Annotated in this window: 51 protein-coding genes and 1 pseudogene (1 of these 52 running past the window's edge); 33 read left to right on the forward strand and 19 right to left on the reverse strand. The window is 71.4% G+C overall.

Going from position 1 to position 56,162, the window contains the following annotated elements; genetic code table 11:
• A pseudogene (locus tag ACYVAQ_RS18240) lies at nucleotides 1–216 on the forward strand (IS630 family transposase); the annotation flags it as partial.
• A 69-nt stretch (nucleotides 217–285) separates the two neighbouring features.
• Complete coding sequence (locus ACYVAQ_RS18245) at nucleotides 286–1,452, forward strand: hypothetical protein (protein ID WP_460791873.1); 1,167 nt, start codon at nucleotides 286–288, stop codon at nucleotides 1,450–1,452.
• Between the two features lie 3 nt (nucleotides 1,453–1,455).
• Here the strand turns inward: ACYVAQ_RS18245 and ACYVAQ_RS18250 are convergent, their stop codons facing one another.
• Entirely contained in the window at nucleotides 1,456–2,823 is a 1,368-nt protein-coding gene (locus tag ACYVAQ_RS18250; protein WP_460791874.1) for an aminopeptidase P family protein, read from the reverse strand.
• Nucleotides 2,824–2,882: 59 nt separating this feature from the next.
• Here ACYVAQ_RS18250 and ACYVAQ_RS18255 point away from each other — a divergent pair, with 59 nt between their 5' ends.
• The 5 genes from ACYVAQ_RS18255 (at nucleotide 2,883) to ettA (ending at nucleotide 9,750) form a co-directional block, all read left to right on the forward strand.
• Entirely contained in the window at nucleotides 2,883–4,004 is a 1,122-nt protein-coding gene (locus ACYVAQ_RS18255; protein WP_460791875.1) for a PrsW family intramembrane metalloprotease, read from the forward strand.
• Nucleotides 4,001–5,749 (forward strand): ABC transporter, encoded by a 1,749-nt coding sequence (locus ACYVAQ_RS18260; protein WP_460791876.1) that lies wholly within the window; start codon nucleotides 4,001–4,003, stop codon nucleotides 5,747–5,749. Before ACYVAQ_RS18255 ends, ACYVAQ_RS18260 begins: the two co-directional genes overlap by 4 nt.
• Entirely contained in the window at nucleotides 5,746–7,353 is a 1,608-nt protein-coding gene (locus ACYVAQ_RS18265) for a GTPase (protein ID WP_460791877.1), read from the forward strand. The genes ACYVAQ_RS18260 and ACYVAQ_RS18265 overlap by 4 nt, the downstream gene beginning before the upstream one ends.
• 173 nt (nucleotides 7,354–7,526) lie before the next feature.
• Entirely contained in the window at nucleotides 7,527–8,003 is a 477-nt protein-coding gene (locus ACYVAQ_RS18270) for a single-stranded DNA-binding protein (RefSeq protein ID WP_460791878.1), read from the forward strand.
• A 64-nt stretch (nucleotides 8,004–8,067) separates the two neighbouring features.
• Nucleotides 8,068–9,750, forward strand: a complete 1,683-nt coding sequence (gene ettA / locus ACYVAQ_RS18275) for an energy-dependent translational throttle protein EttA (protein WP_460791879.1) — start codon at nucleotides 8,068–8,070, stop codon at nucleotides 9,748–9,750.
• A gap of 175 nt (nucleotides 9,751–9,925) precedes the next feature.
• On the opposite strand, the gene ACYVAQ_RS18280 is transcribed toward ettA, so the two are convergent.
• Complete coding sequence (locus ACYVAQ_RS18280; RefSeq protein WP_460791994.1) at nucleotides 9,926–10,453, reverse strand: MarR family winged helix-turn-helix transcriptional regulator; 528 nt, start codon at nucleotides 10,451–10,453, stop codon at nucleotides 9,926–9,928.
• Nucleotides 10,454–10,482: 29 nt separating this feature from the next.
• A complete protein-coding gene (locus ACYVAQ_RS18285) occupies nucleotides 10,483–11,697 on the reverse strand; it encodes an acetyl-CoA C-acetyltransferase (protein WP_460791880.1) in 1,215 nt (404 codons plus the stop codon).
• 108 nt (nucleotides 11,698–11,805) lie between these two features.
• Here ACYVAQ_RS18285 and ACYVAQ_RS18290 point away from each other — a divergent pair, with 108 nt between their 5' ends.
• Nucleotides 11,806–12,585 (forward strand): acyl-CoA thioesterase, encoded by a 780-nt coding sequence (locus tag ACYVAQ_RS18290; protein ID WP_460791882.1) that lies wholly within the window; start codon nucleotides 11,806–11,808, stop codon nucleotides 12,583–12,585.
• Here the strand turns inward: ACYVAQ_RS18290 and ACYVAQ_RS18295 are convergent.
• The 4 genes from ACYVAQ_RS18295 to ACYVAQ_RS18310 form a co-directional block, all read right to left on the reverse strand.
• Nucleotides 12,546–13,097, reverse strand: coding sequence for an RNA polymerase sigma factor (locus tag ACYVAQ_RS18295; RefSeq protein ID WP_460791883.1), 552 nt, complete (start codon nucleotides 13,095–13,097; stop codon nucleotides 12,546–12,548). The genes ACYVAQ_RS18290 and ACYVAQ_RS18295 overlap by 40 nt on opposite strands.
• Before the next feature lie 76 nt (nucleotides 13,098–13,173).
• Nucleotides 13,174–13,734, reverse strand: a complete 561-nt coding sequence (locus ACYVAQ_RS18300) for a hypothetical protein (RefSeq protein ID WP_460791884.1) — start codon at nucleotides 13,732–13,734, stop codon at nucleotides 13,174–13,176.
• A 142-nt stretch (nucleotides 13,735–13,876) separates the two neighbouring features.
• Nucleotides 13,877–14,257, reverse strand: a complete 381-nt coding sequence (locus ACYVAQ_RS18305; protein WP_460791885.1) for a globin — start codon at nucleotides 14,255–14,257, stop codon at nucleotides 13,877–13,879.
• 7 nt (nucleotides 14,258–14,264) lie between these two features.
• Entirely contained in the window at nucleotides 14,265–15,236 is a 972-nt protein-coding gene (locus ACYVAQ_RS18310; protein WP_460791887.1) for a mechanosensitive ion channel family protein, read from the reverse strand.
• 63 nt (nucleotides 15,237–15,299) lie between these two features.
• Between ACYVAQ_RS18310 and ACYVAQ_RS18315 the strand changes: the two genes are divergently transcribed.
• Nucleotides 15,300–15,656 (forward strand): hypothetical protein, encoded by a 357-nt coding sequence (locus ACYVAQ_RS18315; RefSeq protein ID WP_460791888.1) that lies wholly within the window; start codon nucleotides 15,300–15,302, stop codon nucleotides 15,654–15,656.
• Nucleotides 15,657–15,660: 4 nt separating this feature from the next.
• A complete protein-coding gene (locus tag ACYVAQ_RS18320) occupies nucleotides 15,661–16,020 on the forward strand; it encodes a TPM domain-containing protein (RefSeq protein ID WP_460791889.1) in 360 nt (119 codons plus the stop codon).
• 72 nt (nucleotides 16,021–16,092) lie between these two features.
• On the opposite strand, the gene pepN is transcribed toward ACYVAQ_RS18320, so the two are convergent.
• A complete protein-coding gene (pepN, locus tag ACYVAQ_RS18325; RefSeq protein ID WP_460791890.1) occupies nucleotides 16,093–18,681 on the reverse strand; it encodes an aminopeptidase N in 2,589 nt (862 codons plus the stop codon).
• Nucleotides 18,682–18,857: 176 nt separating this feature from the next.
• Here pepN and ACYVAQ_RS18330 point away from each other — a divergent pair, with 176 nt between their 5' ends.
• The 8 genes from ACYVAQ_RS18330 to ACYVAQ_RS18365 all read left to right on the forward strand — a co-directional run bounded on the left by ACYVAQ_RS18330 (nucleotide 18,858) and on the right by ACYVAQ_RS18365 (nucleotide 27,556).
• Nucleotides 18,858–20,495: a CHAP domain-containing protein gene (locus ACYVAQ_RS18330; protein WP_460791891.1), complete on the forward strand. Its 1,638-nt coding sequence runs from the start codon at nucleotides 18,858–18,860 to the stop codon at nucleotides 20,493–20,495.
• 37 nt (nucleotides 20,496–20,532) lie between these two features.
• A complete protein-coding gene (locus ACYVAQ_RS18335) occupies nucleotides 20,533–21,171 on the forward strand; it encodes a DsbA family protein (protein WP_460791892.1) in 639 nt (212 codons plus the stop codon).
• 92 nt (nucleotides 21,172–21,263) lie between these two features.
• Entirely contained in the window at nucleotides 21,264–22,493 is a 1,230-nt protein-coding gene (locus ACYVAQ_RS18340; protein ID WP_460791893.1) for an N-acetylmuramoyl-L-alanine amidase, read from the forward strand.
• A 46-nt stretch (nucleotides 22,494–22,539) separates the two neighbouring features.
• The gene (gene metG / locus ACYVAQ_RS18345) at nucleotides 22,540–24,330 is read left to right on the forward strand and encodes a methionine--tRNA ligase (RefSeq protein ID WP_460791894.1); all 1,791 of its coding nucleotides are present in this window, start codon (nucleotides 22,540–22,542) and stop codon (nucleotides 24,328–24,330) included.
• On the forward strand, nucleotides 24,330–25,166 hold the full coding sequence (locus ACYVAQ_RS18350; protein WP_460791895.1) for a hypothetical protein: 837 nt from the start codon (nucleotides 24,330–24,332) through the stop codon (nucleotides 25,164–25,166). Before metG ends, ACYVAQ_RS18350 begins: the two co-directional genes overlap by 1 nt.
• Nucleotides 25,163–25,810, forward strand: a complete 648-nt coding sequence (locus ACYVAQ_RS18355; RefSeq protein WP_460791896.1) for an ion channel — start codon at nucleotides 25,163–25,165, stop codon at nucleotides 25,808–25,810. Before ACYVAQ_RS18350 ends, ACYVAQ_RS18355 begins: the two co-directional genes overlap by 4 nt.
• A 19-nt stretch (nucleotides 25,811–25,829) precedes the next feature.
• Nucleotides 25,830–27,182 carry a bifunctional tetrahydrofolate synthase/dihydrofolate synthase gene (folC, locus tag ACYVAQ_RS18360; protein ID WP_460791897.1) on the forward strand — a complete coding sequence of 451 codons (1,353 nt, stop codon included), beginning with the start codon at nucleotides 25,830–25,832 and terminating at the stop codon, nucleotides 27,180–27,182.
• Nucleotides 27,179–27,556, forward strand: a complete 378-nt coding sequence (locus ACYVAQ_RS18365) for a DUF4233 domain-containing protein (RefSeq protein WP_460791898.1) — start codon at nucleotides 27,179–27,181, stop codon at nucleotides 27,554–27,556. The genes folC and ACYVAQ_RS18365 overlap by 4 nt, the downstream gene beginning before the upstream one ends.
• On the opposite strand, the gene ACYVAQ_RS18370 is transcribed toward ACYVAQ_RS18365, so the two are convergent.
• Nucleotides 27,532–28,629: a glycosyltransferase gene (locus ACYVAQ_RS18370; protein WP_460791899.1), complete on the reverse strand. Its 1,098-nt coding sequence runs from the start codon at nucleotides 28,627–28,629 to the stop codon at nucleotides 27,532–27,534. The two genes, ACYVAQ_RS18365 and ACYVAQ_RS18370, sit on opposite strands and share 25 nt — an antisense overlap.
• Nucleotides 28,630–28,639: 10 nt before the next feature.
• A complete protein-coding gene (locus ACYVAQ_RS18375; RefSeq protein ID WP_460791900.1) occupies nucleotides 28,640–29,230 on the reverse strand; it encodes a TetR/AcrR family transcriptional regulator in 591 nt (196 codons plus the stop codon).
• A gap of 115 nt (nucleotides 29,231–29,345) precedes the next feature.
• Between ACYVAQ_RS18375 and secA the strand changes: the two genes are divergently transcribed.
• The 3 genes from secA to ACYVAQ_RS18390 are packed head-to-tail and all read left to right on the forward strand — an operon-like array spanning nucleotide 29,346 to nucleotide 34,590.
• Complete coding sequence (gene secA, locus ACYVAQ_RS18380) at nucleotides 29,346–32,228, forward strand: preprotein translocase subunit SecA (RefSeq protein ID WP_460791901.1); 2,883 nt, start codon at nucleotides 29,346–29,348, stop codon at nucleotides 32,226–32,228.
• Nucleotides 32,229–32,248: 20 nt separating this feature from the next.
• Nucleotides 32,249–34,024, forward strand: a complete 1,776-nt coding sequence (locus ACYVAQ_RS18385) for an exonuclease/endonuclease/phosphatase family protein (protein ID WP_460791902.1) — start codon at nucleotides 32,249–32,251, stop codon at nucleotides 34,022–34,024.
• On the forward strand, nucleotides 34,024–34,590 hold the full coding sequence (locus ACYVAQ_RS18390) for a hypothetical protein (protein WP_460791903.1): 567 nt from the start codon (nucleotides 34,024–34,026) through the stop codon (nucleotides 34,588–34,590). The genes ACYVAQ_RS18385 and ACYVAQ_RS18390 overlap by 1 nt, the downstream gene beginning before the upstream one ends.
• A 1-nt stretch (nucleotide 34,591) precedes the next feature.
• On the opposite strand, the gene ACYVAQ_RS18395 is transcribed toward ACYVAQ_RS18390, so the two are convergent.
• From ACYVAQ_RS18395 to ACYVAQ_RS18405, 3 genes are all read right to left on the reverse strand, one after another.
• The gene (locus tag ACYVAQ_RS18395) at nucleotides 34,592–35,797 is read right to left on the reverse strand and encodes an SGNH/GDSL hydrolase family protein (RefSeq protein WP_460791904.1); all 1,206 of its coding nucleotides are present in this window, start codon (nucleotides 35,795–35,797) and stop codon (nucleotides 34,592–34,594) included.
• Nucleotides 35,798–36,010: 213 nt separating this feature from the next.
• Nucleotides 36,011–36,535 carry an Rv3235 family protein gene (locus tag ACYVAQ_RS18400; RefSeq protein WP_460791906.1) on the reverse strand — a complete coding sequence of 175 codons (525 nt, stop codon included), beginning with the start codon at nucleotides 36,533–36,535 and terminating at the stop codon, nucleotides 36,011–36,013.
• A gap of 9 nt (nucleotides 36,536–36,544) precedes the next feature.
• Nucleotides 36,545–37,165 (reverse strand): LysM peptidoglycan-binding domain-containing protein, encoded by a 621-nt coding sequence (locus ACYVAQ_RS18405; RefSeq protein WP_460791907.1) that lies wholly within the window; start codon nucleotides 37,163–37,165, stop codon nucleotides 36,545–36,547.
• Nucleotides 37,166–37,286: 121 nt separating this feature from the next.
• On the opposite strand from ACYVAQ_RS18405, the gene ACYVAQ_RS18410 reads away from it, so the two are divergent.
• Complete coding sequence (locus ACYVAQ_RS18410) at nucleotides 37,287–37,823, forward strand: hypothetical protein (RefSeq protein WP_460791908.1); 537 nt, start codon at nucleotides 37,287–37,289, stop codon at nucleotides 37,821–37,823.
• 108 nt (nucleotides 37,824–37,931) lie between these two features.
• Here the strand turns inward: ACYVAQ_RS18410 and ACYVAQ_RS18415 are convergent, their stop codons facing one another.
• Genes ACYVAQ_RS18415 through ACYVAQ_RS18430 form a run of 4 tightly spaced genes read right to left on the reverse strand, consistent with a single transcriptional unit; the run spans nucleotide 37,932 to nucleotide 41,239 of the window.
• Entirely contained in the window at nucleotides 37,932–38,258 is a 327-nt protein-coding gene (locus ACYVAQ_RS18415) for a sec-independent translocase (RefSeq protein ID WP_460791909.1), read from the reverse strand.
• Between the two features lie 24 nt (nucleotides 38,259–38,282).
• On the reverse strand, nucleotides 38,283–39,416 hold the full coding sequence (locus ACYVAQ_RS18420) for an Mrp/NBP35 family ATP-binding protein (RefSeq protein WP_460791995.1): 1,134 nt from the start codon (nucleotides 39,414–39,416) through the stop codon (nucleotides 38,283–38,285).
• A gap of 40 nt (nucleotides 39,417–39,456) precedes the next feature.
• A complete protein-coding gene (locus ACYVAQ_RS18425; protein ID WP_460791910.1) occupies nucleotides 39,457–39,987 on the reverse strand; it encodes a DUF1003 domain-containing protein in 531 nt (176 codons plus the stop codon).
• Nucleotides 39,980–41,239 (reverse strand): magnesium transporter MgtE N-terminal domain-containing protein, encoded by a 1,260-nt coding sequence (locus tag ACYVAQ_RS18430; protein ID WP_460791911.1) that lies wholly within the window; start codon nucleotides 41,237–41,239, stop codon nucleotides 39,980–39,982. Before ACYVAQ_RS18430 ends, ACYVAQ_RS18425 begins: the two co-directional genes overlap by 8 nt.
• 115 nt (nucleotides 41,240–41,354) lie before the next feature.
• On the opposite strand from ACYVAQ_RS18430, the gene ACYVAQ_RS18435 reads away from it, so the two are divergent.
• The 9 genes from ACYVAQ_RS18435 (at nucleotide 41,355) to ACYVAQ_RS18475 (ending at nucleotide 52,971) form a co-directional block, all read left to right on the forward strand.
• Nucleotides 41,355–42,485 (forward strand): endonuclease/exonuclease/phosphatase family protein, encoded by a 1,131-nt coding sequence (locus ACYVAQ_RS18435; RefSeq protein WP_460791912.1) that lies wholly within the window; start codon nucleotides 41,355–41,357, stop codon nucleotides 42,483–42,485.
• A 37-nt stretch (nucleotides 42,486–42,522) separates the two neighbouring features.
• The gene (locus ACYVAQ_RS18440) at nucleotides 42,523–42,912 is read left to right on the forward strand and encodes a hypothetical protein (RefSeq protein WP_460791913.1); all 390 of its coding nucleotides are present in this window, start codon (nucleotides 42,523–42,525) and stop codon (nucleotides 42,910–42,912) included.
• Between the two features lie 185 nt (nucleotides 42,913–43,097).
• Nucleotides 43,098–44,450: a phospholipase D-like domain-containing protein gene (locus tag ACYVAQ_RS18445; RefSeq protein ID WP_460791914.1), complete on the forward strand. Its 1,353-nt coding sequence runs from the start codon at nucleotides 43,098–43,100 to the stop codon at nucleotides 44,448–44,450.
• Nucleotides 44,451–44,520: 70 nt separating this feature from the next.
• Complete coding sequence (locus ACYVAQ_RS18450; protein ID WP_460791915.1) at nucleotides 44,521–47,544, forward strand: cutinase family protein; 3,024 nt, start codon at nucleotides 44,521–44,523, stop codon at nucleotides 47,542–47,544.
• Between the two features lie 9 nt (nucleotides 47,545–47,553).
• A complete protein-coding gene (locus tag ACYVAQ_RS18455) occupies nucleotides 47,554–49,083 on the forward strand; it encodes a hypothetical protein (RefSeq protein ID WP_460791916.1) in 1,530 nt (509 codons plus the stop codon).
• Entirely contained in the window at nucleotides 49,080–50,366 is a 1,287-nt protein-coding gene (locus tag ACYVAQ_RS18460; RefSeq protein ID WP_460791917.1) for a DUF6752 domain-containing protein, read from the forward strand. The genes ACYVAQ_RS18455 and ACYVAQ_RS18460 overlap by 4 nt, the downstream gene beginning before the upstream one ends.
• 13 nt (nucleotides 50,367–50,379) lie before the next feature.
• A complete protein-coding gene (locus ACYVAQ_RS18465; protein WP_460791918.1) occupies nucleotides 50,380–50,601 on the forward strand; it encodes a hypothetical protein in 222 nt (73 codons plus the stop codon).
• Nucleotides 50,598–51,479, forward strand: coding sequence for a glycosyltransferase family 2 protein (locus ACYVAQ_RS18470; RefSeq protein ID WP_460791919.1), 882 nt, complete (start codon nucleotides 50,598–50,600; stop codon nucleotides 51,477–51,479). The genes ACYVAQ_RS18465 and ACYVAQ_RS18470 overlap by 4 nt, the downstream gene beginning before the upstream one ends.
• Nucleotides 51,480–51,618: 139 nt before the next feature.
• The gene (locus ACYVAQ_RS18475; protein ID WP_460791921.1) at nucleotides 51,619–52,971 is read left to right on the forward strand and encodes a hypothetical protein; all 1,353 of its coding nucleotides are present in this window, start codon (nucleotides 51,619–51,621) and stop codon (nucleotides 52,969–52,971) included.
• Nucleotides 52,972–52,976: 5 nt separating this feature from the next.
• Here the strand turns inward: ACYVAQ_RS18475 and ACYVAQ_RS18480 are convergent, their stop codons facing one another.
• Nucleotides 52,977–54,002 carry a hypothetical protein gene (locus tag ACYVAQ_RS18480; protein ID WP_460791922.1) on the reverse strand — a complete coding sequence of 342 codons (1,026 nt, stop codon included), beginning with the start codon at nucleotides 54,000–54,002 and terminating at the stop codon, nucleotides 52,977–52,979.
• Nucleotides 54,003–54,019: 17 nt separating this feature from the next.
• A complete protein-coding gene (locus tag ACYVAQ_RS18485; RefSeq protein WP_460791923.1) occupies nucleotides 54,020–55,219 on the reverse strand; it encodes an acyl-CoA dehydrogenase family protein in 1,200 nt (399 codons plus the stop codon).
• 129 nt (nucleotides 55,220–55,348) lie between these two features.
• On the opposite strand from ACYVAQ_RS18485, the gene ACYVAQ_RS18490 reads away from it, so the two are divergent.
• Nucleotides 55,349–55,762, forward strand: a complete 414-nt coding sequence (locus ACYVAQ_RS18490) for a hypothetical protein (protein ID WP_460791924.1) — start codon at nucleotides 55,349–55,351, stop codon at nucleotides 55,760–55,762.
• Nucleotides 55,759–56,162: the beginning of a MaoC family dehydratase gene (locus ACYVAQ_RS18495; protein WP_460791925.1), read on the forward strand. Its footprint extends 640 nt past the window's final position; 404 of the gene's 1,044 nt are visible here — the first part of the coding sequence; its start codon is at nucleotides 55,759–55,761; the stop codon falls past the right edge of the window. Before ACYVAQ_RS18490 ends, ACYVAQ_RS18495 begins: the two co-directional genes overlap by 4 nt.

A 56,162-nucleotide genomic window follows, 5' to 3' on the forward strand; every position in this document is an offset into this window, starting at 1 on the left:
GCCTCCTGGATGAACCTCGTCGAGGTCTGGTTCGGCATCGTGGAGCGTCAGGCCATCCGGCGCGGTGTGTTCAAGTCCGTCAAGGACCTCAACGCCAGGATCCGTGCCTTCATCGACGGCTGGCACGAGCGAGCTCACCCGTTCGTTTGGACGAAGACCGCCGACCAGATCCTCGCAAAGGCCAACCGTCCAACTACTTCAAATCCGCGCCACTAGTCATTGACAAGTTCGCCGCCGAACAGCCAATCTAGGCACTGGCAAGTTGCCCATGATCGGGGAGGTCGGATGATCGACACCACGGAGACGGCACGGCGCAAGGCCGCGACGCCGGCGTACGACGGATGGGTGGCGCCCGAGGACATCGACCTCGATGCCTGGAACCAGGTCGGCGACCCGATCGCCGAGGCCCTCGTCGGCCTGATGCGGGATCGGAAGCTGATGGGTGGCGACCTCCTCGCCACCGCACGGCGGCTCCGGGCCGACGGGGTGGGGGAGGCGGACGCGTTCTTCACCGACGTCGAGTGGGTGCCGGCGTGGGCCGACTTCGACGCGATGCTCCCCGGAGCGCTGATGGGACGGCGTTGCGCGGTCGGGCTGGTGCTGGGCATCCATGGTGCGCTGCCGATGACCTACGTCGATCCCGCGACGGCGCGGGTGATGGCGAGTACCGGGCGGCTGGCTCGATCGGGGGACGACTTCGGACGGCGCTTCTGGGAGACGGCCGCCGGTTTCGCGGGCGCTCTCGACGTCGACGGCATGCGACCGGGCGGTCCGCGTTGGGAGCAGTGGGTGCGGATCCGGCTGCTGCACACCTGCATCCGACTCGGCATCCTGCGGTCCGGCCGGTGGGACCCGGCTGCCAGCGTACCGATCAGCCAGACACCCACCGCAGCGGGTGCGCACATCTTCGGGCGCTACCGGGTCAACGTCATCCGGCACCTCGGCGGTCGGGTGAGTGAGGAGGAGGCCGAGAGCTTCGACCTGATGTGGCGCTGGATCGCCCGTCTCCAGGGGGCGAGCACCGAGCTGCTGGGGCGCGACAGCGCCGAGCAGCTGGCCATCGCGGTCCGGATCGGGCACGCGCTCTACGGGCCTGACGCCGACTCGGCGGCCCTCACCTCGACGATGATCGACGGGCTCGCGCGGATGCGATCGACCTTCCCGATCCCGCGGCGCGCGCACTCCGGCATCGTGCGCGCGCTCCTCGCCGCAGAGCTGACCGAGGTGTTCCCCGACGTGGACGTGGCCGCGGATCTCGGGTTGCCGGCGGACCGGCGTACCGACCTCGTCGCGTCGGCCGTCACCGCAGGCGGTCGCGGACTCTCCTGGGTCCTCGACCGCCTGCCGAGCACGCCGGACCTCGACCTGGCGATCGTGGATCGCAGCGTCGAGCGCGGGCTTCGGCACCGTCCCGCGACCTTCCGGCCCACGCCGGTCGCCGGGGACCTCTGAGGATCAGCCCCGCAACGAGCCGAGCCACTCCTCGACCCCGTCCGGGTCGCGGGGGAGGGCGGCGGACAGGTTGTGCACGCCGTCGGCGGTGACCACCACGTCGTCCTCGATCCGGATGCCGATGCCGCGCAGCTCCTCGGGGACGAGCAGGTCGTCGTCCTGGAAGTACAGGCCGGGCTCCACGGTGAGCACCATGCCCTCGGCCAGCGTGCCGTCACGGTACGCCGACGGGGCGGCCTCGCCGCAGTCGTGCACGTCCATGCCGAGCATGTGGCTGACCCCGTGCAGCGTCCAGCGCGAGTAGACCTTCGACTCCGGGTCGAGCGCCTCCTCGGCCGAGACCGGCAGCAGGCCGAGCCCCTCCAGCCCGTGGGCCAGGACGACCATCGCGGCGTTGTGGCCCGCGAGGAACGGAACGCCCGGACGCAGGGCCGCGATCGCGGCCTCCTGCGCGTCGAACACGAGCGAGTAGAGCTCGCGCTGCAGCGGCGTGAACGTGCCGGAGACCGGGATCGTGCGCGTCACGTCGGCGGTGTAGAGGTTGTGGCCCTCGACGCCCATGTCGCACAGCACGAGCTCGCCGGGCCGGATCGGCCCGGAGTTCTCGATCCAGTGCAGGGTCGTGGCGTGCGCTCCACCGGCGACGATCGAGTCGTAGCCGAGGTCGTTGCCCATCAGCCGAGCCCGGCGGAAGAAGGTGCCCTCCAGCCAGCGCTCGCCGTGCTCGATGACGCGGTCCCACTCGCGGGCGCAGTCCTCGAAGCCGAGGGTCGTGGCGTCGACGGCCTGCTGCAGCTCGCCGAGCTCCCACTCGTCCTTGACCAGCCGCATCTCCGAGGCGACGCGGGCGAGGTCGATGTCGGTCATGTCCCGGGTCTTGCCGGCCGCGGCGAGGACCCCGGGCAGCTCGTCGACGTGCCGCACCGGCAGGCCCAGGGCCCGCTCCATCTCGACCAGCGACGGACGACGACCGGCCCAGAGGGCGCCGTACGCCCGGTCGCGGAAGAACTCGTCGGTGTCGCGGCCGGACCGCGGCCGCGCGTAGAGCGTCGAGGAACCGTCCGGCTCGATGACCAGGGTCGCGTCGGACGTCTGGTTGCCGGAGAAGTAGGTGTGGGCGGTGTCGGAGCGGAACCGGTAGTCGGTGTCCGCGGCCCGCTGCTTGAACGTCCCGGCCGGCAGCACCAGGCGCTCGCCGGGGAAGGCGGCGGCCAGCCGCGCGCGACGTTCGGCGGCGTACGGCGCGATCGGGTGCTCGGGCACGTCGGCGTCCCCATCGCGCCAGCCGGTGCGCATGAAGGCGGCGTACGCCTCGGGCACTGCCTGGTCGTGGGCCTCGGTCTTCAGGGTCTCTGCGTTCCGTTCCTCCACACTCCGCACTGTACGCCGGGGATCGGGTCGGCCCGATTCCTCCCGATAGGCTTCCGCCCATGCCTGCAGCCCCCCGCGACAGCGTCGCCTTCACGGTCGTCGTGACCGTGGCGGTCGCGCTCGGCGCGTGCGGCGTGCTGCTGCTCCTCGCGCTCCACGGTGCGCCCACGACCACGTTCGTCGCGACGGTGCTGGCGGCGTTGCCGGTGGGGCCGGTCGTGGCGGCGTACGTCTGGCTGGACCGCTACGAGCCCGAGCCCAAGCGGCTGCTCACCCTCGGCCTGCTCTGGGGTGCGTGCGCCGCGACCGCGGTCGCCGTCGTGATCGAGGGCGTCGGTGGCGTCGTGACGGGGCTGACGACGAACGCGCAGGTCGCGATCCTCGGTCCGATCACCGAGGAGGCGTGCAAGGGCCTCTTCCTCTTCCTGCTGCTGTGGTGGCGGCGGGCCGAGGTCGACGGGGTCCTCGACGGCATCGTGTACGCCGGCATGGTCGGCGTGGGCTTCGCCTTCACCGAGAACATCCTCTACCTGGCCTCGGCGTACGACGGCGCCGACGGCATGGGCCCCGGCGGCGTCGGCGGCATCACCTCGACCTTCGTCGTGCGGTGCGTGCTCAGCCCGTTCGCCCACCCGCTCTTCACCGCGTTCACCGGAATCGGCGTCGGCCTGGCCGTCACCTCGCGCAGCCGCGCGGTCCGCGCCCTCGCGCCGATCGGCGGCTTCTGCCTCGCGGTCCTCGCGCACGGCCTGTGGAACGCCTCGACGGTCTACGGCTTCGGCAGCTTCGCGATGATGTACGCCGTCCTCGGCGCGCCCGCGTTCGCCGGCATGACCGGCCTCGCCCTGTGGGCGCGCAGCTCGGAGCGCAAGCTGCTCACCGAGGCGCTCGGTGACGCCGCCCGACGCGGTCTCATCCCGGCCAGCGACATCGGCTGGGTGGTCGACCTGCGGGCCCGTCGGATCGCCCGACGGCACGCCCGGAGGGAGGGCGGTCCCGATGCGGCGCGGGCCATGCGGGATTATCAGCAGGCGGCTGTCGAGCTCGGCTTCCTGCACCACCGTCTCCTGCGCGGCACCGCGCCGCGCGACTGGCAGGTGCGGGGCCAGGCGTTCCTCAGCCGGATCCAGGCGGACCGACCGCGGTTCGCATTCCCCGGACAGGTGGTGCCACAGCGATGACTCACGACCTGTCCGCAGCGTCCCCGTTGGACGGCAGCGACGGCCGCAAGATGCTCACCGAGGTGATCCGGCTCAACGCCGCGCTGAAGGACGCCCCGCTCCCGCTCGACCTCCCCGGCGCACCGACGCTGCGCGAGGCCCGCGCCCAGCTGATCGAGCAGCTCGAGGACTACGTGATCCCGCGGCTGATGTCGCTGGACGCCCCGATGCTCACGGTGGTCGGCGGCTCGACCGGCGCGGGCAAGTCCACGCTGGTCAACACCCTCGTCGGGCACCGGGTCACCGCTCCCGGCGTGCTCCGGCCGACGACGAGGTCGCCGGTGCTGGTGCACCACCCGGCCGACGCGGGCTGGTTCGGCGCCGACCGGTTGCTGCCGGACCTGCGGCGTACCGCCAACTCGACCGACGACCAGCACGCCATCCAGCTGATCGCGACCGACGCGGTCCCGCAGGGCCTGGCGATCCTGGACGCGCCCGACGTCGACTCCGTCGACGAGCGCAACCGCGAGCTGGCCGGGCAGCTCCTCGCCGCCGCCGACCTCTGGCTCTTCGTGACCTCGGCCGCGCGCTACTCCGACCAGGTCCCCTGGGAGTACCTCAAGCTCGCCGCCGACCGCTCCACCGCCGTGGCCGTCGTCCTCGACCGCACGCCGCCGGACGCGGTGCCGACGGTCTCCGCGCACCTGGCCCGGATGCTCGCCTCGCGCGGCCTCAAGGACTCGCCGCTGTTCGGCGTGGCCGAGGGTGAGGTGTCCGAGGAAGGGTTGCTGCCCGCCGGCCACGTCGCCGAGATCCGGCAGTGGCTCGAGGCGCTCGCCGAGGACGCCGATGCGCGCCGCTCGGTCGTCAACCAGACCGTCGCGGGCGCCGTACGGACGGTGACCCGGAAGGCCTTCCCGATCGCTGACGCGGCCGCCGCACAGGTCGGCGCCGTCGGTGACCTGCTCGCCGTCGCCGACAAGGCGTACGACGACGCGCAGGCCGGCCTGCTCGCCGCGAGCCGCGACGGCTCCGTGCTGCGGGGCGACCTGCTCGCGCGCTGGCAGGAGTTCGTCGGCAGCGGCGAGCTGATCCGCTCGCTCGAGGCCAAGGTCGGCTTCGTGCGCGAGCGGCTGGTGAACGCGATCAAGGGCAAGCCGCAGCAGGCCGAGCGGCTCGCCGTGGCGGTCGAGGTCGCGATCGAGGCACTGGTCGTCGACCACGCCGAGCGCGCGGCGGCAGCGGCGTCCGCCGCCTGGCGGACGACCGAGCCCGGCGACGCGCTCCTGGCCGCGACGGCCGACGACCTGTCCCGAGCGGGGCGCAACCTTCGTCGGCAGACGACGCAGCAGGTCCGCGAGTGGAACGACGAGCTGCAGGACCTGGTGCGCGACGGCAGCGGGGACGTCCGGTCGACGGCGCGGTTCCTCGCGCTCGGCATCCACGGTCTGTCGGTGACCCTCGCGGTCGTCGTGCTCGCGGACGGTGCGGGAGCGCAGGCTCCCGACGCCGTCCAGCTGGGCCGGCGCCTGCTCGAGACGGTGCTCGGGGCGCCTCGCGTGGCCTCCATGGTCGCGGCCGCGCGGGATGCGCTCGATGCACGCCTCGAGGCGCTGGTCGACACCGAGCGCGGGCGCTACCTGGCCCCCGCCGAGGAGTGGCAGCTCAAGCCGGAGGCCCCCGAGCTGCTGCGCCAGGCGGCGCGCAGGGTCGACGACCTCCGCTTCGCAGCTGTTCGAGCCAAGGGCACGGGAGGCCACGGGTGAGTGTTGAGGACGAGGCGGCGGAGGTCCGGGAGCGCGCGACGCGCGGGACGCCGATCGGAGCCCGGATCGAGGGTCTGAGGGCGGCCGTCGAGGCGGCCCGCGGGCACATCTCCGACGCGTCGCTCGACGAGGCCCTGTCCGCCGCGGAGCGGTCGACCGGTCGGCTCCGGCTCTCGGCGCAGCACACCGTGGTCGCCATCGCCGGTGCCACGGGCTCGGGCAAGTCCTCGACGTTCAACAACCTCGTGGGGCTGGAGCTGTCGTCGATCGGCGTACGCCGCCCGACCACGTCCTGGGCGACGGCGGTCGTGTGGGGGAGCGAGGGTGCCGGTGAGGTCCTCGAGTGGCTCGGCATCCCGCCGCGCCACCACACGATGCGCGACTCCCTGCTCGACACCCGCCGCGAGGACAGCTCGCTGGACGGCATCGTGCTGATGGACCTGCCCGACCACGACTCCACCGAGGTCTCGCACCACCTCGAGGTCGACCGGCTCGTCGAGCTCGCCGACCTGCTGGTGTGGGTCGTCGACCCGCAGAAGTACGCCGACGCCGCGCTGCACGACCGCTACCTCAAGCCGCTGGCGACCCACCAGGACGTCATGGTGGTGGTGCTCAACCACATCGACACGATCGCCGAGGACAAGCGGGCCGGCATGGTCGCCGACGTACGCCGTCTCCTCGCCGCCGACGGCCTGCCCGACGTCACCGTGATCCCGGTGAGCGCCAGGGAGGGCCTCGGGATGGACGCCCTGCGCAGCGAGCTCGCCTCGCGGGTGGCGTCCAAGCGGGCCATGACGGCGCGCGCCGAGGCCGACGTCGCGGCGGCCGCCCAGCGCCTGGAGCGCGAGGGCGGGTCGGGACCCGCGCCTGAGCTCGACGCGGCCCGCGTCGCGAAGCTCGAAGAGGCGACCGCGGACGCCGCCGGCATCCCGACCGTCGTCGACGGCGTCGAGCGGTACGTCGCAGCGCGCACCCGTCGCGCGGTCGCGTGGCCGCCCGTCGCGCTGCTGGGCCGTTCGGCCGGCGGCGACCTGGCCCGCGAGCTGGGCGCCGGCGACGGTGCCCCCGCCGTGGCGCCCGTGCCGCGCGAAGCTGTGCACACCACCATCCGCGAGGTCGGCGACGAGGTCACCGACGGCCTCGGGCCGGCGTGGCGACGCTCGGTGCAGTCCGCGGCAACCGGACAGATGGCCGAGGTGGGCGACCGCCTCGACGCAGGGCTGCGCTCCGTCGACCTGCGCGCGGCCGGCGTACCGGGCTGGGCGAACGTGCTGCGCGTTGTGCAGTGGCTGCTGCTCGTCGTGGTCCTCGCCGGAGCGGCGTGGTGGATCGTCCTGGGCGCCACCGGCAAGCACGTGCCGTCGCTCGGCGGCGTCCCGTCCCCGGCCGTGGCGGTCGTCGGCGGACTCGTGCTCGGCATCGTGCTGTGGCTGCTCGCTCGCGGCGCCGTCGCCGCGGTGGCGCGGTCGCGGGCACAGGCCGCCGACGCGGCGCTGCGCGGCGTCGTGCGCACCGTCCTCGGCGAGACGGTCGTGAACCCGACCAACGCCGAGCTGCGGGGCTACGCGGCGTTCCGCGCCGGTATCGACGCCGCCGCCCGCTGAACGGGGTCCCACCGCACCACCCGCCCCACCGCAGGCCGGTTGCCGCCGGCGTACCTGTGGACGACGAGGCTCGTCCACAGCCCCGCCTCCGGCATGCCCGGCGCTGTCGGAGCCTCCTTGTCGACTCGTTCCCGAGCGACCGCACGCGGCGGTCGGGACGAGAGGACACGAAGATGAGCAACGAGACGATGGTGACGATCCAGGGCTGGGTCGCGAACGAGCCGGTCGTGCGAACCGTCAGCGGGCACGAGGTGGTCAACTTCCGGGTCGGCGTGACCCCGCGACGCTTCCACCGGAGCCGGCAGGAGTGGGTCGACGGCCAGACCCAGTGGTACGCCGTGAGCGCCTGGCGCGCCCTCGCCGCGAACTGCGGGCGCTCCCTGCACAAGGGCGACCCGGTGATCGTCCACGGCCGGCTGGACCACCGCACCTACATCAACGCCAGCAACCTCGAGGTCGTCGCCCTGGAGATCGAGGCACTCACCGTCGGGCACGACCTGTGCCGGGGATTCGGCAACTTCCTGAAGTCGCCCGCCCGGCAGCCGGCCGGCGTGCCGGAGCGCGACGCGGTCACCTCCGCGCCCGATCCGTTCCCCGACGTGAAGCCGAAGGTCGCCGAGGCGCTGATGGGGGACGTGCACGCCGCCTGAGCGCGGTGTCCGAGGGTCAGGGTCGGTTCAGTTCGAAGCGGCCCTGACCCGTAGCCTGTGCCGCATGGCGGAGTACATCCTTTCCCTGCGCAACGTTCGCAAGGCCCACGGCGACAAGGTCGTCCTCGACAACGTGACGCTCTCGTTCCTGCACGGGGCGAAGATCGGTGTCGTCGGCCCGAACGGCATGGGCAAGTCGTCCCTGCTGAAGCTCATGGCCGGGCTCGACCAGCCGAACAACGGCGACATCGTGCGCGACCCCGACGCCACGGTCGGCATGCTCCAGCAGGAGCCGCCGCTGACCGAGGGCAAGACCGTCCTGGAGAACGTCGAGGAGGCCGTCCACGACATCAAGTCGAAGATGAAGCGCCTCGAGGACGCCTACATGGAGATGGGCGACCCCGACGCCGACCAGGACGCCCTGATGGCCGAGACCGGCGAGCTGCAGACCTACCTGGACAACGCCAACGCGTGGGACATCGACAGCCGCCTGGAGCAGGCGATGGACGCCCTGCGCTGCCCGCCGTCGGACGCGCTGGTCGACAACCTGTCCGGTGGTGAGCGCCGCCGGGTCGCACTGTGCAAGCTGCTGCTCCAGCAGCCCGACCTGCTGCTCCTCGACGAGCCCACCAACCACCTCGACGCCGAGTCCGTCCAGTGGCTTGAGGGCCACCTCAAGAGCTACCCGGGCGCCGTCCTGGCCGTCACCCACGACCGGTACTTCCTGGACAACGTCGCCGAGTGGATCGCCGAGGTCGACCGCGGCCAGATCCACGGCTACGAGGGCAACTACTCCACCTACCTGGAGACCAAGAAGGAGCGCCTCAAGATCGAGGGGCAGAAGGACGCCAAGCGCGCCAAGATGCTCGAGAAGGAGCTGGAGTGGGTCCGCTCCAACGCCAAGGCGCGGCAGACCAAGTCCAAGTCGCGTCTGGCCCGCTACGAGGAGCTCGCCGCGGAGGCGGACAAGGCCCGCAAGGTCGACACCGCGGACATCAACATCCCGCCGGGCCCGCGGCTCGGTGACATCGTCCTCGAGGCGCACGACCTGACCAAGGCGTTCGAGGGCCGCACCCTGTGGAACGACATCAGCTTCACCCTGCCCCGCGCCGGCATCGTCGGCGTCGTCGGCCCGAACGGCGTCGGCAAGACCACCCTGTTCCGGATGATCACCGGCGGCGAGACGCCGGACGCCGGCGAGCTGAAGGTCGGCACCACGGTCAAGATCTCCTACGTCGACCAGAGCCGCGGCGGCATCGACCCCAACAAGAACGTCTGGGAGGTCGTCTCCGACGGTCTCGACTTCATCAAGGTCGCCAACTTCGAGATGAACTCGCGCGCCTACGTCGCGTCGTTCGGCTTCAAGGGCCCCGACCAGCAGAAGAAGGCCGGCGTGCTGTCCGGTGGTGAGCGCAACCGCCTCAACCTGGCGCTGACGCTCAAGCAGGGCGGCAACATGCTGCTGCTCGACGAGCCCACCAACGACCTCGACGTCGAGACGCTGTCCTCCCTCGAGGACGCACTGCTCGACTTCCCGGGCTGCGCCGTGGTCACCTCGCACGACCGCTGGTTCCTCGACCGGATCGCCACCCACATCCTGGCCTGGGAGGGCGACGACGAGGACGGCGGCAAGTGGTTCTGGTTCGAGGGCAACTTCGCGTCGTACGAGGAGAACAAGATCGAGCGGCTCGGTGCCGACGCCGCGCGTCCGCACCGCGTCACCCACCGCCGCCTCACGCGCGATTAGGCGCGAGCGTCGTCGCTGGTCGGTGTCTCCCTGGGTTCTCTCCGTCACTTCGTTGGTGAGAACCCAGGCTCGACACCGGCGGCGCCGCGCTGCCGCGCTCGCGGTTGCCGGGCGTAGGTCCTACGTCAGTCTGGCGGCAACCCTTGGGTGCCCGGGTACTCACCGGGCCCCACCATCATTCGCGGATCTCGAGCTCGGGGCGGTCCGCGATCAGGTGGTCGGAGACCGCGCCGAAGACCCGCTGGACCGCTTCGAGGTCGGCGGGCTCGGCGAGGTCGACGAGGTAGCGGCGTACGCCCTCGACGTGGACGGGGGCGGCCTCGCGCAGCTTGTCCCAGCCCTTCTCGGTGAGTCGCGCGACGACACCGCGGCGGTCCTCGTCGGAGCTGCAGCGGCTGACCAGACCGTCGGCCTCCATCCGCTTGACCGTGTGCGTCAGCCGGCTCCGGCTGTGCGCCAGGGAGTCGGCGAGCTGGGCCATCCGCAGGTGGCCGTCGTTCTCGGAGAGGCGGACCATCACCTCGTACTCGACGAGTGACATGTCGAAGACCTTCTGCAGGTCGCGGTCGAGGCGGTCGCGCAGCAGCGTAGTACCGAGCATGTACGCGCGCCACGCCTGCTGCTGCTCGGCGTCGAGCCACCGCGGCTCCCGGACGGTCGCACAGGCGATGTCGTCCGGGTCCACGTCGGGGTGCGCGGGCATCGGGTCCACCCGCGCAGTCTAGAAGGCGCTCAGGACAGGCGCTCCAGGATCATCGCCATGCCCTGCCCGCCGCCGACGCACATGGTGATGAGGCCGGTCGACTTGTCGTGCCAGCTCAGGCTGTTGAGCATCGTGTTCTGCAGCCGGGCACCGGTCATGCCGAACGGGTGCCCGACGGCGATCGCACCGCCGTTGACGTTGAGCTTCTCGATCGGGATGCCGAGGTCCTCCGCGGAGGGAAGCACCTGGGCCGCGAACGCCTCGTTGATCTCCGCGAGGTCGATGTCGTCGATCGTCATGCCGGCGTTCTTCAGCGCGCGGCGGCTGGCCTCGACCGGGCCGAGACCCATGATCTCGGGGGAGAGGCCGCTCACTCCGGTCGAGACGATCCGGGCGAGGGGAGTGAGGCCGAGCTCGGCCGCCTTGGTGTCGGACATGATCACGACCGCGGCGGCGCCGTCGTTGAGCGGGCAGCAGTTGCCCGCGTTGACCACACCGTCGGGGCGGAAGACCGGCGTGAGCTGGGAGACGGCCTCGTACGTGACTCCGGCCCGGGGGCCGTCGTCGGTGCTGACCACGGTGCCGTCGGCGAGGGTGACCGGGGTGATCTCCCGCTCCCAGAAGCCGTCGGCGATAGCCTTCTCCGCGAGGTTCTGGGAGCGGACGCCGAACAGGTCGAGGTCCTCGCGCTTCAACCCCCGCATCCGGGCGACGTTCTCCGCGGTCTGCCCCATCGCGATGTAGATGTCGGGCAGCTGGCCGTCCTCGCGCGGGTCGTGCCAGTCCTGGCCGCCGGCGGCGTAGCCCTCGGTGCGCGCCTGCGCGTCGGCGAAGAGCGGGTTCTTGGTGTTCGGGATGTGGTCCGAGGTGCCGAACTGGTAGCGCGAGACGGTCTCGACACCGGCCGAGATGAAGACGTCGCCCTCGCCGGCCCTGATCGCGTGGAAGGCCATCCGGGAGGTCTGCACCGACGAGGAGCAGTACCGGGTGATGGTGGCGCCGGGGATCTCGTAGCCCATCAGCGTGGTCACGATCCGCGCCATGTTGTTCCCGGCCTCGCCACCGGGCAGGCCGCAGCCGAGGTAGAAGTCGTCGACGTCGTTCGGGTCCAGGGCGGGGACCTTGTCCAGCGCGGCCTGGGCGATGAACGCGGTCAGGTCGTCGGGCCGGAAGTCCTTGAGCGAGCCCTTGTTGGCGCGGCCGATCGGCGTACGGGCGGCAGAGACGATGACTGCTTCGGGCATGCGGAGCTCCCCAGGTGGGTCGGGTGCGGGTCGCGCAGAGCCTAGCCCGAAACTGGAACACGTTCTACTTGTCCCTGCTGGGCAGACGCCAGCGGACGGTCTGGAAGCATGCACCCCGTGCGTCACCGCTCCTCCTGCCCGCTGCGCTGGGCCGACCTCGACCTCCTCGGGCACGTCAACAACGTCCGGTACGCCGACTACCTGCGGGTCGGCCGCGACGACCTGCTGCGCGCCTCGGGCATCGACCCGGACCCCACCACCCTTCCGGTACGTCGCCACGAGCTGACCTTCCTCGCGCCGCTCATGTTCAGCCGCGAGCCAGTGGTGATCGAGTCGTGGTTCGCCGACCGGTCCGAGCAGGGGGCGGTGCTCGAGCACGAGATCCTCGGCGGCGGCCCGGACCCCGTGGTGCACCTGCGCGCGCGGACGTTCCTGGGCGACGCGCAGCCGGCCGCCGATCCGGTCGTGGTGCGCTCCGCCCCCGACCGGCACTACGCCCTCCAGGTCCGCGCCGGCGACCTCGACGTGACCGGGGTCGCGAGCGACGTGGCGTTCGTCGAGTTCTTCCAGGAGGCGCGGATCGGGTTCTTCGACAGGATCATGCGCGGCGGCCTCGAACGCGGGAAGGTGCGCTGGGTCGTGGCCCAGACCGACATCGACTACCTGCGCCCGGTCGAGAACCGCCCGGCGGCGTACGACTGCTTCACGCGCCTCGCCCGGGTGGGCAACAAGTCCCTCACCGTCGAGTCGGTGGTCCGCGACGAGACCGGCGCCGACCATGCCACCGCACGGGTGGTCCTCGTCGTCTTCGACCCGATCGCGAACCGCTCGGTCGAGCCGCCGCCGGGCTACCGGGAGCCGTTGGAGACGTTCGTCGCCCCGAGCTGACCACGCAGCTTCTTCAGGCCCCGGTGCCGCGCGACGCGGACGGCCACCGCGCTGATGCCGAGCGCCTCGGACGTGGCGGCGGCGTCGAGCTCGAGCACCTCCATGCAGGTCAGCACGTCCCGCTCCCGGTCGGGGAGGCCGGCGAGGGTCCGGCGTACCCAGTCGCTCTCGGCCAGCGTGACCTCCGGGCCCGGAACCACGCCCTCGTCGACCGGCTGCGCCGCATCGGACATGGCGCGCCGGGCATCGCGCCGTCGGGTGTTGAGCCCGAAATTGCGCGCGATGCCGAACAGCCACCCCGCGAACTCGTCGCTGGAGCCGGTGAAGTCGGCGACCTTCTCGGCCGCCACGAGCCAGGCCGCGGCGGCGATGTCGTCGGGCGCGTCTCCGGCGCCGGTGCTGCGCGACTCCAGCCACACCAGAAGACGACCGGCATGTGCCCGGTAGAGCGCACGCCAGGCGTCGGGGTCACCGGCTTTCGCGGCGGCGACGATCGCGTCGTCGACGTGCACGTGGCGTGATCCGCTCCTGTCCCCGAGTCCGTGGGTGGATCTGGCAGCGGGAGTCTAACGCCGCGTGTAACGCCGATCAGCCGATGTGTCGGGGAGACGTCCTGTGGCCGAGGTGCCGGCCGTGGTTCTTGCCCCAGCCGTAGTGGTGCCCACCGCCGAGACCCGGCCAGGGCTCGGTCGTGATCGGGCCCGGACCGGTGCCGCGTCGCAGCGGGACGGCCGCGTGGCGGCCGTGCTGGTGCTTGTGTGCGGCGCTCTTGCCGCGGGCGTGGCCCTTCGCGGCACCGCCCCGTGCGTCCGGCAGCCCCGGCGCCGCGGGGCTGCCGGACGAGGAGCCACCGGATTGTGGGGATCCGGTGACTCCGGGCGGCGTGGTCGGGACCATCGGCGCATGCGTGATCTCGCGGTGCCTGAACGGTGTGTCGACACCGGCCAGAGCACCTGCGGCCCAGCTCGTCGCCCCGAGAAGGGCGACCACCACCGCGACGAGAGCTGCGCGCAGCCCAACCAACCAAGGCGTCCCCGGGGAGGGCGTCGAGACGACGCTTGCCGCGGCCAGCCGCTCCAGCAGCGCGCCGTCGGGATCGAGGGTCGGGATCTCGATCCGCAGTGCGGGGTGCCGGGAGGTGGGGGCCATCGGAATTTCCTCGGATGAGCGGCCGGGCCCGATGTGGGGTCGGGCCCGGCCAGGGGACGTACTCAGGAGATACCTGTCACGGCCCCGGGCGATTGTTACAGCCGTCGCAGAGCTTTTTCGAGAATCTCGTTCCCGCGTCGGTTCAGCCCGGGGTGTTGACCATGAACGTCGCCGCGTGCGTGACGTACTCCCAGAACCGGGCGTCCTGCTCGGGAGTCAGGTCGGCCCCGTCCAGGGCCGCGCGGAAGTGCGTCAGCCAGCGGTCTCGGGCGGCCAGGTCCACCGCGAACGGAGCGTGCCGCATGCGCAGCCGGGGGTGACCCCGGCGCTCGGAGTACGTCGTCGGGCCACCCCAGTACTGGACCAGGAACAGCAGGAACCGCTCCTCGGCCGGGCCGAGGTCGGGGTCGGGGTACATCGGGCGGAGGACCTCGTCCTGCGCGACCCCGGCGTAGAACCGCGCCACGATCCCGCGGAAGGTCTCGAACCCGCCGATCTCCTCGTAGAAGCTGACCTCGCTCACCGCGCCATCATCCCTCGGCGGCAGCCGGCTGCGCCGCCCGGTCCTCGCTCTGCCACACCACGCGCTGCGAGAACGGGATCCGGATGCCCTCGTGGTCGAAGCGCGCCTTGATCCGCTGCCGCAGGGTGCGGGCGACGGCCCACTGCTGCAGCGGCGCGGTCTTGACCATGACCCGGACGGTCACCGCGTCGAGGGTGATCGCCTCGACACCGGTCACCTCCGGCTCCTCGATGATGATGCCGGTGTAGTCCTCGTCCTCCCACATGTCGTGGGCGACCTCGCGCAGGACCTGCTGGACCTTGCCGAGGTCGGCGCTCGGGTCGACCTGCACGTCGATGACGGCGCGCGACCAGTTCTGGCTCTGGTTGCCGACCCGGGCGATGGTGCCGTTGGGGACGTACCAGACCGTGCCGTGCACGTCGCGCAGCCGCGTCATCCGCAGGGTGACGGCCTCGACGGTGCCGGAGGCGTCGCCCACGTCGACGACGTCGCCGACGCCGTACTGGTCCTCGATGAAGATGAAGATGCCGGCCAGGAAGTCCTTGACCAGCGACTGCGCGCCGAAGCCGAGCGCGAGGCCGATGATGCCCGCGCTCGCGATGATCGGTGCGATGTTGACGCCGATCACGCTCAGCGCCATGGTGCCGATCACCGCGATCAGGATCACGGTGATGATGCTGTTGAGCAGGCCGGCCATGGTCGCAGCCCGCTGCTTGCGCCGAGCGGCCACCGGGCTCTCGACGCGTTCGGGGAGCACCCCGCGCTCCGCGCGTCGCGCGATCCGGTCGACGAGGCGCTGCAACAGCCAGCGGATCACCACTCCGAGCGCGATCAGTCCCAGGATGGCCAACGGGCGTCCGATGACGACGTTGGACCAGCTCGCGAGCTCGGTGCTGCCGGTGACCTTGTAGGTCAGGTCGCACACCATGTGGCCGTCGCAGACGGTCGGGGAGGTCACGTCCAGGGGGAAGAACTGCATCCACCCAGTCAACAGGGCAAGGGCGCTGGGCCGAAGTCCGGGGGAGCCGATACCCTGTGACCCGTGATCAGGACCGCCGTACGCCGCTCCGCCGCCGTCATCGCGCTCACGACCGTGCTCGTTGCCTCCGGCGACATCGCGTTCGCCGACACCCCGATCCCGGGGGGCGGCTGGGAGAGCAAGCCGAACATCAACGACCTGCACGCCTGGCTCATCTTCGTGGGCATCCCGGTCCTGGTGCTGGTCGTGATCTCCGCGCTCGTCCTGGCGCCGGCGCTCGCCCGCGGCGAGAAGCTGTTCTACTCCGGCGACCCGGAGCCCGAGGGCCAGTGGCTGGGTGGCCCGCGCAAGGCGGTCGGCGAGCTCGCCGAGCCCGACACCGAGACCTCTGCTGCCGGCGGCGCCGGCGGCACCTGGTGACCCCGTGGCCCACGCGCACCTGAGCCACGCCGACCAGGCTCGCCTCGACGCGACGATCCGCGCCGCCGAGCAGTCCTGCCGCGCCGAGATCTCGGTCTACCTGGGTGCGGCCGAGGGCGACATCCGCGACTTCGCGACCAGCCTGCACAACACCCTGGTGCTGCCGAGCCGCAGCATCCTGGTGCTGGTCGACCCCGACCGCCGCGCCGTCGAGGTCGTCACCGGCGGCCGCGTGCGCGCGTCGCTGCCGGACGAGAAGGTCGCCGCGATCGTGGGCGAGATGACCAAGGCGTTCGCCGCGGGCGACCTGCTCGGTGGCCTGACCGTCGGTGTCGAGCGCTTCGGCAGGGAAGCCTCGGTCTGACCGGTATGACCACCTGATTCGTACGACGAAGGGCCCGCACTCCCAAGAGTGCGGGCCCTTCGCGCTGCTGGGTCAGCGGGCGTCGCGGGCCTGTGCGGCGAGCGAGCGCGCGACGTCGTCGCGGCCCTCGCGGACGTAGCGGACCGCGCCCGGGTTGACCGTGTCGGCGTTGGCCGCGAGCCACGCGTCGACGGTGTCCAGGGTCGACTGGGTCGCGACGAGCCGCGGGAACAGCGCGGTCAGCGCCACTGCTGCCTTGTGGCTGCCGAGGCGGTCCCAGGTCGCCGGGGCGTCGGCGAGGAAGCGCTCGACGTACGGCGCCAGCACCTCCTCCTGACCCGCGCGCCAGAACGACACCGCCACGCTGCGCGCGGTCTCGTTGGGCACCGAGCCGTCGACCATGGCCTGCTCCCACGCGCGCGCCTTGGCCTCGGCGGTGGGCATCGCGGCCCGCGCGGCCGCGGCCTTCTCCTGACCGGTGATGGTCTGGTCGGTGGCGAGCTCCGCATCGATGCGTACGTCGTCGGCGCGACCCACCCGGGCCAGGTTGGCCAGCAGCAGCCAGCGCATCTCCTGGTCGACCGCGAGGCCCTCGACGACCAGCGAGCCGTCCAGGAGCGCCTCGAGGTCGGCGATCGCGGCGTCGGTGTGCGCGACAGCCGCGTAGGACTGGGCGAAGGTCAGCTGGTGGTCCGAGCCGGGGGCGGCCGCGAGCAGCAGCTCCTTCAGGCCCGCCTCCCACCGGTCGCGCAGCGCGTCGCGGCGCGTCGGGTCGCTGTAGACGCTGACCGCCTGGGCGGCGTACGTCGGGATCCGGCTCAGGCCCCACGAATCGGTCTCGGATCCGATGTTGCCGAGCACCAGCTCGACGAAGTCGGTCGCGGCCATCTCGGCGTCGCGGGTCATGTCCCACGCGGCGCCCCAGACCAGGGCCCGCGCCAGCGAGTCCTCGATCGCGGCGAGGTCGGCGATCGCGGTCGCCAGCGACCGCTCGTCGAGCCGGATCTTGGCGAACGCCAGGTCGCCGTCGTTGAGCAGCAGCAGGTCCGGCTGCTGGGCACCGACCAGGTCGGCGATCTCGGTGCGCGCGCCCACCACGTCCACCTCGACGTACGACGTGCGCACCAGCCGGCCGGACTCGTCCTTGTCGTAGCAGCCGATGCCGAGGCGGTGGCGGCGCAGCGTCGGGTAGGCCTCCGGTGCGGTCTGCACGACGGCGAAGGAGGAGTAGGTGCCGTCCGCGGCGACCTCGAAGGCGGGGGCGAGGGTGTTGGTGCCGGCGGTCTGCAACCACTCCTGCGCCCAGCTCGTCAGCTCACGCCCGGACGCCGCCTCGAGCGCGGTCAGCAGGTCGTCGAAGGTGGTGTTGCCGAAGGCGTGGTCGCGGAAGTACTGCCCGAGGCCCTTGAGGAACGGCTCCAGGCCGACCCAGGCGACGAGCTGCTTCAACACCGACGCCCCCTTGGCGTAGGTGATCATGTCGAAGTTCACCTCGACCGCGTGCAGGTCGACCATGTCGGCCGCGATCGGGTGGGTGCTGGGCAGCGCGTCGGCCCGGTAGCCGGTCTGCTTGCGCGCGTTGGTGAAGCCGGTCCAGGCGTCGTCGTACGACGTCGCGAGCGCCTCGGCGTGGTAGCAGGCCCACTCCGCGAACGACTCGTTGAGCCACAGGTCGTCCCACCACTTCATGGTCACGAGGTCGCCGAACCACATGTGGGCCATCTCGTGCAGGATCACCGACGCGCGGAACTCGTAGAACGAGCGCGGCTGCCGGGAGCGGGGGAGGTACTCGTCGCGCAGGGTCACGGCGCCGGCGTTCTCCATGGCGCCCGCGTTGAACTCCGGCACGTAGAGCTGGTCGTACTTGCCGAACGGGTAGGGCACGCCGAACTGGGCCTCGAAGAACTCGAAGCCCTGCTTGGTCAGCGTGACGACCTCCTCGCGGTCGCGGTCCAGCTCGGCCTTGAGCGACTGCCGGCTGAAGTGGCCGAGCGGGATGGTGCCGTTCGGGCCGACGTACTCGTCGCGGACCTCGTAGTAGGGGCCGGCGATGATCGCGGTGACGTAGGTCGACATCCGGTGGGTGGGTGCGAACGACCACGTGGCGAAGCCGTCGTCGCCGTCGGTGGTCGAGCCTGTCGAGACCGGCTCGGGGGTCGGGGCGTTCGACACGACCAGCCACTCGGCGGGTGCGTGGACGGTGAAGCTGAACGGCGCCTTGAGGTCGGGCTGCTCGAAGGTCGTGAACACCCGGCGGGCGTCGGGGACCTCGAACTGGCTGTAGAGGTAGACCCGGCCGTCGGCGGGGTCGACGAAGTGGTGCAGGCCCTCGCCCGTGTGCGAGTAGGCGCAGTCGGCCTTGACGACCAGCACGTTCTCGGCGGCCAGGTCACGCAGGGTGATCCGGCTGTCGGCGTACACCTCGGCAGGGTCCAGGGGCGTGCCGTTCAAGGTGATCTCGTGGATCGTGGCGCCGACGAGGTCGGCGAAGGTCTCGGCCCCGGTCTCGCGTGCGGTGAACGCGATCGTGGTGGTCGATCCGAAGGTGGTGACGCCATCGGTCTCGGCCTGGGTGAGGTCGAGCTCGACGGCGTACGAGGTGACGTCGATGAGCGCGGAGCGGGCGGTGGCCTCGGCGCGCGTCAGGTTGGTTCCGGGCATGTCCTCGATCTTCGCACCGGGCGGCCGAAGGGAAGGAAACGGGGGAGACGTGGACCACAGAGAATCGCGAACTACAACGATGTAACTTTAAAAAGTCAACGCGACACGCCGGTGGTTCGTGTGTTTCTTGGGGTTTTTGTTGCGCTTTGGGACCTCCGTGGCCGAAGGTAAGCGGCATGCGACGCGGAGCCTTGACCGTGCGCTGGTGGTCCGCGGTGACTGCCGGCGCCCTGTTCACGACCCTGCTCGTGCTGACCGGGGGGCGCGGTCTCCTGCTCCACGTGCGCGAGACCTCGGGACTGACCTACTTCTGCAGCGGGTATTCCGGCTGCAACGCTGCGGGCTACTCCGACAGCGGGTACGGCGCGGTCAGCAACAGGATGTATTGGCGCATGTACCCGGGTCACAACTGCGTCAACTACGTGGCCTACCGGATGATCCAAGCCGGTCTGCCGAACACCCGGCCGTGGACCGGCAACGGCAACGCCGCCAACTGGGGCCACGCGATGTCGAGCATCACCGACCAGACGCCCGCCGTCGGCGCGGTGGCCTGGTGGGACGCCTACCACCACGTCGGCTCCGCCGGCCACGTCGCGTACGTCGAGAAGGTGATCTCGCCGACCGACATCATCATCTCCGAGGACTCCTGGAGCGGCACCTTCCACTGGCAGGAGGTCACCGCCTCCGGGGGGTTCTGGCCCAGCGGCTTCATCCACTTCAAGGACAAGGACGCCGGTCCGGTCCTGGTCAACAAGGTCGCGCCGTTCATCTCGGGCGACGCCCAGGTCGGCCAGGTGCTGACCGGTCACGTCGGCACCTGGGGCGGAGGCCCGTCGGCGTTCGCCTACCAGTGGACGCAGGACGGCGTGGCGATCCCGGGGGCCACCGCGGCGACGTACACGCCGACGGCCACGCAGATCGGCAAGCGGATCGGCCTCACGGTCACCGGCAGCCACGCCAAGGCGACCTCGGTCGCCGCCTCGTCGGCCGCCACGGATGCCGTGCTCCGCGGGACGTTCACCAACGCGACGGCGCCGGCGGTGACCGGCGACCCGATCATCGACCAGACCCTGACGGCCGACCCGGGTGGCTGGACCCCTGCGCCGGCGTCGTACACCTACCAGTGGATCGCGGACGGCAAGTGGATCCCGGGGGCGACCTCCTCGACGCTGCCGCTCACGGCCGACATGCTCGGTCAGCAGATCAAGGTGATCGCGCACGCCCGCGGCGCCGGATTCAAGACCGCGACGCGCACCTCGATCACCCCGGTCACCGTCCTCGGCAGGATCGTCGTCACGCGCTCGTTCGCGATCAGCGGGCCGGCGGAGATGGGCGGCACGCTGACCGCGAACGGTGCGTTCACCCCGACCACGGCGACGGCGAGCTATCAGTGGCTGCGCGACGGCACGCCCGTCGCGGGGGCCACGGCGGCGACGTACCGGTTGAAGGCCGCCGACCTCGGCCATCACATGTCCGTGCAGGTCTCGCTCGCCGGCACGAACTACGTCCCCGCCTCGCAGACGGCCGCCGACGACCGCCTGGTCCGCTCGACGGGGCACGTGGTGCTCCACTCGGTCGGGCGCCGGGGCGCCGCCGTCGTCCGGCTCCACGTCCGGGCGCCCGGGATGTCCCCGGTGACCGGCACGGTGACGGTGCGGGTCGGTCGGATGCGACAGACGGTCACGCTGGTGAACGGCAGCGCCCGGCTCGTCTTCGACGGGTTCAAGCCCGGTCGCTACGGGGTCTTCGCCTACTTCCTGCGCAGCGACGAGGTGCACGAGACGCACACCTTCGGTGGCGTCAGGATCCTCTGAAGACGGGAGCGTTGGCCGGTCCTGTCATCCTGGACGCATGACGGATGTGACCACGAAGAAGGACCGGGCCGACTTCTGGTTCGACCCGCTCTGCCCGTTCGCCTGGATCTCCTCGCGCTGGATCCTCGAGGTGGAGAAGGTGCGGGACATCGAGGTGTCATGGCACGTGATGAGCCTAGCCTACCTCAACCAGGACCGGGACGTCGACGACTGGTACCGCGCGTTCCTCGCCCCCGCCTGGGGTCCCGTGCGGGTCCTGATCGCGGCGCAGCAGAAGTACGGCGACGAGGTGCTGCTGCCTCTCTACACGGCCCTCGGCGAGCGGATCCACATCGGCGGCCGCAAGCTCTACGAGGAGGAGGACGCCGGCCGCGCCCTGATCGCCGAGGCGCTCGCGGAGGCCGGTCTGCCGGCCGAGCTGGTCGACGCGATGGACGACAGCGGTCTCGACGACGCCGTCATCACCTCCCACCACGAGGGCATGGACCAGGTCGGCACCGACGTCGGCACGCCCACGATCAGCTTCAACGGCAGCGCGTTCTTCGGGCCGGTGCTCAGCAAGATCCCGCGCGGCGAGGACGCCGGTCGGCTCTGGGACGGGTGCGTCGCGGTCGCGGCGTTCCCCTACTTCTACGAGCTCAAGCGCACCCGCACCGGGGACCTCGACTTCACCTGACCCGGGGTCGTGCGCGTGTGACTCGTGGGACGGGAGTGACACGCGCGACATGACGAAGTCCGCAACACGACGGACCGGATCACGGATGATCGATGACCGTGAACTCCTCGGACCTGTCTTCCCCCTCGTCCTCCGAGTCCGCTCTCGGATTCGACCGCCGTCGGCTGCTCGGCCTCGCCGGAGCGGCCGCGGCGGCTCCCTCGCTCGCGCTGCTGACCTCCGGAGGCCGCCGCGCCGACGCCCTTCCGGGGCGCGCTGGTGACCGCCTGGTGCTCCGCCCCGACAGCGACGGCGTCACCGCCGCGCTCGACGTACCGGTGGCGACGGTGCCGGGCCGCACCGTGCCCGGTGCTCCGATGCGGACCGGTGTGCTGCACGCGTCGGAGTTCTCGGCGCTCGGCGTGACCTGGTCGGGCGGCCACGGCACGGTGCGGGTGCGCACCCGCACGCCCGGCGGCGGCTGGACCGGTTGGCGGGCGCTCGGCGGGATCCACGACCGACCCGACGCCGACACCGACGAGGGGTCGCGGACCCCCCGCGGCACCGCGCTGGCCTGGGTCGGGCGCAGCGACGCCGTCCAGCTGGAGATCTCCGGTGGCCCGCAGGCGCCGGTGCTGTCCCTCATCGACCCGGGCCACACCGTGACGCCCGAGCTCGACCTGCGCGCCGGCACCGCCGCGCCGCGCAGCACGCCGTCGCACCCGGTCGGCGTCGTCCCGCCGCTGCACAGCCGTCGCGACTGGGGCGCCAACCCGAAGTTCCTCAACGGCCGGATCGAGCGCGTGACGTCGATCCGTCAGGTGCACGTCCACCACACCGACAACGCGAACGACTACTCGCGCGCCGACGTACCGGCCATGATCCGGTCGATCTACCGCTACCACACCCAGACGATGGGGTGGTCGGACATCGGCTACAACTTCCTGGTCGACAGGTTCGGGCGGATGTGGGTCGGCCGGAGCGGCAGCACGACCCGGATGGCCCGCGGCGCGCACACCCTCGGCTTCAACCACTGCTCGGTCGGCGTCGCGGTGCTCGGCAACTTCCAGGCGGGTCAGCCGAACGAGCTGATCTACAGCGGCATCGCCGGCATCGCCGCGTGGAAGCTGACCAACTGGCGGCGCAACCCGCACGGCAAGATCTGGGTGACCTCGACCGGGAGCGACAAGTTCCGCGCGGGACGCAGCGTGCTGCTCCCCGTCATCGACGGCCACCGCGACACCAACGACACCGACTGCCCCGGGCAGCACCTCTACGCGCACCTGTGGCGGATCCGGGACCGCACGGCGTACCGGATGGCGCACCAGGGCAACCGCGGCTGACTCACCGACTCACCGCGTCGCGCGGGCGATCCCTAGGATTGCTCGCATGAGTCGCGTGCTGTCCGCCGTCGCCTGGCCCTACGCCAACGGTCCCCGTCACATCGGTCACGTGGCCGGCTTCGGCGTGCCGTCGGACGTCTTCAGCCGCTACTCGCGGATGGTGGGAGACGAGGTGCTGATGGTGTCGGGCTCCGACGAGCACGGCACCCCGATCCTCATCGCCGCGGACGAGGCCGGTCTCACGCCGCAGGCGCTCGCCGACCAGAACCACCGGCTCATCGTCGAGGACCTGGTCTCGCTGGGCATCAGCTACGACCTCTACACGCGGACCACCACCCGCAACCACGAGGCGGTCGTGCAGGAGCTGTTCCTCGGGGTCTACGAGAACGGCTACTTCGTCGAGGAGACGACGTACGGCGCCATCTCGCCCTCCACGGGCCGGACCCTGCCGGACCGCTACATCGAGGGCATCTGCCCGAACTGCGGGTACGACGGTGCGCGGGGCGACCAGTGCGACAACTGCGGCAAGCAGCTCGACCCGCAGGACCTGAAGAACCCGCGCAGCCGGATCAACGGCGAGACCCCGGAGTTCATCGAGACCCAGCACTTCTTCCTCGACCTGCCGGCGCTCGCCGACGCCCTCGGTGAGTGGCTCGACGAGCGGGAGGCGTCGGGGCTGTGGCGCCCCAACGTCATCCGCTTCTCCAAGAACATCCTCGAGGAGATCCGGCCGCGCGCGATGACGCGCGACATCGACTGGGGCATCACGATCCCGCTCGACGGCTGGCGCGAGAACCCGACGAAGAAGCTCTACGTGTGGTTCGACGCGGTCATCGGCTACCTGTCGGCCTCGATCGAGTGGGCCCGGCGGACGGGCAACCCGGAGGCGTGGCGCGACTGGTGGAACGACCCCGAGGCGCTGTCCTACTACTTCATGGGCAAGGACAACATCACCTTCCACTCCCAGATCTGGCCCGCCGAGCTGCTGGCGTACGCCGGCAAGGGCTCGAAGGGCGGATCCCCGCGCGAGCTCGGCGTGCTCAACCTGCCCACCGAGGTGGTGTCGAGCGAGTTCCTGACCATGGAGGGCAAGAAGTTCTCGTCCTCGAAGAAGGTCGTCATCTACGTGCGCGACCTGCTCAGCCGCTACCAGCCCGACGCGTTCCGCTACTTCGTCGCGGCCGCAGGGCCGGAGAACCAGGACGCCGACTTCACCTGGGCGGAGTTCGTCCGGCGTACCAACGACGAGCTGGTCGCGGGCTGGGGCAACCTGGTGAACCGCACGGCCAACCTGATCGCCAAGAACTTCGGTGAGATCCCGGCCGCCGGTCCGCTGCAGCCCGAGGACGAGGCCGTCCTCGCGGCGACCGAGGCGGCGTTCGGCACAGTCGGCGACCTGATCGCGCAGCACCGCCAGAAGCAGGCCATCACCGAGGCGATGCGCACCGTGGCGGAGGTCAACAAGTACGTCTCCGACCTCGAGCCGTGGAAGCTCAAGGGCGAGGAGCAGCGCGAGCGGCTCGGCACCGTGCTGCACGTGATGGCGCAGTGCGTCGCGGACCTGAACCTGGTGCTCAGCCCCTTCCTGCCGTTCTCGGCGAACGCCGTCGACGTCGCGATGGGCGGCACGGGCACGGTCGCGCCGATGCCGCAGGTCCAGGAGGTCACCGACCTCGACGACCCGTCGCGCGGCTACCCGATCATCACCGGCGACTACGACTTCCCGGCCTGGCGGCGGCACGCGATCGAGGTCGGTCGGCCGGTCGAGAAGCCGACGCCGGTCTTCGTCAAGCTCGACACCGCGATCATCGACGAGGAGCTCGAGCGGCTCGGCTGATGCGCATCCTCGATCTCGGGAGCCGCAAGCTCTGGCGCACCGTTGGCCGACCGGTCGACCTGGCGGGGGAGCACGCGTGGCTGCGGGCGCCGATGGCGGGTGGGCCGACGGTCCGCGACAGCTGGTTGGCGGCCGAGGCGGCGTACCACGGCGGCCGGGTCGAGGAGGGCGTGCCGGGAGCGGGCCTGATGGTCTCGATGGCGGCTCTCGACGGGCCCGGCTTCGCGGCGGCGGAGCTGGCGCCGCAGGTGCGGGCGTTCTACGAGCACACCAGCGACTGGCGGATGGAGGCGTGGAGCTCGTGGGCTCCGTGGTTCTGGCCGGCGGGTGAGGGCGTCTCCCTCCTCTTCGGGAGGCGCGTCGAGCAGCTCTCCCTGCCGATGCGGCCGCTCGACGTCGCCCACGGCATCGACAGCAGGGTGTCGGTCATCCGCGACCGCGAGGGTCGCCAGGTCGGTGCGGGCTGGCTGCGGACGCTGCGCGCGACGGGCGACTACGTCTACAGCGGCGCCTACTCCTCCCGCACCCTCCCCGGGGCGGACCGGCCGAGTGTGCACGTGGCGTTCCCGCTCGAGTCGGGCAACGTCCAGGTGTTCCTGCGGCCGAGCGTGGAGCCGGACGGCTCCCTCGTGCTGACCTCCCCGCCGGGACGCTTCGGCCAGGACGGCGCGTACGTCGTCGTCGCCGACGGCGGGCGCACGTTCGCCGCGCGGGCGCCGATCCACGAGACCTTCCGGGTGTACGTCGATCCGCACGGTGTCCTGCGCACCGACCACGTCCTGCGGATGTGGTCCGCGACCGCCGTACGTCTGCACTACAAGCTGGAGCCCCGATGAGCGGGCGGGCCGTGCGCCTGCTGGGCGCCTACCCGAACGCCGTCCTCCTGGTCGGGCAGGTGGTGGTGCTGGTCGGCTACCCCTTCCTCGACGGTACGACGGCGGGGCGGGCCGCGATCGGCGTCGGGCAGCTGCTCGTGGTGCTCGCCGCGGTCGCGGCGGTCCACCGGTCCCCGGCCCTCGACTGGGTGGCCGGGCTGTTCGGCGCACCGGCGGCGGTGTTCGCGGTCTGGGAGTCGGTCGCCCCGCACACCGGCTGGGTCGTCGTCACCTCCGCTGCCCTGCACGTCCCGTTCTACCTGTTCGTCAGCTACGCCCTCCTGCGCTACGTCTTCGCCGACGACCGGGTGACCCGCGACGAGCTGTTCGCCACGGCGAGCGCGTTCACCGTGGTCGCCTGGGCCTTCGCCTACCTGTACGCCGCCGTGCAGGTGATCTGGCCGGGCTCCTTCGGCGAGCCGCGGGCCTGGTTCGACCTGCTCTACCTCTCGTTCACCGCGATGACGAGCGTCGGCCTCGGTGACTTCGGCCCGGCGATGGCCCACGCGCGCTCGGTCGTCGTGCTCGAGGAGGTCGTCGGGGTCTTCTACGTCGCCCTGGTCGTGTCCCGTCTCGTCGGGCTCGCGATCCGCCCGAAGTCCTGAGCCGTAGACTGCCGACGCTATGAATGACCCTGTGGCCCGCCCGGCCGAGACCTTCGCGGAGGCCGAGGACGCGCTGCTGTCGCGTTGGCCCGAGACCCGTCTGGAGCCGTCCCTCGACCGGATCCAGGCCTTCACCGAGCTGCTCGGGGACCCGCAGCGGTCGTTCCGCTCGATCCACCTCACCGGCACCAACGGCAAGACCTCCACGTCGCGGATGATCGACGGGCTGCTGCGCTCGCTCGACCTGCGCACGGGCCGGTTCACCAGCCCGCACGTGGAGAAGATGAGCGAGCGGATCTCGGTCGACGGCGAGCCGATCGACGACGAGCGCTTCGTCGAGGTGTTCAACGAGATCGCGCCGTACACCCACCTGGTCGACGAGCAGGAGGCGCACCCGCTCAGCTTCTTCGAGGCGATCGTCGGCATGGCCTACGCCGCCTTCGCGGACGCGCCGGTCGACGTGGCCGTCGTCGAGGTGGGCATGGGCGGCTCCTGGGACGCCACCAACGTCATCGACGCCGACGTCGCCGTGATCACCCCGATCGCCATGGACCACGCCGACTACCTGGGCGGCACCATCGACGCGATCGCCCGCGAGAAGTCCGGGATCATCAAGGAGGGCGCGACCGCGGTCGTGGCCCAGCAGACCCCGGAGGTGATGGCGGTCATCGCCACCCGGGCCGCCGAGGTCGGTGCGAAGGTCGTGCGCGAGGGCGTGGACTTCGGCGTCGTCTCTCGTACGCCGGCGGTGGGCGGCCAGCTCGTCAGCCTGCGGGGCCTGCGGGGTCGGTACGACGACCTCTTCCTCCCGCTCTACGGCGCGCACCAGGCGCAGAACGCCGCCGTCGCGCTCGCCGCCGTCGAGGCGTTCGTCGGCGGCTCCGAGCCGCTGGGCGTCGACGTGGTGTCGAAGGCCTTCGCCGAGGCCACGTCGCCCGGCCGCCTCGAGGTCGTGCGCCGCAGCCCCACGATCATCCTCGACGCGGCCCACAACCCGCACGGCGCCGAGGCGCTCGCCGCCGCCCTCGAGGACTCGCTGCACTTCGACCCGCTCGTCGGTGTCGTGGGCGTCATGGGGGACAAGGACGCCGAGGGGCTGCTCGCCGCGCTCGAGCCGGTGCTCTCGAGCATCGTGGTCACCCAGAACTCCACGGCCCGCGCGATGCCGGCCGAGGACCTCGCCGCCCTCGCCACCGAGGTCTTCGGTGAGGACCGGGTGAGCATCGTGCCGCGCCTGGCAGACGCGATCGACTCGGCGGCCGCGCTGGCCGAGAGCGACTCCACTGACGCTCTCAGCGCCGGCGCCGTGCTGGTCACCGGCTCGGTCGTCACCGTCGGCGAGGCGCGCGTGCTGCTGGGAGGCCCGAAGTGACCAGCGAGCGCGAGAAGTCCCCGCGCCGCGGCATGTGCGCCGCCGTCCTCACCCTCGAGGCCATCGTCGTCGCGCTCAGCTCGGCCGTGATGATCACCCTCGGCGGCGTCGACAAGGGCCTCGCGCTCGGCGCCTGCCTGGGCCTCGCCGTCGCCTGCGTGCTCACCGCCGGCCTGCTCCGCAAGGAGTGGGGGTACGCCGTCGGCTGGGCGCTCCAGGTCGGTGCCATCGCCCTGGGCCTGCTCACCCCGACGATGTGGTTCCTCGGCGCGCTGTTCGCGCTGCTGTGGGGCTGCGGCTACTTCCTGGGTCGCAAGATCGAGGACGAGCGCGCTGCCGCCTTCGCCGCCTACGACGCGGACAACGCGAGCTGACGCTCGAGCAGGTCGGCGGCGTACGTCGCTCCCCGGCGTGACCTGATCGCCTCCCCGAGCCGTGCCGCTGCGGCCCGGTGCGGACCGCCGGCGAGCAGGTCGACCACCGCTGCGCGGATCGCGTCGGGGGTCGCCTTGCGTGACAGCACCCGGCCCGCACCGGCGGACTCGACCGCGGCGCCCACCATCGACTGGTCCAGCATGGGGTGGGACGGCAGGACGAGCAGCGGAAGGTCGTGGGCGAGGGCCAGCATCGTGGTGGCGTGCCCGCCGTGGCCGACCACCAGCGACGCCCGCGGCAGCACCTCCGCATGCGGCAACCAGCGGTGCACCGTGGTGTTGGCCGACCAGTGCAGCTCGTCGGGGTCGACGGCCGGTCCCGTCGTCGCGACCACCCGCACCCCCGCCAGACCGCCGCACGCGTCGAGGACGTTCTGCAGCGTCTGCGCGAGCCCGGGGAACGCGTTGGTGCTGAGGCTGACCAGGATCGTGGGCTCGGCAGGAGCCGCACGGACGCCGTCGACGGCCGGCCCCGACCAGACCCGGTTGCCGGTGCCGTCCAGGCCTCCTGCGGGGTCGAGCTCGGGGAGGGACGCGACGAGCCGCAGCGAGGCGGCCTCGAGCGAGCGAGCGGGCGCCAGCCGCTTGACGCGCATCCCGAGCCCCATCGGACCGCGCATCCAGCGCTTCTCGAGGAACTCGTCGAAGAGGTGCTCCAGCACCACGTAGCGCACCTCGGCATCGCGGAGCACCGGCAGCACGCCGTGCAGGAGGCAGTCGACGACCACGAGGTCCGCCGGTCGGGAGCTGAGCTCGGCGGCCACGTCTCGGCCCATGCCCCGGTCCCCGAACATCGCGATGTAGCCGAGCGGGGAGTTCTTCGCCGAGCCGCTGAACGGTCGCGCGCTGCGGTAGGCGACGAAGGGAAGCCCCGCCGCGGCGACCGCGTCCGCCTGCTGGGGGTGCCCGAGCACCCGGACGGCGTGCCCGCGCCGTTGGGTCTCGGCCGCGATCGCCAGCAGCGGCGGCACGTTGCCGCCTCCGTCCCACGTGACGAACAGGATGTCCGACATCGTTGCTCCTTCAGGTCCGGTGATCGGTCGCGAGCACCGCGTCGACGAGCGCCCTCATGCGCTCCTGGGTGAGGGGCCGACCCAAGCCTCGGTCGTGACGCAGCAGCTTCCAGGTGTAGACGTCGGTGGCGACCACGAGCAGGTCGACCAGGGAGGCGGGGTCGGAGCTGGCCGCGACGTACGGCGCGAAGACCTCCTCGACCCACGCGCGGTGCCTCCGCCGCCCGTTCTCCGTGATCCGGCGGACCTGCGGGTCGGACGCCTCCTGCGCCAGCATCAGCAGGGCTGTCGCGCCGCGCAGCTCGTAGTGGTCGAGCAGCACGTGCATCGCGGCCGGGACGTCGCCGACGGGGGTCTCCCGCTCGCGGGTCACCCGGGCGATGGCGAAGTCGATCGTGGACTCGATGAGATCTGCCCGGCTGCCGAAGTGGCGCAGCACCGTCTGCACGCTGACCTCCGCTTCGCGGGCGACGTCCTCGAGGGAGATCTCGGGGAAGACGCGCGTGGTGCCGAGGTCGAACATGGCCTCCTGGATCCGGGTCCGGGTGTCCTCGACCGCCGCCGCCCGGGCACGCATCGTGTAGGTCCGCTTCTCTTTCATGACAACCACTATTAACGCGAAAATCGATATCCGTGTCAATAGCCATGAACGTCAAAAGTCATCGGTCTGCCATGACGAGTCGGACGCTCGCGACCGCCCAAGTACAGTTGCCGCCGTGCCTGTGATCATCGACAAACTCCTGCGCATCGGCGAGGGCAAGATCCTTCGCCAGCTCGAAGGCATCGCCAAGGTCGTCAACGCGATCGAGGACGACTTCGTGAAGATGTCCGACGAGGAGCTGCAGGGCATGACGGCCCAGTTCCGGGAGCGCCTGGAGAAGGGCGAGTCGCTCGACGACATCCTCCCCGAGGCCTTCGCGACCGTCCGCGAGGCCGGCAAGCGGGTGCTGGGCATGAGGCACTTCGACGTCCAGATCATGGGTGGCGCGGCGCTGCACCTGGGCAACATCGCCGAGATGAAGACCGGTGAGGGCAAGACGCTGGTCGCCACGCTGCCGTCGTACCTCAACGCCCTGGAGGGCAAGGGCGTCCACGTCGTCACCGTCAACGACTACCTGGCCAAGTTCCAGGCCGAGCAGATGGGCCGCCTGCACCACTTCCTGGGGCTCTCGGTCGGTGTCATCACCCCCGAGCTGAACCCCGAGCAGCGGCGCGCGGCGTACAACTGCGACATCACCTACGGCACCAACAACGAGCTCGGCTTCGACTACCTGCGCGACAACATGGCGCAGAGCATCGAGGAGTGCGTCCAGCGCGGCCACAACTTCGCCATCGTCGACGAGGTCGACTCGATCCTCATCGACGAGGCCCGGACCCCGCTGATCATCAGCGGTCCGACCCAGGACGAGGTGAAGTGGTACGCCGAGTTCGCCAAGATCGCGGCCAAGCTGACCAAGGACGTCGACTACGAGGTCGACGAGAAGAAGCGCACCATCTCGGTCCTCGAGGACGGCATCACCCGGGTCGAGGACCACCTCGGCATCGAGAACCTCTACGAGTCGGCGAACACCCCGCTCATCTCCTTCCTGCACAACTCCATCAAGGCCAAGGAGCTGTTCCGCAACGACAAGGAGTACGTCGTCATGGAGGGCGAGGTGCTCATCGTCGACGAGCACACCGGCCGCATGCTGGCCGGGCGCCGCTACAACGACGGCCTGCACCAGGCGATCGAGGCCAAGGAGGGCGTGCAGATCCGCGAGGAGTACCAGACCCTCGCCACGGTCACCCTGCAGAACTACTTCCGCCTCTACGACAAGCTCTCCGGCATGACCGGCACGGCCCTGACCGAGGCCTCCGAGTTCGACAAGATCTACAAGCTCGGTGTGGTCCCGATCCCGACCAACAAGCCGATGATCCGCCAGGACCAGCCCGACCTCGTCTACCGGACCGAGGAGGCGAAGTACGAGGCCGTCGTCGACGACATCGTCGAGCGGCACAAGACCGGGCAGCCGGTCCTGATCGGCACCATCTCGGTCGAGAAGTCCGACTACCTGCACCAGCAGCTGACCAAGCGCGGCGTGCCGCACTCGGTCCTCAACGCCAAGCACCACGCCGACGAGGCCAAGATCGTCGCGATGGCCGGTCACAAGGGCGCCGTCACCGTCGCCACCAACATGGCCGGTCGAGGCACCGACATCATGCTCGGTGGCTCGGTGGAGTTCCTCGCCGACCAGGAGCTGCGCAAGCAGGGCCTCGAGCCGCACGGCGAGACCGCCGAGCAGTACGACGAGGCCTGGCCCGCGATGGTGGAGCGGATCAAGGAGCAGGTCGCCAAGGAGCACGACGAGGTCCGCGAGCTCGGCGGCCTGTACGTGATCGGCACCGAGCGGCACGAGTCGCGCCGCATCGACAACCAGCTGCGTGGTCGTTCCGGTCGTCAGGGCGACCCCGGCGAGAGCCGCTTCTACCTCTCGCTGCAGGACGAGCTGATGCGCCTCTTCAAGGGCGAGTGGGTCGACCGGATCCTGCTGATGCTCAAGATCCCGGACGACGTCCCGATCGAGCACAAGCGCGTCACGAACGCCATCGCCAGCGCCCAGGGCCAGGTCGAGGGGCAGAACTTCGAGTCCCGCAAGAACGTCCTCAAGTACGACGACGTCATGGACCGCCAGCGCAAGGTGATCTACGCCGAGCGACGCGAGGTCCTCGAGGGCGTCGACCTCGAGGAGCAGGTCCGCGGCTTCATCTCCGACGTCGTCGCCGGCACGGTCAACAGCAGCGTCGACGAGTTCGCGGAGGAGTGGGACCTCGACCAGCTCTGGACCGACCTCCGGCAGTTCTGGCCGGTCGAGCTGCGCTGGCAGACCCTGGTCGAGGAGGCCGGCAGCAAGGCCGCGCTCGACAAGGACGAGCTGATCGCGAAGCTGACCGAGGACGCCCAGGCGGCGTACGACCGTCGCGAGGGGGAGGTCGGCGAGGAGGTCATGCGCGAGCTGGAGCGTCGCGTCGTCCTCTCCGTACTCGACCGCAAGTGGCGCGAGCACCTCTACGAGATGGACTACCTGCGCGAGGGCATCTACCTGCGGGCCTACTCGCAGCGTGACCCGCTGGTCGAGTACCAGCGCGAGGGCTTCGACATGTTCTCCGCGATGATGGACGGCATCAAGGAGGAGACCGTCGGCTTCCTGTTCAACCTGGAGGTCCAGGTCGAGCAGGAGCAGGAGGAGTACCACTACCACGCCGACGGGTCGCTGCACGCGGGTCCGATGCACGAGGGTGCGTTCGCGGAGCCGCCCGCCGGCCTCGACGCGGGCGCCGGTCCGATCGACCTGCAGAAGGTCGCCGCGGACGCGAAGGCGGCGCTGCCGAAGGTCACGGCCAAGGGCCTCGACCCGAAGCCCGCACCGCAGCACCTGTCCTACTCGGCTCCGGACGAGTCGGGGGAGCAGGCGGTCATGACCGGCTCCGCCGCCGCGGAGGACGACTTCTCCGACATCGGACGCAACGCGCTGTGCCCCTGCGGCTCGGGCAAGAAGTACAAGCGGTGCCACGGCGCTCCGGGCGGGCCCACCGGGCTCACCGCACGCGTCAACGGCTGAGGCTCCGGCCGGGCCACGGCATGCGCGGTGCCTCGCGGCAGCTGTTGCCGGCTGTCCTGGTGGTCGCCCTGGCGGCGGCGACGGTGTCCGGTGTCGGGCACGCCGCCGACCTCCGTGTCGGCGTGCGCGCCGGAGTGACGACGGCTCCGCAGCCCTGCGCCACCGGTGACACCGGCGGCCCGGACATCCAGGCGGCCGGCAGCGGCCGCTTCGGCACCGGCACGGTGCTCGGCGCGCTGCCGTCGGACGTGGCTGCCCCGGTCGGTCCCGCGGTGCAGGGCCAGGTCCGCCTGGTGTCGGCGAACCTCCCGAACCGGACCAGTGGCGCCGGGTTCGCCTGGTCCATGCGCCGGATCGTGGGTGCCTCGCCGGACTTCATCACCCTCAACGAGGTCTCCGGTCGCTCGGACGCCGCGCTGGCCACCTCGGCGCGTGGGTACGACGTCTACCGCGATCCGGTCGTCGACGTGACCGCCGGCGGCCGGCCGCAGTCCATGGAGAACGCCGTGCTGTGGAACGCCTCGCGCTGGCACCTGCTGGACGGCGGCCGCGTGAAGACCGTCGACGACGACGCCGGCTTCTACTTCGGCCGCCCCTACCTGTGGGACCGCTACGCCACCTGGGTGGTCCTGCAGCGCGGCGACGGCGCTGTGGTGTCGGTGATCTCGGCGCACATGCCGATCAACCCGGTGAAGAACCCGCAGCAGCACGGCCGCCCTCGCGTGTCGCGGGTCGCGAAGTACGACAACGGGATGCGGGTCATCCTCGGTCTGGCCCACGAGCTGCAGGCCTACGGACCGGTCCTGATCGGCGGCGACATGAACTCGCACGCCGGAGGCGGCGCGTGGACGGCGGCCTCGATCATGCACTCCGCGGGCTTCGGCTACACCAGCGACGGCATCCTGATGTTCGACTTCTTCCCGCCCGGCGTGAGCGTCGCGGCGCACGGCCGGTTCCCGGTCGCGTCGGACCACCCTGCGCTGTGGTCGACCTTCGACATGAACGGCGTCGGCGGCACCGGCGCCGCCACCAGCCCGTCGAGCAGCCCGCGGTCCGCGCCCGCCAAGCTGCCGTCGGGAGCGGCCCTCACCACCCGGACGCTGAGCACGGCGGCGACCCTGATCGACCGGGGCAGGGCGGCGAGGCTCCCGGCCCAGGCCTGGGTCGACGCGGTGGCGGCTGCGCTCGCCGACGGCGGGCACCGCCGCATCTCGGAACACGCCGCCGACGGGTTCTACCGCCGGCTGCGGCACCAGCCGTGGCGGATGATGACCGTCCCCGAGGCGGACGGCGCCGTGACCGGCGCGCCCTTCCCCGAGGTGTACGCCGCGCGCGAGGCCGACGCCCGCTACCTGATCACCTTCCTGCGCAGCGGCGGCGCGAGCTGCGACAGCGACCCGCTCGGCACCTGTCCGCCAGCCTTGGACTTCCCCACCGAGGGCCCGATCCTGGCGGCCGCGCAGATGGTCGTGCGCTGCGTCCACGACGCCTTCCCGAGCCTGAAGCGCGTCGTCGTCAGCCGATCGGGCTACTACTGCGCGGCAGGACGCGTGGTGAGCGGGTTGGACCTCCCGCTGCCGGCCCGCGCCCGGGGGCTCGGCGCACGGGTCGCGCAGTACCTGCGCATCCACGCCACCGAGCTCGACGTCGCCTTCGTCGTCCACGACGCCCAGACCTGGGCCGCCGACCAGCCCGAAGCCGGCTGGCGTCCGTACGCCGCCACCGACGGCTCCCGCACCGCCGCCGGCCTGGTGCGTGACCGGGTCTTCGTCGCCGTGAACGGGGGGTCCTGCTGATGCTCGACCGGATCCGAGCACTCCTCACCCGCGCCCGCGACGCGGCCACCGGCGGCGAGTCCGACCAGGGCCTGTGGACCGGTCTGTTCGTGCTGGTGCTGGCCCTGGTCGTCGCCGCCGTGCTGATCTTCGCGGGCGGCGGTGGCCCGGGTCCGCAGCCGCAGCAGCTGCCCCAGGCGCTCCCGACGTCGACCATGGACGCCGAGGGCGCCTGGAACCCGTACGCCGAGGTGCCGGGCGCCGCCGGAGCCGCGAGCCGTGCCACGGGCCAGTGGACGCCCGTCGTCCAGCGCTTCGTGACGACCTTCCTGGGCGCCTCCCACGACCCGCACTGGCTCGCCGCGATCAGGTCGGCGGTGACGCCCCAGCTGCTCGGACGGCTGCGCCACGTGCAACGCAAGCGCGTCCCGACCGGCGTCCCCGGGTCGATCAAGGTCCAGGCCTCGGGGACCTACTCGGTCGACCTCACGGTGTCCTTCGGCAGCGACTCCGCCCTGGGGGTGCGGGTCGTGGACCTGCCGAAGGACGACCGTGGCTGGATGGTCTACAGCTACGAGTCCCGCTGACCTACTGCAGCGTCATCACCGGCTCGCCGTTGACCAGCCCGTTGCCGGACCGCGTGCAGGTGCCACCCCGGACCGCGCCGCCGTTGTAGGCCTGCCGGACGCAGCTGCGGATCGCCAGCTGACCCCAGTAGCTCGGGTGCAGCGACTCCTGGATGTAGTACGGGCTGCTCCCCGCGGTGGTCACGGTGCGGATCTGGTTGACCCACTCGGTCTTGTCGACCGCGCCGGCGGACTGCCAGCTGGCGACGCCCATCTCCTCGTACAGGCCGACACCCGTCTCGCACAGCCGGCGCCCGTTGAGCGCCGAGGACAGGTTGAGCACCTGGGCGTTGGTGATCCCGGCCTGGGTGATCGCTCCGGTGACGGTGTTGTTGATCGTGGGCAGGGCGGTGCCGTTGGCCCAGTTCGCATCGTTGTTCCAGAAGCCGCAGCCGCCCGTGCTCTGCCGCGTGTAGCCGCTCTCGCCGTAGCGGAAGCCCGAGCCGTTCGGGATCGGCGACGGGTAGGTCTGCACGAGCATCGACCACTGGCTGTCGAGGTACCCGGCGTTGCGCATGGCAGTGCGGACGTTGGTGAGGGCGGTCGCGATGTGCGACTTCACCGTCGCGATGTTGGTCGAGGTGAAGTTGCTCGTGACGCTGCTGTCGTCGTTGCAGTAGTCCTTCCACCACGACGGGGAGCCGAGGAAGTCGGTCACGCAGTCCTGCACGATCGAGCCGAAGTTGAAGTCGTTGCCGCCGATGGAGACGGCGACCATCTTGACGTTGTGGGTCGTCGCGAAGCCCTGAAGCATCAGCGCCTGACCCTGGTTGCTGCCGCTCGTGGCGAAGTCCAGGCCGGGCTTCCAGTACCCGTCGCTGCTGGTGTACGACGAGGTCTCCGCACCGGAGCAGGCGAGGTTGAGCCCGTTGACGCCACCGCCGATGTAGATCTCCGCGCTCTTGGAGCGGTGGCAGCGGTTGATGACCTCGCCGGTGTTGGTGGCGTTGTCGTCGTAGGCCGTCGAGCCGAGCGCGTCGGCGCGGGTCGAGTCGGAGTTGGAGGCTCCTGCCCACCGCCCGGCCTCACCGGAGATGTAGGAGTCGCCGACGGACACGACCCAGGCGGCGCCGGATCCGGGCCCGTCGGCGTGGGCTGCGGGGACGCCGATCGGGGCGATGGCCGATGCGCCGGCGAGGGCGAGAGCGGCGAGGGCTGCGCGTTTCACAGGGGGAGCCTCCTGGGCGAGGGCCCGCGGACGCGGGCCGACCAGAGGCGAACATAGTGACCGGGATCACACCTTGGCTAGAACAAGTTACTGCCGAGTCGGTGAATCTCAGGCGATGTCTCGATACGTCCGGTCGCGTGCTCGCAGGCTCGCACGCGCGGGCACTCGACCTCCCTTCGCGACGCGTCGCACTCGTTCCTCGTGCGCCGCTGCTCAGGAGAAGTCGAGGGCGGTGCAGACCCAGTGCTCGTCGATCCGCTCGAAACGTGCGGCGACCGCCCGGCCGCGGTCGCCGTAGCGGGCGTGGACGCCGCACTCGACGACGGTGTCGCTGAGGAAGCACGCGTGGACGCTGTGGATCCGGGGCCGGACCGGTTGCACCCGGCCCAGCCCCGGCCGGTGGTCGCCCGCCTTGCCGACCAGCCAGGCACGGCGGCGGAGATCGGCGTACACCTCGGGTGCGGTCCAGCGCACGAGCTGCGATGCGGGGCGGTCGCCGCCCACGATCTCCAGGGCCGCCTGGACGTAGCGCCGGGTCCACTGGTCGATGGTCTGGCGCAGCCGGCGGTCCAGCGGGAGGACGACCGAGGCGCTCGCGCTGCGCCGTCCGCGCACCGCCGGCGGCGAGCAGCGGGGGAGCAGGGCCAGGGCGAGGGTGCCCTGGGTCTCGGCGACCGGCACGGGCAGGCGCAGGCCGGCGTGGACCGGGGTCGAGGAGATGTCGGGGCGACGGGACATGACGGGCACCTATCGGTCGAGGGGGCGGATCGGCGGGAGCTGGAGGCGCAGGCCGGGGTGGATGAGGTCGGGGTCGTCGCCGACGACGGCGGCGTTGTGCGCGAAGAGCCGGTGGCAGTACGTCGCCACCTCGGCCTCGCTCGCGTCCGGTCCGAGGTGGTGCGCGGCGATGGCCCACAGCGAGTCGCCGGTGCGCACGACGACGTCGGCCGCACCGCGCCCGACGCCGGAGCCGGTCGCGCGGTCCGGGAGCGGGAGGCCTGCGATCGCCGAGCCGTGCCCGTGGCCGGAGGGGGCCGCGTGGGCTGCAGCCGGCACACCCGTGGCCAGCAGCGCCACCCCGCACGCGGCCAGGACCGTGCGGCGCAACGGGCCGATCTGTCGGGGGAGTCGGCCGGTCGCCAGGCCGACGACGACGCTCGTCGTGGTGAGCAGCAGGACCAGGCAGCCGAGCGAGGCGAGCGCTCCGCTCGCGGCGACCAGGACCTGGTCGAAGCGGGAGGCCGCGCCGCCGCGGACGACCGTGCGCACCGTCGGCGCGGTGAGCAGCACGGTCGCCGCGGTGGCGGACGCGCTCGCCAGCCAGACGGCGGCGACGCGGAGGGGTGGAGCAGCGGCGTGAGGTGACATCCCGAGAACCTTGCGTTTGCTTGTGTTTGCTTCAGTCTGAGTGCGGATACTCAGAGCGTCAAGCGGTTCTCCACAGCCCTGCCCGATCGGTCCGCGGGGGCCATTTGAGAGGGTGGCGCTCATGTCGTGGGATGAGCACCTCTTCGCCCTCTTCGACGACCTCGAGCACCAGGCGAGCGCCCTGTACGCCGCCGAGCGGGACGCCGAGGTCGCCGACCGGAGCCGCGCGGAGTACCAGCAGGTGACGCTGGGGGCTCGTCTCATGGCATCGCTCGACGCGGAGGTGACCGTGCACGTCGCGGGCGTCGGACCCGTCGAGGGCACCCTCCAGCGGGTCGCCGACGGCTGGCTGCTGCTGGCCGCGCGCGACCAGGACTGGGTGGTGCGGACCGCCGCCGTGCAGTCGGTCGAGTCGGTCTCGGTGCGCGCCGTGCCGGAGGTCGCGTGGTCGCCGCTGGCCAGGATCGGGCTCGGCTCGGCGCTGCGCCGCGTGTCCGAGCTCGGCGAGCGGTGCGTCGTGCGCCTGGTCGACGGTGCTCAGCACGACGGCACGCTCCGCCGCGTCGGTCAGGACTTCTGCGAGGTCGTCACCGGGGAGCAGCGCCGTACGGTGCTGGTGTCCTTCGACTGGATCGCCGCGGTGCAGTCCCGCAGCTGATCAGGTCGCCTGCCGCTGCGCGGCTTGCTCCCTCGCTCGCGCCCAGCGCTCGAGCTCGTTCCTCGCTCACGCTGACGCTCGCTCGGTCGCCACGGCGCGGCCGCTCGCTCAGGTCGCCTCGTCGTCGTACGGCGGACGTACGCCGTCCGGCAGCACCTCGACCGCCGTCGCGGCGGCCGGCGTGTCGGCGTCGGCGAGCGCCTCGGCGAGGTGCTTGCGCACGATCTGGCGGGGGTCGAGGTCGCGCAGCTCCAGGTCGGCGAACTCCGGGCCGAGCTCGCTGCGCAGCTCGTCGCGGGCGTTGTCGGCGAACTTGCGCAGCTGTCGGACCATCTGGCCGGCCTGCTTGGCGATCCCGGGCAGGCGGTCAGGGCCGAGGACGAGCAGCGCGACGAACGCGATGACCAAGAGCTCGGGGAACCCGATGCCGAACATGCCCGCCCCCTGCTCGCGGCCGGATCAGAACTTGCTGGTGGGCGTCAGGCCGAGCTGCATGCCGGCCAGGCCGCGGGTGCGGCCGTCGAGACGGTCCGCGATGGCGGAGACGGCGACCGCGCCCGGAGCGGTCGGGTCTGCCTCGACGATCGGCTTGCCGGCGTCGCCGCCCTCGCGCAGCGAGGTGTCGAGCGGCACCTGGCCGAGCAGCGGCACGTCGTACCCGAAGCGCTGCGACAGCGTCTCCGCGACCCGCTCGCCACCACCGGTGCCGAAGATCTCCAGGCGGTGCTCCTTGCCCTCCGCCGTGCAGTGCGGGCAGGGCAGGTAGCTCATGTTCTCGACCACGCCGACGACGCGCTGGTTCATCATCGAGGCCATGGTGCCGGCGCGCTCGGCGACCTCGGCGGCGGCCTCCTGCGGAGTGGTCACCACGACCACCTCGGCGCCGGGCAGGTGCTGGCCGAGCGAGATCGCGATGTCGCCGGTGCCGGGCGGAAGGTCGAGCAGCAGCACGTCCAGGTCGCCCCAGTAGACGTCGGCGAGCATCTGGACGAGCGCACGGTCGAGCATGGGGCCGCGCCACGCGACGACCTGGTCGCGGCGCGGCTTGAGCATGCCGATCGAGATGACCGAGACGCCCGAGGGCGTGGGGACCGGCATGATCAGGTCGTCGACCTGGGTCGGGCGCGAGTCCGCGACGCCGAGCATCGCCGGGATCGAGTGGCCGTAGATGTCGGCGTCGACGATGCCCACGCGGCGCCCGGCCTTGGCGAGGGCGATCGCGAGGTTGACGGTGAGCGAGGACTTGCCGACGCCGCCCTTGCCGGACGCGATCGCGAACACCTTGGTCAGGTTGCCCGGCTGCGAGAACGGGATCTCCCGCTCGGCCTGGCCCCCACGTAGGTTCGCGTGCAGCTCGCCGCGCTGCTCGGCGGTCATCACGCCGAGCTCGACCTCGACCGCGGTGACGCCGGCGATCGCCTGGACGGCCGCCCGGACGTCGCGGTTGATGGTGTCCTTGAGCGGGCAGCCCGCGACCGTGAGGAGCGCCTTGACGGTGACGGAGCCGCCGTCGATCTCGACGCCCTCGACCATCCCGAGCTCGGTGATGGGTCGCTTGATCTCGGGGTCGTTGACGCCCGCGAGTGCGGACATCACCTGTTCGACGGTCACCTGGCTGCTCACGGCGCCAAGTCTAGGAGGGGCGGTCCGATCGCCTGTCGTCGCCGTCGTCGTGAGACGCCGCACCCTTCTCCAGCTCGGCCAGCAGCGTGCGCAGCTCGGAGCGCAGGAAGTCACGGGTGGCGACCTCGCCGACCGCCATCCGCAGCGAGGCGACCTCCCGCGCGAGGAACTCCATGTCGGCGTGGGCGCGTGCGTCGGCCTGGCGGTCCTGCTCGGCGATCACCCGGTCGCGCGACTCCTGTCGGTTCTGAGCGAGCAGGATCAGCGGAGCGGCGTACGACGCCTGCAGGCTGAGCATCAGGGTCAGGAAGATGAACGGGTAGCCGTCGAAGTGCAGCCGCTCGGGCGTCGTGCTGTTCCAGGCGATCCACGCGACCACGAAGACGGTCATCCAGATCAGGAATTTCGCGGTGCCCATGAACCGGGCGAACTGCTCGGCGAACACCCCGAAGGTGTCGGAGTCCATCGAGGGGCGCCGGACGAACGGACGGCGCTGCGCGCGCGGCGTGTCCAGGCGTTCGGTACGGCGGGCGTCAGCCACGGTCGACCCCCCGCCGGTTCTGCCGGTCGCGCCAGTTGGCCGGGAGCATGTGGTCGAGCAGGTCGTCGACCGTCACGGCGCCCAGCAGCCGTCCCTCGTCGTCGACGACCGGCGCGGCCACGAGGTTGTACGTCGCCAGGTGGGCCGCCACCTCGTCGATCGTGGCCTCGGGCGGGAGCGACTCCAGCGAGTCGTCGAGCGCACCCGCGACCAGGGTCGAGGGGGGCTCACGGAGCAGCCGCTGGATGTGGGCGACGCCGAGCAGCCGGCCGGTCGGCGTCTCCAGCGGCGGCCGGCACACGTAGACGAGTGCGGCCAGCGACGGCGTGAGGTCGGGGTTGCGGACGTGCGCGAGCGCGTCGGCGATCGTGGCGTCCGGCCCGAGGATCACCGGCTCGGGCGTCATCATCGCGCCCGCGGTGTTCTCGACGTACTGCATGAGGCGGCGGACGTCCTCGGCCTCCTCCGGCTCCATCAGCTGGAGCAGGACCTCCTGGGTCGCCGGCGGCAGGTCGGCCACCAGGTCGGCGGCGTCGTCGGGGGACATCTCCTCCAGGACATCGGCGGCGCGCTCGGTGTCGAGCAGGCCGACGATCTGGACCTGGTCCTCCTCGGGCAGCTCCTCCAGCACGTCGGCGAGCCGCTCGTCGTCCAGGGCCAGCGCCACGGCGGCCCGTCGCTCGGCCGGCAGGTCGTGCAGGATCGCCGCCGCGTCGGCGGGGCGAAGCTCGTTGATGGCCGCCACGAGGTGGGTGGCACCCTGGCCCGCGTCGCGGCGGCTGAGCCCGGTCACGTCGCTCCACTCGACGACGTGGGTCTGCCCACGGCGGCGGAAGCCCTTGCTGGGCTCCTGCACGGCGACCCGGCTGAGGACCCAGTCGCGGGTGCGGGCGGGCTCCATCGCCACGTCGTACACGGTGCCGGTCACGCCCGACGACACGATCGTCACCGTGCGGTCGAGCATCTGCCCGATGACGAGGGTCTCGGTCGAGCGCTGCTCGAAGCGACGCATGTTGAGCAGCCCGGTGCTGTAGACGTGCGAGCTGTCGATATTGGTCACCCGGGTCATCGGCACGAAGATCCGGCGACGGCCGAAGACCTCGGCGACCAGGCCGAGGACCCGCGGCTGGGCCGCGTCGGTCCGCATCGTCACCACGATGTCGCGGACCTTGCCGACCTGGTCTCCCTGCGGGTCGAAGATCGGGAGGCCCACCAGCCTGGCGACGAAGACGCGCGACGGGGTGACGCTCACGGCCCAACGTTATGGCATCGCTCAGGTGGACCGGTGCAGGTGCCGACGAGTTCTGTGGAGACCGATCGGGTCAGGTACCGTGTCGGGACAGTCGTTGACGGAGGGTGTTCGAGGGATGCGCAGCCGTGGCCGGCGGGTCGCACCGAAGACCCGCCCGTTGGTGCTGGTCGCCGCGACCCTGCGTCGCGCGGCGAAGCCCGCGAGCTGGACCCATGACGGCCTCACCGCCGTGCTGGCGTGCCTGACGGTCGTCGGGGTGGTCGTCGCCGTCATCTGGCACGGCCAGTCCTCCGGCAGCGCGTCCCTGGCCGCCGCCCAGCAGTCCCCGTCGGCCTGGTCCGCGGTCGTGTCGACCGACGGTCCGAGCGCGTCGCCGAGCACCATCAGCAGCGCGAGCGCACCGCGGCCGGCCGCTGTGAAGCCCCTGCGGCCGGTCACGAACGCGCACGCCAGGCAACAGCTCCTCGCGAGGATCGCCGAGCGCAGCGCGAAGCGCGATGCCCAGCCGGTCACCTCCTCGATGCGGGTCGCCAGCCTCAACATCCTCGGCAGCAACCACGTCGGCCGCGGGCTCGCCCGGGCGGCGGGGGAGGCGTCGCTGCTCGAGAACCGCGGCGTGGACATCGTCGGCCTGCAGGAGGTCCAGCGCGACCAGCGGCAGGTGTTCCTGCGGCAGATGCCGTCGTACACGATGTGGCCGCAGGACGCCGTGGGCCGACAGGGCTACCGGCTCCAGATCATGTTCCGCACGTCGCAGTATGAGATGGTCGACGGCGGCTCGGTCAACTCCCCGTTCGTCGGGATGTCGGTGCCCATGCCGTACGTCCTGCTGCGCGACCGCTCCACCGGCGTCGAGTTCTGGGTCGTCGACGCCCACCTGTCCCCGCAGGGGCGACAGGGCGAGCGCAACGCCGGCACCGTGATCCAGCAGGCGCTGGTCGACCGGCTCAACGACACCCACCCGGTGGTCATGGTCGGCGACATGAACGAGCACGCCTCGTGGTTCTGCCGGATGGCCTCGAACGTGCCGGTGTTCTCGGCGAACGGTGGCTCCTCCTCGGACTGCACGCCCCCGGGCCCGCTGCGGATCGACTGGATCGTCGGCAGCGACGACGGTGACAGCACCGTGTCCTTCAGCGACTACGCCCAGGACGACACGACCAAGCGGCTCCGGCTCAGCGACCACTACCTCGTCTACGCCACCGCCTCGGTCACCGCCACCCCGTCCACGTCCGCGGCGCAATAGCGGCTCCGGCCAGGGCATTTCGGAATATCCTGATCGCATGCGCGCACTCGTCTCCCTCGCCTCCATCGCCGCAGCGGCGACCCTGCTCGCCGGCTGCGGATCGGGCGGCGACACGGCGACGGACCCCGCGAGCGTCGGTACGACGGCCGCGAGCCCGGCCACCACGAAGCCGTCCGCGCCGGCGCCGAAGCTCCCCGAGTGCGCCTCGATCTGGAAGGTCGGCGCCACGCTTCCAGCCCGCTACAAGGGCTGCCAGGTGAACGGCGCGAAGGGCCCGTCGTACATTTACCACTGCGAGATCGGCAGCCGGATCGCGTCGTACGGGACCGACCTCTACGCCATCCTCGGCCGCAAGGTCACCCAGGCTTCACCCTCCCTCAAGGCGGACGCCGACTGGAAGTACCTCTTCAACCACTGTGTCGGCTGAGATACGACGTGCAGGAGTGGCGCGAGGTACTGTTCTGATCAGGCTGGGGGCGTAGCACGACTCGTGCGTGCCCGGCTGGGGGTCGGGGAAGTTCGGCAACGAGCCCTTCCGAAGCGAGTATTGAGGAGTCTTTTCTGATGCGGATGCTCCGCGCTGGTGCAGTCCTTCTGAGTTCTCTGGGTCTGATGGTCGCTGCGAACGGTGCACCCGTGCACGCGTCGACCGACCACCCGACCGGCTACACGACGGTCGCTCACGTCCGGAAGCCGGTGCCCACGCCACCCGACCACTACTACGTGCGGCCCGGCGTCAGGTTCAACGACCCGTACAACCGCAACGGCCACAGCGCCGTCACGATCCGGCGGACGCTCGTGCGCACGATCAACAGCACCACCAAGGGCGACCACATCATGATCGCCTCCTGGAACATTCGAAGCCGTGCGTACGTCGACGCGCTCGTCGCCGCGAACAAGCGCGGCGTCGGGATCCGCATCGTCATGGACCGCGGCAACGCGAACCCGGCTGCGCCGAACCCCGACTACCGCCGGCTCGCGCGGGCGTTCGCGCCGACCGCCAAGGCGCGGCTCCCCGAGAACCGCAGCTCGATCAAGCGGTGCGTGTCGTCGTGCCGCGGGCGACGGGGCATCGCGCACAGCAAGTTCTTCCTGTTCGACCACGTCGGCACGCGCAACTGGGTCGTCATGTACGGCTCGAACAACGCCACCGACATCGCGGCGAACAGCCAGTGGAACGACCTGTACACGATCGTCAACAACCAGGACATCTACAACGAGTTCGGCCGGATCTTCGTGCAGATGAAGGCCGACCACAACCTGTACGGCAAGGCCTACGTCCACGACGTCACCCCGATCCGGACGTTCAACTTCTACCCGTACCAGGGCCCCGTGGCCGCGGCGGCCGGCGACCCGGACCTCAACCGGCTCAACCAGATCCAGTGCAACGGCGCCACCGGCGGCACGGGCACCAACGGCCACACCAAGGTCCGCATCGCCCAGGACGCCCTCCTCGGCGACCGCGGCAAGGCGATCGCGAACCGCCTCGTCACGATGCAGCGCCGCGGTTGCGACATCCGGCTGGTCTACTCGCTGCTCGGCGGCAACATCAGGACCATCCTGAAGAACGGCCACGTCCCGACGTTGCAGTACTCCTACGACCGCAACCGCGACGGGATGTACGACATCTACCTCCACATGAAGGACATGGCGATCAGCGGTGTCTTCCGTGGCAAGACCGACGCGCGGGTCGTCATCAACGGCACCGCCAACTGGACCCCGGTGGCGCTGCAGAGCGACGAGGTCGTCGCCGAGATCAACAGCCCGTCGATCACCGCGAGCTACATCAACTGGATCGACTACCTGTGGCACCACCGCCCCTCCAGCTGGGGTCCGGTCAACCTCGCTCCGGTCAGCTCGACCGGCTCGATCGACCGTCCGGTGGTCATGCCGAACGGCCAGGTCGTGGTGCGTCACGTCCGCAAGGTCGACCCCTACGCCCTGATGAAGAAGGAAGGGCTCTGACCCGAACGGACCAGGAGGTCTGGTCGATCGTCGATAGACGTCACACCAGTCACATGGTTAACATCTGAGCATGTCACGAAGGGCGACGGCGCTGTCTTGCGCCGTCGCCCTCGTCGTCTGCCTGCTCGCGCTGGTGCTCGTCGGCGGTCGTACGCCGAACCGACCCGACGCCGCCGTCCAGGCGGGATCCGGTGTCTCGTGCGCCGACGTGCTGGTCGTCGGCATCGACGGCAACGGTGAGCGGCCGGCGGCCGGCCACCGGTTCGGGCGCACCGTGGACGCGGTCACCCGGGTGTACACCGACCGCATCATCGGCGCCCGGCGTACGGTCCGTACGTACCGGATCGGCGCCTGGACGCCCACCCTGGCCACCCTGACCCGAGGTGCGCTGCGCAACCGCGGCGCCCGGATCGCCCTGCGGACCCCGTCGGTACGTCGGTGGCTGGCTCCGGTCACGGCGACGGTCGACCGGGCGGCGCCCACGGTCGCCGGGATGCTGCGGACCTGCCCGTCGCAGCAGCTGGTGCTGGTCGGCTACGCCCAGGGCGCCGCGATCGCGCACCGCCTGCTGCTCCGCCTCGGCGGCGCCGGGCTCGGTGGTCGCGTCACCGGCGCCGCGCTGGTCAGCGACCCGTACCGCCGCGCGGGCACCACGGCCACCATCGACGGCGACCCCGCCGCACCGCGACGCCGGGGCGGAGTCGCGAGCCTGCGGCTCAGCCCTGTCGACGACGTACCGGCCCCGTCCGGCACCTACCGGCCCTGGGAGATCTGTACCAGCGGCGACCTGGTCTGCGACACCAACGGGCTTCCGGTCCGGACCTCGGCGTACACCGCCTCGTCGTACGTCCGGCCCGGCCGCGCCGGCCCGGTGGTGCTCCGGCTCCGCGACGACCTCGTCACCGCGTCCCAGGCGTGGCCGGTGCCGGCGACCCGCCAGCAGCTGATCCGGGCGACGAAGGGGCAGCCGGTGAGCGTGCAGCTCGTCGCCGCCGGTGGGACGAACCCGGTGTGGACCGCCTCCAGCCCGCTCCCGGCGGGGCTGACGCTGTCTCCGAGCGGGCTGCTCTCCGGGACCCCGACGCAGTCCGGCCTGTCGACGGTCACCGTGGGCGTCGCAGGCTCGGACCCGGCCACGCCCGCCGCCACGGGCTCCCTCGTCCTCACCATCGCCGGCGATGTCGTCGTCCTGAGCAGCGGCGGCCAGACCACCTGCGAGACCCGCTCCGACGGCACCGCCCGCTGCTGGGGCCGCAACGACTACGGGCAGTTCGGCAACGGCACGCGCACCGGCGGCACGACGCCGGCCGCGGTGAGCGGCACCGGGTGGGCGCAGATCAGCACCTCCGGCTCGACGACCTGCGGCGTCAGGCTCGACCACTCGCTCTACTGCTGGGGCCTCAACAACTACGGGCAGACCGGCCGCGCCCGGTCCGGCCCGGTCACCACTCCTGCACGCGTCGGCACCGCCAGCGACTGGGACCAGGTGGCGGTGGCGTGGTCCCACGCGTGCGCCGTACGCCGCAACGGGCAGCTCTACTGCTGGGGCCAGAACCTGCGCAGCCAGCTCGGCATCGGGTCCACCGGCGGCATCCGCTCCGCGCCGACCCAGGTCGTCGGTGGCGGAGTGTGGACCTCGGTGGAGGTGGGCGGCTGGCACAGCTGCGGCATCCGCGCCGACGGCAGCGCGTGGTGCTGGGGCGACAACGACTTCGGCGCGCTCGGCGACGGCACGACCGTGCGGCGTGACCACCCCGTGCCGGTCGCCGGCGGCCGGTCCTGGACGAGCCTGTCGGTCGGCTGGGGCACGGTCTGCGGCATCACCGCGTCGCAGGACCTCGCGTGCTGGGGCCGCAACCGCAACGGCGAGGTCGGTGACGGCACCACCGCGGCCCATCTCACGCCGTACCAGGTCCGCAGCGGGACGCTGTGGCTCTCGGTCGCCGCGGGGGAGGGCAGCACGTGCGCGGTCGACACCTCGGGCGTCCCGCTGTGCTGGGGTCAGAACCGCTACGGGCAGACCAGCACGGCCGGTGGCACGACGGTGTCGAGCCCCACCGCGCGCTCGCAGTACGTCGGACTCACCCAGATCGCCGCCGGGTGGCTGAGCTACTGCGGGCTGGGCTCCGCCACCGACTGCTGGGGCAACGGCGAGGCGGGATCGCTGGGCGGCACGACCACGCGCACCAGCGCCCGCACAGTCAGTCCCCGCCCGGTCAGCCCCCGGCCGGTCAGCACCCAGCCGGCCATCCCGGTCGCCGAGCAGCGGCAGCTCGACACGATGTCGCCGGCGGAGGTCGCCCGGCACGACCTGGCCGCCCGGCCCGCGGTGGGTGCCCGCTCGGTGCGGCGGACCACCTCGACCACGACCTCGTTCCGGGTGATGACCGAGAACGTCCTCGGCAGCAACCACACCGCTCCCGGCAACGACGCCCAGGAGTACGCGCCCGCCCGGCTGCGCGCGGAGTGGGAGACCGGCCTGATCCAGCAGTTCGGCCCCAGCCTGCTCGGCACCCAGGAGGCGCAGCCGGACCAGGTCGGCGACTTCACCACCACGCTCGGGTCGACGTACACGATCTACCCGGGCGCCGCGCAGGGCTACACCGCGACCCCGCAGTCGCTGATGTTCCGGACCTCGAGCTGGAAGCAGGTGTGGCGCACCAGCATCTCGATCCCGTTCGTCGGCGGCTGGCGACCGCAGCCCGTCGTGCGGCTGCAGAACACCGCGACCGGCGCGGAGGTGTACTTCCTCAACGTCCACTTCGCGCCCGGAGGCATGCAGACGGCCCGGGTCAAGGCGATGAACATCCTGGTCGCCGAGCTGAAGACGCTGGCCAAGGACAAGCTGCCGATCGTGCTCACCGGCGACTTCAACCAGAAGGCGTGGGTCTACTGCCAGATCACCGGCCGTACCGCGCTCCGGGCGGCCAGCGGCGGGTCCAACAACGGCACCTGCAAGCCCCCGCAGCGGATGCGGGTGGACTGGCTGTTCGGCTCGGGCGGGTCGTGGTCGGCGTACCACCTCAGCGACGGGACCGAGGTGAACCGCACGTCCGACCACGCCATCCAGTACGCGACGTACACCGTGGGATAGGTTGCGGGCATGTGGGTCGATCTGGAAGGCATCCACTTCGACGCCCCCTTCGAAGGCTCTGCCGACGTCTACTTCGGTGAGCGACGCGGCTGGTCGTTCACCGCGACCGGCCAGCGGAACGTCGGGTGGCCGCGCAAGCTGGTCCCGTTCCTGGACGGCTGGTCGGACGTGCGGATCCAGGCAGGTGAGCAGCAGCTGTACGCCGGGCGGGTGGCCTTCACCGCGTCCGACCGCGAGGTGGCGCTGGTCAACTCCCGCGGCATCGCGATCGTCGTGGACAAGTGGGGCCTGATCCAGCAGCCGTTCGAGACGCGGGGCGAGGGTGTCGTCGACGCGATCACCGAGGGCGCGGAGCGGATGCTCGAGGTGATGCGGCGCGACTGCGGCATCGAGGGCTGGATCTCCTTCGGCACGCTGCTGGGTGCCGCCCGCAGCGGCAAGGCGATCGGTCACGACTCGGACATCGACCTCTGCTACGTCTCCGAGCAGGAGACCCCCGCGGCGATGACGGTCGAGCTCTGGGGCATCGCCCGGGCCCTGCGCGCCGCCGGCATGAAGGTGGTCGAGAAGAGCGGCAGCTTCATCACGGTGATGGTGCCGACGCCGGACGGCGCCTCGACGGGCATCGACGTCTACACGACCTTCTTCATCGACGGGAACTTCTACGAGACCGCGACCGTGCGCACGCCGCTGCCGCGCGAGGCCGTGCTGCCCCTGACCGAGATCGAGTTCGAGGGCCGGATGATGCCCGCGCCCGCGGACCCGGCACGCCTGATGGAGGTCTCCTACGGCCCCAGCTGGCGGATCCCGGACCCGTCCTTCCAGCACCAGCCGAGCGCGGACATCCACGACCGGTTCGACGAGTGGTTCGGGTCGCTGTTCCGCCAGCGCCGCGACTGGCGCGGGTTCAACCTCGACCAGGCCAAGGCCGACGTGCCCGCGTCCGACTTCGCGCACTGGGTGGGCGACCAGCTCGAGCCCGGCACTCGGGTCGTCGACATCGGCTCCGGCGCGCTGGCCGACCTGCGCCTGCTCGCCGAGCGCGGGCACCCCGCGGTCGGCATGGACTACGCCCACCCGCCGCTGCGGCTGCGCCGGCTGCCTGAGCACGCGCGGATCGAGTGGGTGAACCTGCTCGACGCCCGCGACGTCCTGGCGCGCGGCGCCATCGCGGCGCGGTACGACGGTCCGCAGGTCGTCTACGCCCGGCAGGTCCTCGAGACACTGGACACGGCCGCGACCGAGAACTTCTGGACCCTGACCGGGCTCGTGCTGCGCCGTGGCGGCCGGTTGTTCGTCGAGAGCGAGACCTGGCCGAAGGGCAAGGCCGGGCAGGTCCACCTCACCCGCGGCGGCGGCCGGATCCGGCCGCTCTCGCCACGGGCGGTCGCTGACGCGGCTCGCCGCGCGGGCGGTCGCGTGGTGAGCCAGCACGGAGTCGCCGACGGCGTACGGGCGCTGACGGGGAAGACTCCCGCCACCTGGAGAATGGTGATCGACTTCCCGGCGCGCGCCCCTGAACGGAGTGAGAACAAGTGACCCGCACCCTCTACCTGCACGTGGGTTCGCCGAAGTCCGGCACGACCTACCTGCAGCGGATCCTCGACTCGAACCGCGACCGCCTGGCGCAGGCCGGTGTGCTGGTCGTGGGCGATGCGCACGTCGACCGGGTCCAGGCGGCGCTGCAGGTGCGCGAGGACCCGCGCTGGAAGAAGCTGCCCGCCGGCCGGCAGGACATGTGGGGCACGCTCGTGGCCGCGATCAAGGAATGGCAGGGCGACAGCGCCGTCCTCAGCTACGAGCTGTTCTCGGCCGCCTCGGCCGACCAGGCGAAGCGCGCCCTCGCCGATCTCGGCGACATCGACGTGCACGTCGTCATCACGGCCCGCGACCTCGCCCGCTCGGTCCCGTCGGCGTGGCAGGAGCGGCTCAAGTTCGGCCAGACCGCCGAGCTGGAGGACTGGACCCCGACGGCCAACCGCAAGGAGTGGGGCTGGCTGACGACCGACCCGTCCGCGGTCGCGAAGCGCTGGGGCGCGACGCTGCCCGCCGACCACGTGCACGTCGTGACCGTCCCGCGGGTGCGGTCCGGCGACACCGAGCTGTGGGACCGGTTCGCAGAGGCATGCGGCCTGACCGCCATCCCGGTGGACCTGGCTGTGCCGCGGGTCAACGAGTCGCTCGGCACGATCGAGGCCGAGCTGCTGCGCCGGGTCAACGGCCACCTGCGCGCGCCGCTGAACAGCGACCGCGAGAAGTCGCGCTGGCTGCGTGACACGCTGGCCAACGGCATCCTCGCCGCCCAGGGCAACGAGCCGCTCGGGATGACCGACGCCCAGTTCGCCGACGCGAGCGAACGCGCCGAGAAGGCGATCGCGTCCATCGCGGCCGCCGGGTACGCCGTCCACGGCGACCCCGAGGACCTCCGTGCCACGCGGCCGGAGGGCCGGCTGCCCAGCGAGGTGTCCGAGGCGGAGGTGCTCGACGCGGCGCTCGGCACCATCGTCGACCTGCTCCTCGTGGTCCGCGAGCAGGGCCACGAGCTCGAGGGCCGCCGGCACCGGCGCAAGGCCGAGCGGTCGGCCAAGGGGGTCGTGCGCAGCCTCGTGCAGGGCGCCACGACGCCGTACGTCCGCCGTCGCGACGAGCAGCTGCACGACCGGCTGCAGGCGCTCGAGGCGGAGGTGGTCAAGGACCGGCAGCTGCACCAGCGGGTCGCCGCGCTCAGCGACGTGGTGACCGAGCTGCTGCTGCCGGTGGACCTGCGCGACGGCGAGGTCACCGAGAAGGCGCTGCGCCAGTACCGCCGGGGCGCCCAGTGACGGCGGCCCGCTGATGGCGCCCAACCGCCGCGACGTCCGCGAGGTCGTGCGCCGCAGCGCCGATGTCGCAGGCCTGCTCGAGGTCCGCGCCGACCGGCAGCTCGTCACCCGCCTCGAGGAGGCGGTCCGCGAGAACGCCGGGCTGGGCGTCCGGCTGGCGGCGTTGGTCGAGGAGCTCGAGCAGGCGGTGGTGCCGCTCTTGGAGCGCGACGCCGAGCTGCGGGGCGAGCGGTGAAGCGAACGCCGCGCGTCGCCGCCATCACCATGGTGCGCAACGAGGGCGCCATGCTGCGGCGCTGGGTCGACCACTACGGGCGCGCGCTGGGGCACGACCACCTGCTGGTCCTCGACGACAGCTCCGACGACGGCTCCACCGACCGCCTCGGCTGCAAGGTCCAGCGGGTCAAGCCGATCACCGGGCACTTCGAGCGCGAGCGGATGCGGATCGTCAGCGACGCGGCCGCCAAGCTGCTGCGCAAGCACGACGCCGTCGTGTTCGCCGACGCCGACGAGTTCGTCGTCGCGGACCCGGCACGGTACGACGGGATCGCCGACGCGGTGGCTGCCGGGCGTGACCGGGCCGCCCTCGGCGTGCTCGGGCTGAACGTGGTGCACCACGCGGCCACCGAGCCGGCGCTGGACCTGGCGAGGCCGCTCTTCGAGCAGCGCTCGCTGCTGAAGATGATCCCGCTGCTGTGCAAGCCGTCGGTCAAGCTCACGAACGGGCCGTGGGCTGCGGGCTCGCACGGCCTGCGCGGCAACACCTTCGCCATCGACCCGGCCCTCTACATGTTCCACCTCAAGTTCGCCGATCGTGACCACCTGCTCCGGGTCGCCGATCACCGGCGCGCGATGGTCGCGCTCGACGGGCGCGCGGGGGAGACCAGCTGGCAGTTCAGCGGTGACGAGATGGTCGGTCTGCTCGACCGGATCACCGAGGACCTGACCGACCCGGCGTCGGTCCCGGAGTTCGCCCCGGACGCCGAGGAGCTCGGCCGCATCGTGCAGACCTTCGACAACGGGGTCACCCGGGCGACGGGGCGCCGCCAGGTGGTGGCGATGGAGGGCCGGCCGTTCCGCCGGATCCCGGCGCGCTTCTCCGGCGTCATCTGATCCACGCAGCCCGAGCACACGAATTCCATCGGTGTAGTTCGCGGCTTACCCTTCTCCGATGCCCAAGTGGCTGCTGTGATGGATGTGAAAGGTGTGCATTCATCGGGGTTGCTCGCCGGAGACTGGGTGGGAGAAGAAGATGCGGATGGTGTCCGGCGTACGTCGCGGACTGGTCGTGCTGGCCTGCGCGCTGGTGCTGCCGTTGGCGCTGACGGGCTGCGGGGCCGACACGGGTCACGGCGCGTTGCAGCTCGAGGGCGGCGGGGGAGCGTCGTACCGGCCACCGCGGATCCGGATGGTCCAGGCCAACCTCCGCATCGGTACGCCGGTGCGTAGGTTCCAGGCCGACGTGCGCCGGGTGCTGTCGACGAAGCCCGACTTCGTGACGTACGACGAGGTCGCGCGACGCCACGCCTCCGTGCTCGCTCCGGGCAGCTACCGGCTGTGGCGGCAGGGCGGCATCTACCGCGGTGAGGCCGCCGTCGCGTGGAACTCCGACCGCTGGCACCTGCTCGACCACGGTGTGGTGATGCTGACGAACCGCACCGGGCGGGTGCCGGGCGCCCGTTACGACTGGGGCCGCCGCTACGCGAACTGGGTGACCCTGCGCAGCAGGGGCGGGTTGACCCTGTCGGTGGTCGCAGCCCACTTCCCGCCGGACACCCGGGTCACGCACCACCTGACCGCGCCCGCAGCACGCCGGCTCGGCAGGCTGACCGACCGGCTCGCCCACCGTGGATCGGTCGTCGTGGGCGGCGACCTCAACGTGGGCTACCACTCGCCGACCTACCCGCGGATGATCTTCCGGCGGCACGGCCTGATGTCGACGTACGACGCCCTCGAGCGCCGCCTGATCACCTCCGGCAACGATGTCACCATCGACTACGTCCTGCTGCGGGGCTTCTCGCGGTTCTCGCTGGGTGACCAGTTCGCGCTCGGCCTCAACTCCGATCACAACGCCGTCGGCGTCGACCTGGCACCGCTGCCCGCGACGACCGGGCCGAGCATGGTCCGCTTCGGCGACGGGACCGTGCTCAGCAACCCCGCCGGCTCGGTCCGCGACCGGCACGTCATCGTGCGGATGGCGCTCAAGGCGATCCGCAGCGCGAAGCCGGGATCCTCCGTGCACCTGGCGATCCGCAGCCCCGGGTCGCGGACCGTGGTCCGGGCCCTGGCGGCGGCGTACCGCCGGGGCGTGCACGTCCAGGTGATCAGCGGGTCCAGCGCGTCGCGGGGCTACACGCGGCTCGCGCACGTGCTCGGTGGCGACGTACGTCGGAAGAGCTGGGCGGTCTACCGGCCGGACGGCTTCGCGATGCTGTCGTCCACGGTGCTGCTGGTGAGCCGCTCGGGGGCGACGCCCGCGTTCCGGCTGACCGCCTCGGCGTCGCTCGGCCGCGCCACGAACAGCGGCTGGCACCGCGCGTACCTGTCGACGACCAAGGAGAGGTACGACAACTCGTTCCGCTCGTTCTTCGCCGCGGCCCGCTGACGCGCTCAGCGAGCGGTGGCGCGGATGTGCTCGGCGACCGCCATGGTGAGCGCCGCTGCGGAGGCGCGGGCGAGCAGGGCGGGGTCGACGTCCGCGGGCTCGACGCCGGGGACGTCCACCGGCGTGAGGTCGGCGAGGTCGCCCGCGACCCGGACGCCCGAGGCCCGCACGCGCGCCACCGTGGCCTCCGTCTGCGCGCGCACCCAGTCGTCGACGGCCAGCCCCAGGCGCGGCTCGTCGCCAGCGAGGGCGGAGAGAGTCTTCTTCGCGATGAGGAACTTGCGCAGCCGCTGACCGGCGGGGAAGCCGAGCCCGTCGGCGTCGAGGGCCGCGTTGAGGTCGCGCAGCACCAGCGTCGACGCCAGCCCGAGCGACTCGTTGCGCCGCGGGACGGGCAGGCTCGGGTCGAGGGGGAGGCTCGTGGCATCCACGAACCGCTCCGCCAGCACGCCGGCGGGAGCTCCCGGGTGCGGCAGCGTGACCAGCGTGACGCGATCGGCTCCGACCCGGCGTACCCAGGCATCGACGATCCGGGCGAGGTGCTGCTGGCGCCAGAACGAGCGACCGGCTCGGGTCGCCTCCGGCGGGACCCCACCCGACCCCGGGGCAGCTGCCTCGGCGTCGGCCCGGTAGTCGACCCAGGTCCAGCTGCGGCCGTTCTGAATCGTCTCCTGCCACATCGAGACGAGGGTGCGGTTGAGGTCACGGGCGGTGATGACGACCTCGACCCGCTCCGCCCCGAAGGCCTCGAGGACCCGGTCGGCCGTCGCTTCGCGGATCGGCCCGAGGTACTCCATCGAGATCACCGCATCGCCGGGGTGCTCGGCGACCGACGCGGTCAGCGCCGCCCAGCGGTCTCCGGGACCGGAGCTGACCAGGTCGTGGACGGCGTCGGACTGGTCGCTCCAGCGTCGTCCGGGGACCAGCACGCCCGCCTCCGCGAGGCGGGCGTGCTGGGCGAAGAGGGCAGCCTGGACGTAGCTGGTGCCCGACTTCATCGTGCCGACGTGCAGCACCACCCGGCGTGCCATGGTCGTGGTGGGACCTGTCAGCCCTTGAGCGCGTAGTCCTTGAGCAGCGACCGGCCGATGATCATCTTCTGGATGTCGGAGGTGCCCTCGCCGATCAGCATGAACTTGACCTCGCGCATCAGGCGCTCGATCTCGTACTCCTTGGAGTAGCCGTAGCCGCCGTGGATCCGGAAGGAGTCCTCGACGACCTCGTTGGCGTACTCCGAGGCGACCATCTTGGCCATGCCGGCCTCGACGTCCATCCGCTTGCCGGTGTCCTTCAGGCGCGCGGCGCGGACCATCATCGAGTGGGCGACCTCGACCTTGGTGGCCATCTCGGCGATGCGGAAGAGCACCGCCTGGTGGTCGGCGATGATCTTGCCGAAGGTCTTGCGCTGCTGGGCGTAGGCGATGCCCAGCTCGAAGCCGCGCCAGGCCAGGCCGCAGGCGCGGGCCGCGACGTTGACGCGGCCGACCTCGACGCCGTCCATCATCTGGAAGAAGCCCTTGCCGGGCTCGCCGCCGAGGATCTGGTCGGCGGAGATGCGGTGGTCCTCGAGGATGAGCTCGGTCGTCTCGACACCCTTGTAGCCCATCTTGTCGATCTTGCCGGGGACGGTGACGCCCTGGGCGGTCTCGCCGAAGCCGGCTTCCTTCTCGACCAGGAAGGTGGTCATGTTCTTGTAGACCGAGTCGGCACCCTCGTCGGTCTTGGTCAGCAGCGCGACCAGCGTGGAGGTGGCGCCGTTGGTCAGCCACATCTTCTGCCCGGTGATGGAGTACGAGCCGTCCTCGAGCTTGGTGCCCTTCGTCGACACGGCGGAGACGTCGGAGCCCAGGCCGGGCTCGGACATCGAGAACGCGCCGCGGACCTCGCCGGTCGCCATGCGCGGCAGGTACTTCTGCTTCTGCTCCTCGGTGCCGTGCTGCATGAGCAGGTAGGCCACGATGAAGTGGGTGTTGATGACACCCGAGACGCTCATCCAGCCCCGGGCGATCTCCTCGACCACCAGGGCGTAGGTCAGCAGGGACTCGCCGAGGCCGCCGAACTCCTCGGGGATGGTCAGGCCGAACACGCCGAGCTCCTTGAGCCCGTCGACGATCTCCTGCGGGTAGGTGTCGGAGTGCTCGAGGTCCTGGGCGACCGGGATGATCTGCTCGTTCACGAACTGGCGAACGGCCTTCAGGATCTCGGTCTGGTCCTCGGTGAGGCCCTCGGTCTGGCACAGCGTCGGCATCTGGTCACCTTTCGGGTCATGGACCGATCAACCCGCGCACTCTACCCGTGGGTACGCCGCCGGAGTGCCGCTGCGGCAGCCCTCGGACTGCGGCGTTTGCCACACTCCCGGCGTACCTAACATGCGGCCATGACGATCGACAGCGGTGACTCGACCGAGCGCAGGCGCTCCCGGATGCGGACGATGCTCGACGTGGACCAGACCATCGTGAAGCTCGACGAGACGGCCGACCGGCTCAACGAGACCCTCGACACCTTCGCCGGCCTGCTGGTCGACTTCACCGCGGCGCTGCGCGAGTTCAACACCTCGGTGGCGGGCTTCAACGGCAGCGTGGGCGGGTTCGACGCGGTCGTGACCAAGGCCGACGGCCTGCTCTCGCGGGCCGACGGGCTGCTCGCGCCGTTGCTCGCCGGCCAGCAGCTGGGCGACCAGCTCAAGGCGGCCAGTGCCGTCGCCGGCCAGGCCGCCACGGCCGCCGTACGCCGTGGCGTGGCGGCCGGCCGTGGCCTCGCGGGCCTCACCGGGCAGAATGACCGCTCGTGAGCGAGACGGCCAGCAAGACCAACCCGGGCAACTTCTTCGAGGACTTCACCGTCGGTCAGGTCATCGAGCACGCCACGCCGCGCACCGTCACCGAGGGTGACCGGGCGCTGTACGGCGCGCTCTACCCGACCCGGTTCGCGGTCCCGTCGTCGGCGGCCTTCGCCGCCTCGGTGGGCCTCGACCCGCACCCGGTCGAGGAGCTGATCGGCTTCCACATCGCCTTCGGCAAGACCGTCCCGGACATCTCGCTCAACGCCGTGGCGAACCTCGGCTACGCCGAGTGCCGTTTCCACCAGCCGATCGTGCCCGGAGACACTCTGTCGACCGGGTCCGAGGTCATCGGCCTCAAGCAGAACTCCAACGGGAAGTCGGGCGTGGTCTACGTCCGCTCGACGGCCAC

The organism is Nocardioides maradonensis (assembly GCF_054777115.1).

Bases quoted from the DNA above. Each gene is read 5' to 3' on its own strand.
- ACYVAQ_RS18255 (WP_460791875.1), top strand. From the start codon at position 2,883: ATGCCTGCAGCCCCCCGCGACAGCGTCGCCTTCACGGTCGTCGTGACC.
- ACYVAQ_RS18375 (WP_460791900.1), bottom strand. From the start codon at position 29,230: ATGAAAGAGAAGCGGACCTACACGATGCGTGCCCGGGCGGCGGCGGTC.
- ACYVAQ_RS18410 (WP_460791908.1), top strand. From the start codon at position 37,287: ATGTCGTGGGATGAGCACCTCTTCGCCCTCTTCGACGACCTCGAGCAC.
- ACYVAQ_RS18465 (WP_460791918.1), top strand. From the start codon at position 50,380: ATGGCGCCCAACCGCCGCGACGTCCGCGAGGTCGTGCGCCGCAGCGCC.
- ACYVAQ_RS18260 (WP_460791876.1), top strand. From the start codon at position 4,001: ATGACTCACGACCTGTCCGCAGCGTCCCCGTTGGACGGCAGCGACGGC.
- folC (WP_460791897.1), top strand. From the start codon at position 25,830: ATGAATGACCCTGTGGCCCGCCCGGCCGAGACCTTCGCGGAGGCCGAG.
- ACYVAQ_RS18475 (WP_460791921.1), top strand. From the start codon at position 51,619: ATGCGGATGGTGTCCGGCGTACGTCGCGGACTGGTCGTGCTGGCCTGC.
- ACYVAQ_RS18390 (WP_460791903.1), top strand. From the start codon at position 34,024: ATGCTCGACCGGATCCGAGCACTCCTCACCCGCGCCCGCGACGCGGCC.
- ACYVAQ_RS18310 (WP_460791887.1), bottom strand. From the start codon at position 15,236: ATGCAGTTCTTCCCCCTGGACGTGACCTCCCCGACCGTCTGCGACGGC.
- ACYVAQ_RS18290 (WP_460791882.1), top strand. From the start codon at position 11,806: ATGCACCCCGTGCGTCACCGCTCCTCCTGCCCGCTGCGCTGGGCCGAC.
- ACYVAQ_RS18385 (WP_460791902.1), top strand. From the start codon at position 32,249: ATGCGCGGTGCCTCGCGGCAGCTGTTGCCGGCTGTCCTGGTGGTCGCC.
- ACYVAQ_RS18400 (WP_460791906.1), bottom strand. From the start codon at position 36,535: ATGTCCCGTCGCCCCGACATCTCCTCGACCCCGGTCCACGCCGGCCTG.
- ACYVAQ_RS18490 (WP_460791924.1), top strand. From the start codon at position 55,349: ATGACGATCGACAGCGGTGACTCGACCGAGCGCAGGCGCTCCCGGATG.
- metG (WP_460791894.1), top strand. From the start codon at position 22,540: ATGAGTCGCGTGCTGTCCGCCGTCGCCTGGCCCTACGCCAACGGTCCC.
- ACYVAQ_RS18435 (WP_460791912.1), top strand. From the start codon at position 41,355: ATGCGCAGCCGTGGCCGGCGGGTCGCACCGAAGACCCGCCCGTTGGTG.
- ACYVAQ_RS18480 (WP_460791922.1), bottom strand. From the start codon at position 54,002: ATGGCACGCCGGGTGGTGCTGCACGTCGGCACGATGAAGTCGGGCACC.
- ACYVAQ_RS18350 (WP_460791895.1), top strand. From the start codon at position 24,330: ATGCGCATCCTCGATCTCGGGAGCCGCAAGCTCTGGCGCACCGTTGGC.
- ACYVAQ_RS18300 (WP_460791884.1), bottom strand. From the start codon at position 13,734: ATGGCCCCCACCTCCCGGCACCCCGCACTGCGGATCGAGATCCCGACC.
- ACYVAQ_RS18280 (WP_460791994.1), bottom strand. From the start codon at position 10,453: ATGCCCGCGCACCCCGACGTGGACCCGGACGACATCGCCTGTGCGACC.
- ACYVAQ_RS18485 (WP_460791923.1), bottom strand. From the start codon at position 55,219: ATGCCGACGCTGTGCCAGACCGAGGGCCTCACCGAGGACCAGACCGAG.
- ACYVAQ_RS18415 (WP_460791909.1), bottom strand. From the start codon at position 38,258: ATGTTCGGCATCGGGTTCCCCGAGCTCTTGGTCATCGCGTTCGTCGCG.
- ACYVAQ_RS18340 (WP_460791893.1), top strand. From the start codon at position 21,264: ATGACCGTGAACTCCTCGGACCTGTCTTCCCCCTCGTCCTCCGAGTCC.
- ACYVAQ_RS18285 (WP_460791880.1), bottom strand. From the start codon at position 11,697: ATGCCCGAAGCAGTCATCGTCTCTGCCGCCCGTACGCCGATCGGCCGC.
- ACYVAQ_RS18455 (WP_460791916.1), top strand. From the start codon at position 47,554: ATGTGGGTCGATCTGGAAGGCATCCACTTCGACGCCCCCTTCGAAGGC.
- ACYVAQ_RS18450 (WP_460791915.1), top strand. From the start codon at position 44,521: ATGTCACGAAGGGCGACGGCGCTGTCTTGCGCCGTCGCCCTCGTCGTC.
- pepN (WP_460791890.1), bottom strand. From the start codon at position 18,681: ATGCCCGGAACCAACCTGACGCGCGCCGAGGCCACCGCCCGCTCCGCG.
- ACYVAQ_RS18440 (WP_460791913.1), top strand. From the start codon at position 42,523: ATGCGCGCACTCGTCTCCCTCGCCTCCATCGCCGCAGCGGCGACCCTG.
- ACYVAQ_RS18445 (WP_460791914.1), top strand. From the start codon at position 43,098: ATGGTCGCTGCGAACGGTGCACCCGTGCACGCGTCGACCGACCACCCG.
- ACYVAQ_RS18405 (WP_460791907.1), bottom strand. From the start codon at position 37,165: ATGTCACCTCACGCCGCTGCTCCACCCCTCCGCGTCGCCGCCGTCTGG.
- ACYVAQ_RS18370 (WP_460791899.1), bottom strand. From the start codon at position 28,629: ATGTCGGACATCCTGTTCGTCACGTGGGACGGAGGCGGCAACGTGCCG.
- ACYVAQ_RS18355 (WP_460791896.1), top strand. From the start codon at position 25,163: ATGAGCGGGCGGGCCGTGCGCCTGCTGGGCGCCTACCCGAACGCCGTC.
- ACYVAQ_RS18330 (WP_460791891.1), top strand. From the start codon at position 18,858: ATGCGACGCGGAGCCTTGACCGTGCGCTGGTGGTCCGCGGTGACTGCC.
- ettA (WP_460791879.1), top strand. From the start codon at position 8,068: ATGGCGGAGTACATCCTTTCCCTGCGCAACGTTCGCAAGGCCCACGGC.
- ACYVAQ_RS18245 (WP_460791873.1), top strand. From the start codon at position 286: ATGATCGACACCACGGAGACGGCACGGCGCAAGGCCGCGACGCCGGCG.
- ACYVAQ_RS18270 (WP_460791878.1), top strand. From the start codon at position 7,527: ATGAGCAACGAGACGATGGTGACGATCCAGGGCTGGGTCGCGAACGAG.
- ACYVAQ_RS18420 (WP_460791995.1), bottom strand. From the start codon at position 39,416: ATGTCCGCACTCGCGGGCGTCAACGACCCCGAGATCAAGCGACCCATC.
- ACYVAQ_RS18335 (WP_460791892.1), top strand. From the start codon at position 20,533: ATGACGGATGTGACCACGAAGAAGGACCGGGCCGACTTCTGGTTCGAC.